Source organism: Acidimicrobiales bacterium, from assembly GCA_040219515.1.
Lineage (GTDB): Bacteria > Actinomycetota > Acidimicrobiia > Acidimicrobiales > Aldehydirespiratoraceae > JAJRXC01.
In genome coordinates this window covers 56,972-114,642 of record JAVJSI010000016.1, presented here as the reverse complement: position 1 = coordinate 114,642, position 57,671 = coordinate 56,972, and the positions used below count along the sequence as shown (strand labels likewise).

Here is a 57,671-nt window from a genome sequence, read left to right as displayed (position 1 = left end):
GAACTGGATCACGACGCTGTTGGGGTCGTTGCGTTCGAGGCGCAGCGCCACGGCACCGGCGATGGCGGGCCGCCGGGTGGTGAAGCGGGTGACCGGCAGGGGGACGACCTCGAGGTCCTGCACGGAGATCCCCGTGGCGTTGAGGCCGGCGTGGACGGCCCGCTTCAGCATGCGGGCCGACCGGGACGAGTCGCGAGCCGTGATGACCACGTCGCCCTGCTGGAGGGTGGAGCCGTAGGCCATCGCCAGACGCGTGGCGAGTTCGGGGGTGATGTCGACATTGGCGAGCCCCGACACACCGTCGCGGCCGAAAAGGCTGCGGGCGCCCTTGCTCTCCCAGACGATCGAGGTGTTGACCGCGGCGCCCGCCTCGATGGTCTTGAACGGATAGATCTTGACGTCGGAGCCGATCACCGCACCCTCGCCGACGAAGCATTCGTCGCCGATCACGGCACCCTCGTCGACCTTCACACCGGCCCGCAGATCACAGGCCCGTCCGATGACGGCGCCGCCCACGTTCACCCGTTCGGCGATGTAGGCGTTGTCGGCGATGACCGCTCTCTCGATGTCGGCGTCGGCCCGCACGCGTACGTTGGCCCCCAGGACGGTGTAGGGGCCGAGCCGCACCCCGGCCTCGATACGGCAGTTGTCACCGATCACGCCGGGCCCGGTGACGGTGGCCGTCGGATCGATCTTCACGTTGGTGCCGACGAAGAGACCCTCGGTCTGCTCGAAGCCGTCGATCGCCACCTTCACCCGACCGTCGAGGATGTCGCCATGGGCGCTGACGTAGCTCTCGAGATTGCCCACGTCCTCCCAGTAGCCCTCGGCCACGGCGCCGAAGAGCGGCTTCTCGTCGGCCAGGAGGGCTGGGAACACCTCGCTCGAGAAGTCGACGGGTCGGTCGGCCTCGATGTAGTCGAAGATCTCCGGTTCGAGAACGAAGATGCCCGAGTTGATGGTGTCGCTGAAGACCTGGCCCCAGCCCGGCTTCTCGAGGAACCGTTCGATCGAGCCGTCGTCGCGGGTGATCACGATGCCGAACTCGAGCGGATTGTCGACCCGGATCAGTCCGATCGTGGCGAGCGCGCCCTTGGCCTTGTGCGCCTCGACGATCTTCGTGAGGTCCACATCGGTGAGGACGTCACCGGAGATCACCAGGAACGGTTCGGTCAACTCGTCCATCGCGTTGCGCACCGACCCGGCGGTCCCGAGCGGCGTCTCCTCGACGGCGTAGGTCATCTTGACCCCGAACTCCGAGCCGTCGCCGAACCAGTTCCGGATGTGGTTCGCCATGAACGACACGGTGACGACGACCTCGTCGAACCCGTGTTGTTTCAGCAGATCGAGGATGTGCTCCATCATCGGCCGGTTGGCCAGGGGCATCATCGGTTTCGGAACGTTGGAGGTCAGCGGGCGAAGTCGAGTGCCCTCGCCGCCCGCCATGATCACGGCCTTCATACCGCCGAACCTAGTACGCGGAATTCCCCGTCAAGAGTCGTGCTCGGCGTTCGGCCGGCCGTAGGTCGATCGGCCCTATCTTCTGGCGCAGCTGAATTGGTGCACAGGCCCCGCCGACGGGAAAGGGTATGTCCGAGTCAGCTCCCGGATCGACGGGATGGACCCAGCGACCTCTCGTCGCAGCCGTACTCCGGTTGGTCATCTTCCTGCTGCCGTTGATCACCGCGATCGCGTTCATCTCCGTCGCGGACCGGGTCATCGAGCGGCCCGGAGGCCTGTTTCCCACGATCGCGTGGTTCGCCCTCCTGACCGCAGCGGTGATGGCGATCGTCTACATCGGCGACCGGATCCTGCGCCATCTTCTGCCGATCGTCGCCCTCTTCCGGTTGTCGCTCGTCTTTCCCGATCATGCTCCGTCGCGCTTCAAGCTCGCGATCCGCCACAACACCGTGCGACAGCTCCAGCGCAGCGTTGCCGAAGGCACACTCGACGAGCAGACGCCGCAGGAGGCGGCCGAGCATCTCCTCATGCTCGCCGCCGAACTCAATCGACACGATCGCTTGACCCGGGGCCACACCGAGCGGGTCCGGGCGTACTCCCTGATGATCGGCGAGGAGATGGGTCTCCCGGAGCACGAACTCGCGAAGCTCCATTGGGCCGGCCTGATCCACGATGTCGGCAAGCTGTCGGTGCCGCCAGAGATCCTTTGCAAGAACGGCCGCCCCGACGACGAGGAGTGGGCGATCCTGCGGAGCCATCCGGCGATGGGCGCGCACCTGGTCGAGCCCCTCCGGGGATGGCTCGGTTCCTGGGCTGATGCCGCCTCCCAACATCACGAACGCTGGGACGGGGGCGGCTATCCCAACGGGCTGGCCGCCGAGGAGATCTCGCTGTCGGGCCGCATCGTCGCAGTGGCCGATGCCTACGACGTGATCACCTCGGCTCGGTCCTACAAACCGCCCCACTCGGCCGAGTTCGGCCGCAAGGAGCTCGCGGCCAATGCCGGCACGCAGTTCGACCCGCAGGTCGTCCGGGCCTTCCTGAGCATCGGACTCGGCCGCCTGCGCCTCGTCATGGGCCCCATGTCGTGGCTCACCCAACTCCCGGTCATCGGTCAGACGCCGGTCGCCCCGGTCGCCACGACAGCCATCACCTCGGCCATGGCCGTGGTCGGCGCCGCCCTCAGCGGACTCATGCCCACCGTGGTCGACGAGCAGCCCGAACCCGCCGCGATCGGAGTCGAGTTCATCGCCGACGACGACATCGCCTACGTGGCCCCCGACCTCGCGCTGGCCACCTCGGAGGACGCGGAGATGACGGCCGACCTCGGCGATCTCCTCGGGTCGCCCGACAGTATCCGCCTGCTCTCGACGCCGAACGAAGGAACACTGCATCTCGGCGCCGACCAGATCCTCCGCTACACACCGGGTCCCGACGCCACCGGCACCGTGGTCGCCACCGTGGAGTCCTGCAAGAACGACCGGTGCACCACGTCGACCGTCACCATCGCCGTCACGAGCGTGAACGACGACCCCGTCGCCACTCCCGACACCGCAACGACGAATGAGGACTCCCCTGTCGTCATCGACGTGCTGGCCAACGACACCGATGCCGACGGCGACACGCTCGCGTTGCTCTCTGTCGCCCGGGTGGGCGGGTACATCGGCGATTCGGCGGCGATCGTCTCCAACGGTGTGCGCTACACACCGCCACCCGACGCCAACGGTCGAACGGTGCTCGAATACCAGATCGGCGATGGCAACGGCGGCAGCGCCACGGGACGGGTCACGGTCGACATCGTCCCGGTCAACGACGCGCCGAAGGCATCGGCCGATGGCGTCTCGACCCCCTACCGGACGGAGGTCCTCGTTCCGGTGCTCGCCAACGACACCGACGTCGACGGCGACCCGCTCACGATCGTCGCGATGAGCGACATCGTCGGCGGGACGGCGACCCACGACGGCGCGAACGTGACGTTCAAGCCCGCCGTCGGCTTCCAGGGAACGGGCTCGCTCCGCTACACCGTGCAGGATCCGGCCGGCGCCCGGGCGAGCGCCACTGCGACGATCATCGTCGGGGCCGCACCGGTGCGCATGGCCGCCTTCGCCGACACGGCTGCCGTTCTCGAGGACGGCAGCGCGCTCATCCACGTCCTCGCCAACGATCTCGCCGGGTCGGGAGGCGCCGACCTGTCCACGCTCGCGATCACCTCGGATCCGACCAGCGGCAGTGCCGTGGTCGAGAGCGGCAAGATCCGCTTCACCCCCGCGGCCGATCGCAACGGCGTCTCGACCTTCGAATACGAGATCTGCGATCTTGTCGGTTCGTGCAGCCGGGCGTGGGTGTCCGTCAGCGTCACGGCGGTCAACGACGCACCGTCCTTCACCGCGGGGTCACCGGTGACCGTCTCCGAGGACGCAGGCCTGGTCAGCCGGAGCGGGTGGGCCAGGACGATCTCCCCGGGACCCGCCGACGAGACCGGCCAATCCGTCGTGTTCTCCGTGAAGACCACCAACCCCTCGCTGTTCGTCACCGCACCCGCCGTCAGCCCGTCGGGCACCCTCACATTCCGGCCGAGGGCCGATGCGCACGGCACCGCGACGATCACCGTCACAGCGGCCGACAACGGCGGAACCTCGAACGGTGGGATCGACCGGTCGGACCCGGTGACCGCTCTCATCTCCGTGACCAGCGCCAACGACGCGCCGATCGCCAACGACGACTCGACGACGATCGCGGAGGACGCGCCGTTCGGGCTGTTGAATGTTCTGGCGAACGACACCGACAGCGACCTCGATTTCCTCTCGGTTTCGGGCTACGACGCGTCGGGCATCGAGTACGGCACACTCACGCTCCAGAGCGGTGGCGTGTTCCGTTTCGTACCCGGTGCCGACTGGAACGGCGTGATCACCTTCTCCTACACGGTGACCGATGGCGCCGGCGGCAGCGACAGCGCAGTCGGCCGGTTCACGGTCACTCCGGGGCCCGACGCACCGATCGCAGCCGACGACGGCTATGCCGGCGCCGAGGACACCGATCTCGTCGTCGTCGCTCCGGGCCTGCTCACGAACGACGGCGATCCCGACCGCGAACCGCTCACCGTCGAAACCACCCCGGTCGTCGTCCCCTCCGACGGCTCCGTCGTCCTCGCAGCCGACGGCTCGTTCACCTACACACCCGACCCCGGATTCGTCGGTACCGATACGTTCGTCTACCGCGTCCGCGATCCGGGGGGCTCCACCGACGTCGCCACCGTCCGGGTGCTCATCGACGACGGCATCTCCACTGTCAGCTGGTACCTCGACGACCGCGGCGGCTCGGCCGACGACTACGATCTCGTGGTTGCACCACCCGCCTCGAGCGATCCCGTCTTCGACGCCGACGGCGACGACGACCCCGGACTGACGATCGAGAAGAGCGGCAGCCTGCTCGGTCGCCTGTTCTCCCCGCCGGGTGACGAGTACCAGACCTGGACCCTTCCGGCGTCGGCCGGCACCGTCTCGCTCGACGGACCGGTCACCCTCCAGCTCTGGTCGAGCACCGCGGGTTTCCACGGGGATCACGACACCCATCCCTACATCTGGCTGTACGACTGCCTCGGCAGTAGCTGCACCTCCATCGCATCGACCGACTTCTTCGTCGAGGAATGGGGCGATGAGGACGACGAATGGTCGTACCGCGAGATCGATCTCGGCACCGTCACCCACGACGTGCTGCCCGGCCACGAACTCGTGCTCTGGGTCCAGTTCACCAAGCACGACATGTGGATCGCGATGACGGCCGACTACCCGAGCGCCCTGGTGCTCACCACCGCCAACGTGGCACCTGTGGCCGTCGATGATGCGGAAGCCGCGATCCTCGAGGACGCAGCCACCGTGAACATCGATGTGCTCGCCAACGACGTCGATCCCAACATCGATCCCACGAGCGTGACCATCACGTCGCCTGCGTCTCGCGGCACGGCGGTACCGCGCCCCGACGGCACCATCGACTACACCCCGACCGCCGACGCCAACGGCGCCGAGTCGTTCGACTACCAGGTGTGCGACAGCGTCGGGCTGTGCGCCACCGCGACGGTCTCCTTCACCATCACCGCGGTGAACGACGCCCCGAGCTTCACCGGCGGGCCCGACAGAACGGTTTTCCCGGGATCAGCAACGTTCGCCGGCTGGGCGTCGGCGATATCGGCCGGCGCAGCCAACGAATCGTCGCAGGTCCTCTCCTTCGTGGTCACCGGGAACACGAACCCTGGAATCTTCTCCGTCCCGCCGGCCGTCGACTCGTCGGGTGCCCTCACCTTCACCGGGTCCTCGTTCGGCACCTCGACCATCACGATCGAGCTCCGCGATGACGGCGGCGGGACCGACACGTCGACCCCGTTCGTCTTCACCGTCACTGTGGATGACCCCGACGACTAGGCCCGGTCGAGACGACCTTCGCGCAGCGCCGTGAGTCCGAGAGGGATGTACTGCGCGGCCGAGAGGTAGGAGTAGATCAGCGAGGGTATCGCACAGGCCCACCCGGCCCAGCGGAGGGCATCGGCGACACCCGCATCCGACGCGCCGCCGAGCAGCAGTGGGAAGGCGAAATACAGGCCGAAGGTCGCGCACTTGCCCCACCACGTGACGTCGATGCGGCGGGCACCGAGTGCCCCGAGCACGACGCCCGCGATGGCCACGAGCACTTCGCGGGCGAGCGTGAGGCCGACCAACCACCACGGCACCGACCCGTCGACCCCGACCGCGAACACACCCACGATCAACACCGCCCGGTCGGTCACCGGGTCGATCAGCTTCCCGAACTCGCTGACCACGTCGAACTTCCGGGCCCACCATCCGTCGACCCAGTCGGTGGCGCCGACGACGGCCCACAGGAGTGCCGCGCCCAGGCGGTCGTCTTCGCTGAACAGCAGCCAGAGAAACACGGGGATGCAGGCGAGGCGGGCCAGCGAGATGAGGTTGGGAACCGTGACGATCCGATCCTCGAAGATGCCGATCTGGCGGTCTCGCGGCGGCGGTTCGTCGGGGCTCACGGTGCGGAGCCTACGATCCAGGGGTGGCTTCCATCTATACCCGCATCATCGACGGCGAGATCCCCGGCCGTTTCATCTGGCAGGACGAAACCTGCGTGTCGTTTCTCGACATCCGGCCGTTGGCCCGGGGCCATGCCCTGGTGGTCCCGCGGACCGAAGTCGACCAGTGGACCGATCTCGACACCATCACTGTGCAGCACCTCACCGGCGTCGCCCATCGGATCGGCAACGCACAGAAGGCGCTCCTCTCCCCTGCCCGCATCGGCCTGATGATCGCCGGCTTCGAGGTGCCCCACGTGCACATCCATGTCGTCCCGATGGACTCCATGGCGGCGCTCGACTTCGCGCAGGCCGACACGTCGCCCGATCAGGACGACCTCGATCGTCTGCAACTCCAGCTGAGCGACGCGCTCACTGGCTGATCGGCTCAGTCGCTCACCGGCTCGGCCTCGTCGATCAGGTCCGGGCCGTTGTTGCGCACGTTGTTGACCGCCGTCGACACGGGATGCAGGCGGATCAGCTGCGCCGGCGCGGGCACGAGGAACTGCTGAAGGCTCTCGATGTCGCGATTGTCGCGATCGAGCCAGGCATCCCACCGTTCGGGCGGCAGCATGACCGGCATTCGGTCGTGGACTGCGGCCACTTTCTCGTTGGGCTCACCGGTGATGATGGTGCAGCTGTGGAGCTCGAGAGGGTCGTCGTCGCCGTCGGTGTGGTTCTCGTCCTTCCACACCTCCCACAGCCCGGCGAAGGCGAACGGCTCACCGTCGACCCGGCTCATGTACATCGGCTGCTTCTTCTTCTGACCCTCGACCTTCTTCCACTCGTAGAAGCCGTCGGCCGGGATGATGCAGCGCCGTTTGGCGAACGGCCGCTTGTAGGAGTTCTTCTCGGCCAGGGTCTCGGCCCGGGCGTTGATCATGCGGCTCCCGATCTTGGGATCCTTCGCCCAGAACGGCACCAGGCCCCAGTGGAACGCGTCGAGTCGACGCACATCCCCGTCCTCGTAGACCGTGTAGACGCCCTGGGTCGGCGCAACGTTGAAGTTCGCCGCGTCCGCGTCGCTCGACCCGGGGAGCAACTCCTCGGCCAGCTCCGCGCCGAAGTACTTCGCCAGCTGGTCGGGCGGGGTGGTGGAGGCGAACCGCCCGCACATCAGGAGCGTCCCGGGAGGTCACCCGTGATGGTGCACGTGCCGACCACGTCGGCGCCGAGGTCGAAGCCGAGCTCGTCGCCGACCTCTCCACCGAATCGGGGAACGTCGATGGGCTCGTCGAGGCCGACCTCGATGGTGCCCCGCAGGGTGAGCACCTCGTAGGCGGGGTCGTCGCCGATCATCTGCACCCGGACGGCGTCGGCGAAGCCGGTGCCACCCTCGGGCAACGTCACCTCACCGGCGGGAACCTCGAGGTCGAGCAGCACCGCACTGGTGCCGAGACACCCGACCGACGCAGCCCGGCCGACGGGCTGCGAGCAGGGCCCGTGGGTGACCGTGTCCAACGGTCGCAGATCGGCGGTGACGACGCTGGCTCGCAGGCAGGCCGTTTCGACGAACCCCTCGGGGCCGACGAACACGACGTGCCCGGCTCCCGCGTACTGGAACAACGACGCCCGGATCTCGCCCGGCATGAACGGGAAGTCGGCGAACGGCGCGGCGACGATCCGCTCGACCTCGGCCCCGCTTCCCGCCGCCACCGACACCGGCTGGGACAGGCCGACGGTGAGGGTCTCGCTCGCCACCGGCGGACCACCGGTGCGAGCCGCGACCTCGGGCGGGTCGTCCTCACCGTCGAAACGGAAGGCACCCTCGGTTCGGCCCTCGTCGGCGATGAACTGCGTGTAGGTGACGACCACGGCCACGATGGCAACCAACGAGACGAGTGCACCGACTGCGAGATTGACGGTCCGCTGTTTGCGGCCCTTCTGAAGTGCCTCGCTGACCTGCTCCTCGTCGAGCTTCTCCTGCAGGGTCAGCGGACCGAACGCCTCGGAGCTGGCCCCACCGGCGATCAGATCGCGCCAGGCCTCGACCCGCGGTTCGGGCATCCGGGCCAGGTAGGTCTCGAACGACGCCTGCACTTCGTCACTGAACAACAGCAGAATTCCGTTGGCCCGGGCGTGCTCGACCGGGTCGTCGATGAACTCGGGCATCGTCCGCTCGCCGGCCACCTCGACGAGGAAGCCGTGGGCGGCCTCGTCGGCCTCGTCGTAGGTCCACTCGGGACCCTCGGGGGCCGGCGATGGAACGTTCGGCTGATTCCCGGCGCGCAGAAACCCCGAGGTGACCATGAACGAGTCGGGCCGGATCTCGAGGTTGGTGTCCTCCGACGGGAGGGCAACAGGTTCGTCGGGTTCGCGCTCGGCGGACCAGGTTTCTTCGTCGATGGGGAGAGGGTACGCCGCACGCGGGCGGGGTGGGTGGCGCCTCGCATGAAGCTGACAAACTGGCCGCGTGACCCTCCGCCGCCTCGTCCTCGCCTCCTCGTCGCCCCGGCGCCGCGACATCCTGAGCCGCCTCACCGACGCCTTCGACGTCGTCGCCGCCGACATCGACGAAACCCCGCTCCCCGGCGAGGATCCGCGTCTCTATGTCGTTCGCCTGGCCGAGGAGAAGGCACTCGCCGTCGCCGTCCCGGACTGTGCGGTGATCGGCGCCGACACGTCGGTCGTGCTCGACGGCGAGATCCTCGGCAAGCCGCTGGATCGAGCGGATGCGGCGGCCACGCTGCGCCGGCTCGCCGGCCGCCGCCACGACGTCGTCACCGGCGTGGCGATCGTGGTGGTGGAGGCCGACGGAACGACCACGACCACCAGCGGTCACGAGCGCTCGGAGGTCGCCGTCGATGCGCTGAGCGACGCGATCGTCGACTGGTACGTCGCGACGGGAGACGCCGACGACAAGGCCGGGAGCTATGGGCTCCAGGGCGCCGGTGGGCTCTTCGCCGACACCGTCACCGGCAGCGTCTCCAACGTCATCGGGCTGCCCATGGGACTCCTGCACCGACTCTGCCTCCGAGCCGGGGTCGATCTCCTCGCCTACGGCCACCGTCGATGACCGATCGCGGTCCCGCACACCGGCGCAGTACGCGTCGCAGGAATGGACTTCGTAGCCTGTTGTCGTGACCTCCACCGCCCCTTCCGACCTCGCGCAACCTCCCGCGCGGGCCGGCGAGTTCGAACCGGTGGCGATCGGCGATCTTCCGGTCTGGCCGCCGGTCGTGCTGGCACCCATGGCCGGGGTCACCAACGCGCCGTTCCGGACACTGTGCCGACGCTACGGCGCCGGCCTCTACGTCAACCAGATGATCACCGCCCGCGCCATCGTCGAGGGTCACCGCAAGAGTCTCGAGCTGTCGGCGTTCGCCCCGGACGAGGCTCCCCGGAGCATCCAGCTCTACGGCACCGAGCCCTACTCGATCGGCGAGGCCACCCGCATGCTCGTGAGCGGCGACACCCACGACGGCCGCCCCGTCGATCACATCGACATGAACTTCGGTTGCCCGATGAAGAAGGTCACCCGTCACGGGGGCGGGGCCGCGTTGCCGTGGAAGCGCGAGCTCTACCGCTCCATCGTGCGGGCCGCCGTTGCGGCCGCGGGCGACGTGCCCGTGACGGTGAAGTTCCGGGTGGGGATCGACGACGATGCGATCACGTTCCTCGACGCCGGCCGCATCGCCGAAGACGAGGGCTGCCGTTCGGTGGCGCTGCACGCGCGCACTGCCAACCAGCTCTACAGCGGCAACGCCGATTGGCGGCGGATCGCCCAGCTCAAGGAGGCCGTCACCTCCATTCCGGTGTTCGGCAACGGCGACATCTGGGAGGCCGACGACGCCCTCCGCATGATGCGGGAGAGCGGTGCCGACGGCGTGGTCGTCGGTCGGGGTTGCCTCGGACGGCCCTGGATCTTCCGGGACCTCGCCGAGGTGTTCGAAGGGCGGGAAGTGCCGCCGCGCCCCGAGCTCGGCGAGGTGCTCGACGGCATGGTCGAACATGCCGAACTCCTGTGCGACTGGATGGGCGAGCCCCACGGCATCCGCGACTTCCGCAAGCACACCGGCTGGTACCTCAAGGGCTTTCCCACCGGCAACGCGATCCGCCGGCGGCTCAACAAGGTCGCCTCGCTCGACGAGATGCGGACGCTGATCGGCGAACTCGATCGCACCATCCCGTTCCCCGACGGCGGAATGCGCATGGTGCGCGGCCATCACGGCTCGCCCAAGGACGTGCACCTGCCCGAGGGCTGGCTCGACGATCGCGACGGAGCGGTGGCGCTCCCGAAGGGCGCCGAGGACCTCGTCAGCGGGGGCTGATCTCCACGTCGACCCACTCCCCCGGACCGACATGGCGGTCCACACCCGCCCGGCGAAGCAGGTGCTGGATCACCCCGCCGTGGGTGACGAGCAGGTGTCGGCCATCGTCCAGTCCTTCGACGAACGTGTCGATCCGGGCGCCGAACCCCTCGACCGACTCGCCGTCGGGGGCCACGAACGAGTCGTGATCGAGCAGTGCCGTCCTGACATCGTCGTCGAGTTCCTCCCAGGTCGCACCTTCGATCGCCCCGAAGTCGAACTCGCGCAGGGCCGCTGTGAGCGTCGGCGCGAGGCCCAGCGCCGCCGCGGTCTCACGACAGCGTCGGAGGTCGGAGCACACCACGGATCGGTAGACCGACTCCGGCAGCCAGACCGAACGCAGGGCAAGCCGCCCCGTCTCGTTCAAACCGGGGTCGGCATGGCCGCAGTATCGGCCGGCCTCGGTCCACTCCGTCGTGCCGTGGCGCAGCAGCCGCAGCGTCAGCCCCACAGCCAGCCCAGTTCGCCCACCAGCTCCGCGCACACGAGTAGCACGACGATCTCGCTCACCTGCTCGACCGCCCCCAGGACATCGCCGGTCGTCCCGCCGAATCGACGCCGCGCGACCCGCACGGCACCGACGGCGACGCCGAGCAGGGCGGCGACCGCAATTGCGGTCACCGGTCCGAGGCCGACCCCGGCCAGCGCCGTGACGGCCACCACGCCGGCCACCGCCGTGCGAGGAAGGTCGGTGGCGCTGGCTGCGAGTCCTTCGGTCCGCGCGTCCGGACCGGCCCGCATCACGAGCAACGCCGTGGCGCGCGCCGCGCTGTGGGCGACGACCAGTGCGACAAGTCCGTCGGCGCCGTCGAGGCTCGCGAGTCCGGCGACCTTCAGCCCGGTCGCCACCACGAGCGCCAGCGTGCCGAAGGTGCCGATCCTCGAGTCGCGCATGATCTCGAGACGCTGCTCGGGCTCGTAGCCGCCGAACGCGTCGAACGTGTCGGCCAGCCCGTCCTCGTGAAACGCGCCGGTTGCGAGCGCGCCGAGACCGATGGTGGCCAGCGCGGCGACCGTCGGCGAGGTGATCTCGAAGAGGCCGAGGTAGACGGCGCCCAGACCGGCGCCGAGGACCAGTCCGACGACCGGGAACCACGGGACCGCCGACGCCATGGAGTCGCTCGGGCCCGGATGGGCGCCACCCGGCAGGCGGGTCAGGAACGACCACGCGATGCGAGCCGACGTCACGTCACGCCCCACTCCTCGAAGGTCGCCACATCGACCACTGCGGCGGCCGCCATGCGCACCAACGGCACGGCCGCCAGCGCGCCACTCCCCTCGCCCAGTCGAAGGCCGAGGTCCAGCAGTGGCGACATCCCCAGGTACTCGAGCAGACGGCGGTGACCCGGCTCGGATGAACGGTGCGCGGCGATGCAGTGCCGCAGCGCACCCGGCTCGGCCGCCGCGAGTGGCGCGACCGCCGCGGCGACGATGAAACCGTCGAGCAGGATCGGAAGACGGCGGTGACGCGCCGCCATCGTGGCGCCTGCGATCGCCGCCAGCTCCGCGCCGCCGAGCTCGCGCAGTGCCTCGATCGGTCCGACCGGACCGACCCGGTCCAGGGCATCGGCCACCACCCGGACCTTGCCGGCCAGCACCTCGTCGGCCACGCCGGTACCCGGTCCGACCCAGTCGGCGGCATCACCGCCGACCACTGCGGCCGCCACGGCTGCGGCGGCCGTGGTGTTGGCGATGCCCATCTCGCCGAGCACGAGCAGGTCGGCGTCACAGCGTTCGACGGCCGCGACACCGGCCGTGATGGCTGCGTCGAACCGCGCCGGGGTCATGGCCGACTCGGTCCGGAGGTTGCCGGTCGGCTCCCCGACACCGACATCGACCACCTCGAGCGTCGCCCCTGCCTCGCGGGCCAGCACCGACGCCGTCGCGGCACCCTCCGCCAGGGCATCGACCATGACCGCGGTCACCGATGCCGGGTAGGCACTCACCCCCTCGCTCGCGACACCGTGATCGGCGGCGAAGACGATCGCGTGCGGCCGTGCGACACGGGGCGCGTCCGTGCCCTGCCAGCCGGCCAACCAGGCCGCGACCCGGTCCAGTTCCATGAACACGCCGGTTGGCCGCAGCACGTGCGACGCACGGATTCCGACCGCCATTGCCGACGCAGCGTCGGGCCCCGGCAGATCCGTCAGCAACGCCTCCAGCTCAGACACGGCCCGCCTCGGGTCCGGTGAGATCGGTGATCGGGATCACGCCGCCGGCCACACAGAGGTAGGCCTGATCGCTGACCGACCGGACCTGCTGGTTGACGGTGCCCAGCACGTCGCGAAACCGCCGGGCCACGGCGTTGTCGGGCACGATGCCGTCACCGACCTCGTTGGTCACCACGATCGTGTCGGCCTGTCGCTCGCGTAGCGCACCCGCCAGGGCCGCCGCCCGCTCGTGGATCTCCTCGTCGGCCAGATCCAGCAGGTTCGTGACCCACAGGGCCAGGCAGTCCACGATGACGGCGGCTTGGGTGTCGACGGTCCGTACGGCCTCCGCCAGCGCTCGCGGCGCATCGATCGTGGTCCACTCGGACGGTCGATCGGCCTGGTGGCGGGAGATGCGATCGGCCATCTCGTCGTCGCCCGCCTCGGCGGTGGCGACGTAGACGACCGCGCGACCCGACACCGTGGCCAGGCGGACTGCGGCCGACGACTTGCCGCTTCGCGCTCCTCCGGTGAGGAGGGTCAGCATCAGAAGTCGATGCCCTTCTTGGCGGCGATACCCGAGTCGTAGGCGTGCTTGGTCTTCACCATCTCGGTGACGGTGTCGGCCAGCTCGATCATCCACTCGGGGGCGTCGCGACCGGTCAGCACGAGCGACACGTTGGCCGGACGGGCACGGAAGGTCGCCTCCACCTCCTCGGCGTCGATCCATCCCCAGTTCACGGGATAGGTAATCTCGTCGAACACCACCAGGCGATGCTCACCCGCCTCGACGATCGCCTTGCCCTGACGCCAGGCCTCGCGGGCCTCGGCCTCGTCCTTGGCGAGGTCGTCGCTGTCCCATGTGAAGCCGTCGCCGAGCGACCAGAAGTCCATGCCGAGCTCATCGGCCATCATCTGTTCGCCGGTGACCCAGTCCTCGGACTTCAGGAACTGCACGACGGCCACCGGCCAGCCCCGCGCCCGTGCCCGAAGGGCGACACCGAACGCGGCGGAGGACTTTCCCTTGCCGTCGCCGGTGTTGACCAGCACGAGACTCTTCGCCACGGTCAGGCCGTCGGGCCGAGGATCCTCAGTGAGCGGTTCGTCGGGGGTGGTGGACATGCATGCTCCTCAGGTGGGTCGACCGGCGACCGGAACGATGACCGGCCCGTCGACATCATCGATGATTCGGACGTTGGCGTGGAAGTGGGCGGCGATCAGCGCCTGCGTGAGGACGGTGGCCGGAGGGCCGCTCTGCACCACGCGGCCCTCGGCCAGCACGGCGAGCTCGTCGCCGTAGCGCGCGGCCAGGGTGAGGTCGTGCAGTGTGGCGAGAACCGTCAGTCCCTGCTCTCGCCGCAACTCCTCGACCAGGTCGAGCACGTCCTGCTGGTGGCCGAGATCGAGCGCGGTGGTCGGTTCGTCGAGCAGCAGGAGCGCCGCTTCCTGGGCGAGCGCCCGGGCCAGCACCACTCGCTGGCGCTCACCGCCCGACAGACTGCTCACCTCGCGTTCGGCGAAGCCACCGAGGTCCAGTCGCTCGATCACCGCTCCGGCGACCTCTCTGTCACGCAGTGAGTCGGCGGCGAAAACGCCGCGGTGCGGCGTGCGGCCGAGCATCACGTAGTCGATGACCATCACGCCCGGCGGAATCACCGGTGTCTGGGGGACGTAGGCCACTGCCCGAGCTCTGGCCATCGCGTCGCGAGCCGGTACGTCGCCGACCGCGATCTCGCCACTGAAGGACACGGCCCCCAGGATGGCGCGCAACAGGGTCGTCTTCCCGGCGCCGTTGGGACCGATCACGTTGACCCAGCACCCCTCGGAGAGCGCGAGGTCCACGCCGGACAGCACGGGCGTGCCGCCGAGTTCCACCGACAGGTCGCGGATGGTCAGGGTGCCGTTCACCAGACCTCCCGCCGACTCGCGCGCAGCACCAGAGCGAAGAACGGCGCGCCGATGAAGGCGGTGACCACCCCGATCGGCAACTCGGCCGGTTCGAGCACGATCCGGGCCAGCAGATCGGCGGCCACCATGAAGGCGGCGCCGAACAGCACCGAGAGCGGCAGAACCACGCGGTTGCTGGCACCGAAGAGCAGCCGCACCGTGTGGGGTACGATGATGCCGACGAACCCGATGAGCCCCGACACCGCCACGGCCGCGGCGGCGCCCAACGACGCCGCGAGCACCACGATCAGCCGTACACGTCGCGGGTTGACCCCCAACGATGCGGCTTCCTCGTCGCCCACGGCCAGCACGTCGAGGGCGCGCCGGTAGCGGAGAACGACCACCGTCGTGAGGACGAAGTAGGGCGCGAGCAGGGCCGGTTCGTTCCATCCCGACGTGGCGATCCGTCCGAGAATCCACGTGTAGACCTCGCGGATCACGTCGCTGTTGGCCTGCAGCACGTAGGTCTGACAGGCGGTCAGGAAGCTGGCGACGGCAACGCCGGCCAGGATCAGCGTCACCGTCGAACGTCCGCCGATGTGGCCCGCCACATACGAGATCCACACCGCCGCGAGACCCCCGACGAAGGCCGCGAGCGGGACGGCGTCCAGGACCCCCGAACCATCGCCGAGGCCCTCGGTGATCGCGATCGTCGCGCCGAGGCCGGCCCCGGCCGCGATGCCGAGCAGATAGGGATCGGCCAGCGGGTTGCGGAACGCTCCCTGATAGGCGGCCCCGCTCAGCGACAGCGTCGCGCCGACCATGAGACCCAGGACGACGCGGGGAAACCGGATCTGCGTGACGATCGCCTGATGGGTGCTCGACAGCCCGGAGTCGAGATCGACACCCGGAAGGCCGTCGGCCAGTTCGCGAAAAACCTCGCTGATCGAGAGGTCGACCGGGCCCATCGTGAGGCCGGCGAAACTCGCCACGAGGATCGCCAGGACGCCCGCGGAGACCGCGCCGAAGCCGAGCCGGGCGCCCTGTGGCGCCGCGGCGCGGACCTCGGCGGGTCGCGGCGAACCCATACTCAGGCTGGTGCCGCCACTGCGGCCAGCACGCCGGCGATGGCCTCGGCGAACTCGACGACCCGCGGTCCCCAACGTGATGCGATGTCGTCATCGAGTTCGACGACGGCGTTCTGCTGGACCGCCGTGAGATCGGCCCAGCCCGGTCGCGCGGCAACCGTCTCGGCGGTCTGGCCGGCGTAGATCGTGTCGGCGAGGAAGATCATGTCCGGATCAGCGCCCAGAATGAATTCCTCGGAGAGCGGCAGGTAGCCGTTGAACGCCTCGCCGTCGGCTTCGTCGCCGATGCTCTGCAGTCCGAAGAGGGCATAGACCTCGGCCACGAACGAATCGCGGTTCACGCTGTAGTAGTCGGTGCCGAGCTCGTGGTAGTAGGTCAAGCCCTCTGCGTCGGGTGCAGTCGCCACGAGTGCATCGATGTCGGTCTGGATCTGCAGGACGAGCTCGGCTGCCTCGGCCATGTGGCCGGTGGCGGCGCCGAGTTCCTCGATCTGGCTGTAGATGCCGTCGAAGTCGGTCGGTGCATCCCGGGCGATCACGGTGATGCCGAGGGCCTCGAGCTCGGCGGTGGCCGCGCTCGCCTGCATGGTGACGATCTGCGGATCGTATTCGGCGACCGCTTCGACGTTCACCGAGAAGCCGTCGAGATCGGTCATCGGGGCATCGGCGGGATGGTTGGAGAACTGATCGACCGCCACGACCTGGTCACCCGCGCCGATGGCGAACAGGATCTCCGTCGCGGTCGGTGACAGCGACACGATGCGCTCGACGTTTCCGGCACCGTCCTCCGCGCCGGCACCGTCCTCGGCGTCGTCGGCGACCTCGTCGTCGGCGACGCTGGTGTCGTCGTCATCACCGCACGCGGCGGCGAGCATCGCCAGCACGGCGAGCAGGGCGAGCAGGATCGTGAGTGGACTGCGTTTCATGGGTTCCTCCTTGTGGCTCGAGGTCAATTGCACGAGCGACAAGGAGCGAGTCCGCATCGCACGAGCGTCCCTTCCTCGAGGGTCGTTTCGTGTGGCTCGTCGGAGGCGACCGGGCTCATCCCCTCCGCCGAAGCGGACAGGCATCACCGTTGCGGGACAGCGCCGGAATCACACCGGACTTCGCTCCTCGGAACGGAGGAATACTAGGGGCAAACGGTGTCGAAACGGGCGATTGCCTCGGCGGCGATGCGCTCGATCAGCTCGGCACAGGTGGGGAGGTCGTCGACCACGCCCACACACTGGCCGGTGGGCAGGATTCCCACCTCGAGCTTCCCTTCGACCAGCGTCGCCCGCGTGAGCATGGCGGCGTTGGCGGCCATGGCGACCTGGGCCCAGGTGAGATCCTGATTCCGCTTCATGCTGATGCCCTCCTTCAGCAGGTCGCCGATCGACGTGTCGGTGAGCTTTCGGAACTTGAGGGCGTTCACACCGGCCCGGGGCAGGTTGAGCAGGCCGGTGCGCTCGAGGTTCTCGATCACCTCGGTCCGGATGACCCGCTGTGGCGCGCCGTCGATCGCGGTCGACACCACCGTGCCGGTCACCGGTGTGTCGAGGTAGACGGCCTTGACCTCGTCGGGCACCTTGCTGTCGGCGGTGAGCAGGAAGCGCGTGCCCATCGCGATGCCGTCGGCACCCCATGCGAGCGCGGCGGCAAGACCGCGACCGTCGTGGAAACCACCGGCCGCGATGACCGGGATGTCGACCGCGTCGAGCACTTCGGGCAGCAGCAGTGAGGTCGGCACGGTGCCGGTGTGGCCACCGCCCTCGGCACCCTGGCAGAGGACGGCGTCGACGCCCCACTCGGCCACCTTCTCGGCGTGGCGGCGAGCACCCACGGTCGGCACCACGACCACACCGTTGTCCTTCAGCTTCTTCACCATGTCGGGTCGCGGGGCCTGGGCGAACGAGGCGACCTTCACCTTCTGGGCGATGAGGTGATCGACCCGCTGCTCGACGTCGGCCGCGTCGGTGCGCATGTTGACGCCGAACGGCTTGTCGGTGCGCGACTTCACCGCGGCGATCGCCGCCACCATCTCCTCGTAGGTCATCGTGGCCGCGGCCAGGATTCCGAGCCCTCCGGCATCGGCAGTGCCGGTGACCAACGACGCTCCGGCCACCCAGCCCATGCCGGTCTGCACTATCGGATAGTCGACGCCGAAGAGTTCGGTCACTCGGGTCTGGAGACGGGAATCGACGGTGGCTGGCGCGCTCATCCGGTCACCCTACGACGTAGGGTGCGAGGGTCGGACACCGAGCGGGAGAGGGGGTTCCTCACGATGACTCGTCGACTCACCGAGTTCAGTCACGGCGCTGGTTGAGGCTGCAAGCTCGCCCCTGGCGAACTGGCGCAGGTCGTGCGCCGCCTCTCCCCGACCGACAGCCCCGATCTTCTCGTGGGCGCCCTCACCGGCGACGACGCCGCCGTGTGGCGCCTCGCCGACGATCGCGCCCTCGTGGTCACCGCCGACTTCATCACACCGGTGGTCGACGACGCGCGGGACTGGGGCCGCGTCGCGGCCGCCAACGCGGTCAGCGACGTCTACGCGATGGGAGGGCGACCGCTCCTCGCGCTGAACCTGGTGTGCTGGAACACCGAGGAGCTCTCGACCGAACTGCTCGGCGACGTTCTCCAGGGCGGGCACGACATCGCGGCCGAGAGCGGCTTCGTCGTCGCCGGCGGCCACACCGTCGACGACCCCGAACCCAAGTACGGCATGGCGGTCATCGGCGAGGTCCACCCCGACCGGATGCTGACCAACGCAGGCCTACGGCCCCACCAGACACTGATCCTCACGAAGCCACTCGGCATCGGCATCATCACCACCGGGCTCAAGCGCGGTGCGGCCGCCCCCGACATCGTCGCCACGGCCGTGGCCAGCATGATCCGCACCAATGCTGCCGCCGCGGCAATCGCGGTCGAGGCAGGGGCCACCGGCGCCACCGATGTCACCGGATTCGGCCTGCTCGGGCACGGCGGACGCATGGCCGAGGAGTCGGGAGTCGACCTCCGGGTCGACGTCGACGCCGTGCCCGTCATCGACGGCTCGGCAGAGCTCGCCGCCGCCGGCGTGGTGCCTGGCGGCACCGGCCGAAACCTCGCCTGGATCGAGGATCGGCTGCAGATCGGCGACGGGGTCACCGACCTCGATGTCACCGTGCTCGCCGATGCACAGACCTCCGGGGGGCTGCTGTTCGGCGTCGATCCGGCGGTGGCCGCTGACGTGCTGCTCGCGCTCGAGTCGTCGGGTCACCGCGCCGCCGCCATCGGGTCGACGAGCGCCGGCGCCGGCACCATCGAGATCCGTCGCCGCTGACGTCAAGAAGCACCGAAATCAGCCGATATGGGAGCATGGCTTCCCACACGCTCTCGCCTGCCGCGCCCGCCGCGACAGACGGCCCCACCGACACCCACGGCGGGATCACCCGTCCCACCCTGTCGGTGATCATGCCGGTGTTCAACGAGGAGTCGACTCTGGCCGACGTCATCCACCGGGTCCTCGACCTCGAGTTGGGTGTCGACATCGACCTGATCGCAGTGGACGACGGGTCGAGCGACGCATCGCTCGACATCCTCGATTCCATCCCGGATCCCCGGCTGCGCGTGGCCAAGCACCCGCAGAATCGCGGAAAGGGCGCCGCCATTCGCACCGGTCTCAACGCTGCGGTCGGTGACGTCGTCGTCATCCAGGACGCCGACCTCGAGTACGACCCGACGCAGTGGGAGCAGCTGCTCCGCCCGATCATCGACGGCACCGCCGATGTCGTCTACGGCAGCCGTTTCCTCGGCGAGACCACCGGCATGCGCCGTCGCAATCGCTGGGCCAACAAGGGCCTCACGGCGATGACCCGCGTGCTGTTCGGGGCCGGCATCACGGACATGGAGACCTGCTACAAGATGATCCGGCTGGATCTCCTCGACGACATGCGGCTCGAAGCCGACCGTTTCGACATCGAGCCCGAGATCACCGCCCGGCTGCTGCGCCGCCGTGTGACCATTCACGAGGTGCCGATCGACTACGAGGCTCGCACCCACGACGACGGCAAGAAGATCGGCTGGCGCGACGGCCTCCAGGCCGTGGGCACGCTCGTCAAGTGGCGGCTGCGCCTTCGCGCCTGATTCAGAACTTCGCTTCCGCCGTCAGCCGGCGGATGAGCGGCTCGAAGTGCTCGAGCGGCAGCGTGTCGTAGTCGGGATCGAACGCCTGCTGGTCCCAGTCGTCGGTGAACTGCTCGCACAATGCGAACCATGACTCGTCCGCAAAGCGATCCCGCAGGTTCGTGGGCACGCCGAAGTGCTGGTAGTAGTGGCGGCCCTGGAAGTCCTGGTGGTTCTTGATCGCCTCGTAGACGTCGTTGCGCACGTAGGGCTTGATCATCTCGGCGGAGATGGCGCCGTGGTTCGGCACCGAGATCGCCTTGCCGATGTCGTGGCACAACGCTCCGAAGATCATCTCGTCGTCGGCGCCGGCCCGTTCGGCCATCGTCGCCGTCTGGAGACAATGCGTGAGCTGATCGGTGATGAAGCCGTCACTGATGTGGGCCAACGACTCGAGCAGGATCATCATGCGGTCGGCCACCCGACCCTGGTTGGCCGAGGTCCGCTCACCGATGACGGCCCACTGCTCGGCGGTGGACTCGTCCATGCGCCGGAACGAGTCCGGGTTGGCGTCGACTTCGATGGGATCGGTGACGGTCATGGGTTTCCTCTCGTCCGGTGACACCACCGTAGCGATCTTCCACCGTCCGGGTCACGTAGCCTCCTGCGAATGAGCACCGCCGACTGTGTCGTCATCGGCGCCGGGCTCGCCGGCGTGTCGGTCGCTGCGGAGCTGGCGAACCGGGGGTTGCGGGTCACCGTCGTCGAGATGGAGCCCACCATGGCGTTCCACACGACGGGTCGATCGGCGGCCCAGTACCTCGCGAACTACGGCAACGAGGTCGTCCGTCGGCTCACGGCCGCCTCGGCGACCTATTTCGCCAGTCACCCGCAGGTGCCGTTGTGGGCCCCACGGGCGTGTCTTCGCGTCGGCAGCGAGGCGCACGAGGCCCAACTCTCGGCCGACGCCGCGGTTGCGCTCACCGTGGCGTCCGACACTCGCTTCGTCGACGGCGCCGAGGCCCGACGCCTCGTCCCTGCGCTGGCCGAACATGTCACGTGTGGCGTGCTGGAGCCGGGCGCGATGGAGCTCGATGTCGCCGCGATCCATCAGTCGTACGTCGCGACGCTGCGGTCACGGGCCGGGATCGTCCGCACCTCGAGTCCGGCAGTGTCGCTCTCGCGCCACCAGGCCTGGTCGGTCGAGTTGGCCGACGGCGAGGTCATCGACACCCCGACCGTGGTCAACGCCGCCGGAGCCTGGGGCGACGAGGTTGCCCGCCGCGCCGGTGTGTCGCCGGTCGGGCTGCACCCGCTGCGTCGCTCGGTGGGCATCGTCGGCCTGCCGGCCGAGGTCGATACGGCCGGCTGGCCACTCGTCGCCTTCGAGAACGACGACGGTGTCATGGCGGGGTATTGCAAACCGGAGCCCGGCGGCCTCCTGGTCTCCCCCGCCGACGAGACGCCGTCGGCACCCTGCGACGCCCGTCCCGACGAGATCGACATCGCGCTCGGCCTCGACGCACTGAACCACTGGCTCACGCTCGATGTCCACCACGTGACGTCGACCTGGGCCGGGCTCCGGACCTTCGCGGCGGATCGGTCGCCCGTCGTGGGCGAGGCGCCCGACGCAGCGGGATTCCACTGGTGCGTCGGCCAGGGCGGCTACGGGATCCAGATGGCGCCCGCCCTGGCCCGGGCCGCGGCTGCCCTCGTCGTCGACGGCGAGCTCCCCACCGACCTCAGCGCCGCGGGGCTTACGCCCGCTGACCTCGCCCCCGACCGGCCGACCCTCGCGGGGCCACTCATCGCCGAACACTGAGCCGATCGGCAACGACGCCAAAACGACGAACGCCGCCGACCCGAAGGCCGGCGGCGCTGGTCGGTATTCGTACTGGATCAGACGACCCGGACGTTCTGGGCTTCTTCGCCCTTGCGTCCCGGAGCGACGTCGAATTCGACGGTCTGGCCTTCGTCGAGGGACTTGTAGCCGTCACCGACGATGTTGGAGAAGTGGACGAACACGTCGGAGGCGCCTTCGCGCTCGATGAATCCGAATCCCTTTTCAGCGTTGAAGAACTTCACTTTGCCTTGCACTGGAATCACATACTTTCTTGAAAAACGAGGCGCAATTCGCCTCGTTCACCGATGACGGTTCATCCAGTCTGCCACGTTTCGGCGCGTCCCCCACGTTTCCTCATGTCCCCGCCATTTCGGCGTCAGCCGAGCGCTCGGGTCATCGCATCGAAATCGAGGTCGAGCGTTGCATCACCGGCCGCCAACCGGTGCCGAGTCTCGAGTCGCTCGACGATTCCCCAGGGCGAGTCGTGCCGTGGAAAGTCGGCGATCGGCGTGTCGATGCCGGCCACCACGAACGGCGCAGACCAGCCGAAGCTCATCTCCCCCGCGCTCGGCGACACCCACCTGACGTCCACCTCGCCCGTCCCGGTCACCACCGGCTCGTCGGCCGTGACGCCGGTGACGAATTCGTCGAACGTCCCGTCGTCTTCCGTACCGACCTCCACGATCCAGACGTTGTCCGGTCCGCCCTCGGCCACGAGGTCGAAGGGTTTGCTCATGCCGTTCGTCGCGTGCACCGCCGGGTCGTAGGTTCGCCACGTCGCCGGGCGCTGCGACCAGAGCGCCACGTAGCCCCCGTTCCTCGCCCCCAGCGTCCAGTTGCCGACCTGACGTACCTCGTCGAAGTGGTCCTGGGGAAAGTAGGCGTGGGTGTAGTCGCGGTAGCGAAAGACGAGATCGAGGATCTCGTCGGTCGTCTCGTCCCAGAGCGGTGAGTAGATGTGGATGGCGGTCCGCTCGAACTGGGCGGTACGGGGCATCGAGGCCTCGCCGGTCCAGTAGCCCGGGTCGCCGCCGTCGTCGCTCCAGTCGGTCGACTCGGGCAGGCCGGTCATCGGATGGTTGGTGAAGACCCGGGCGTCGGGATCGATGGTCGCCTGCCAGATCTGCACCTGATCGCGCATCTGGCCCTTCCGGTGATCGAGTACCGACGCGAGGCTGACCTGGGGGCTGCGCCACGCATAGGTGTTCGCCTCGTCGAGCCCGCCGAGGTTGAGGATCATGTAGTTGTCGAGCAGCCACTGTTCGATCTTCTCGACGTCGCCGCCCTGCACGTCGCTGAGCTGCTTGATCTGGGTGAAGACATCACCCTCCCACAGACGGTGTTCATTGGCTTCGGCAGTGCTCACCTCGGCCATCTGCCAGACCCCGATCAGCCCGGCCGACCACCAGAACGCCATGTTTGCCGGGTCCTTGAAGTCGTAGCCGAACGGCGCCTCGGGCGAATCGCTGATCGGCTCCCGACTGTTGACATGGATGCCGTGGCGCTCGCGGGTGATCGACACTTCGTCGGACTGGGCGATCGCGATCACCGCGGCCGGTGGCCGGTACTTCTCGGCGAGACAGAAGAACGTCGCCGTCGTGCTGTCGACGGAGCTGTGGTCGCCCGGCGTGCGGTCGAAGAGGAGTTTCGCCAGGTCGAAGGTGTCCTCGTCGCGGGCGGTCATCTTGTCCTTCTTGTAGGTACGCCCGTGCGGCGCCACGTAGGCGCCCCGGTGATAGTGCGCCGCCATGTCGACGAGGCAGAGGTCGAGTCCCATCGCGGCGGCGTTCACGATCTCGTCGTCGTCGCTGAGTTCGCACAACGAGAGGAGCGGCGTGACGTTCTTGGCCATGTACACGTTGGAGTGCCATTCGAAGAAGCCGAATTCGGCTCGTTCGTGGATCCAGTCGAGGATCTCGGGGCGGGCCCGGGCCCAGTGCTCGCCGCCTGTCATCCCGGTGACCTCGAACACCTCGTCGGGGAAGAACTGGCCGGCCAACAGCTCGTTGGACAGCGTGATGATGCGATGGTTCTCCGACCAGTACCACAGATGGTCGACGCGGTCGGCGGGTAGCGGATCGTCGTAGCGGTAGCGGTTGGCCAGCACCCGCTGGGTGATCGCCTCGATGACCGCCGGGTCGATGCGGGTCATCTCGGTAGTTCCCTGGCCGTGCGCGAGCAGCCAGTTGAAATACATGAACTGGAAGTCGCGAGTGTCACGCCACTCGTCGAGTTGGGTCCAGCGATCGGCGAAGCCCTCGACGCTGACCGCGCCGATGTCCCACGTGAATGAGGGGTCCCGGCGGGCGGCCGCCAGCTGAACCGCCACGCCCGACGCGGAAGCAGGCCGAGGCGACGCCGTCGCGTAGGTGAGATAGCTGTCGATCTGCGTCTGGAAGTAGCTCTCGTCGACGAGTCCGGCGCTGCCGGGCGCGGCCAGGCCGCCGGCGGCCGGTGCGGCTCCGGTCGTCGTCGGGGCGACCGTCGACGTCGTGCTCGTCCCAGTGGTGGTCGTCGACGGCGCGCCATCGCCCGAACCACCTCCGCCACTGCACGCCGTCAATGCGGCGAGCGACGATGCTCCGACCAGAAACCCTCGACGATCGATCACAGTCTCTCCTCCTGCATCGTTCTCTCGGCGACCGGCGCCGAGCGGTGCCGCCACAAGGACAGCCCCAGGAACACGATCATTGCCATCGACGCCGAGGTGAACAGCAACTTCGGGCCCTCGGCCTCGTAGAGCGCACCGGCACCATAGGCGACCACGCCCGACACGAGCACGCCGATCGCGCTGAAGAGCCCCTGTCCTGCCGCGAGCTGTTCGCGCGGTGTCGCCGTCGCGATCGCCACCTGGTTGGCCGGCATCGTGAATGCATCCGCGATGGCGTGCACCACCGACACGAGCAGCAGGATCCAGAGGCCGTCGACCCAGCCGTAGAGAAGTGTGCAGACCGCCGCGACGGAGATCGACCAGCCGACCACCGCCGCGTGGCCGCGCGCCTGCGCCATGCGGCCGCCGGTCGGCGCGATGAGGATCATCGGGATCGTGAACAGGCTCAACGACAGCCCGATGAACCACGTCTCGGCCCCATTGTCGTCGAGGAGGAGCGCCCAGGTCGCCTCGAAGTAGGCGATGGTCAGATAGAACGCGACGCCGGCGAACAGCGCCGACTGGATCCGGGGGATTCGCAGCAGCGGCAGAGTCGGGCGCCGGACACCGTCACCGGGCGGCGTGCGCAGGTCGAGGCGGCCGACCCATCCGAACAGGAGCAGGTTCGCAGCCATGAGAACGATGAACGGGAGTCTGATGCCGCCCAGCTCCACCATCACCGCGGCCAGGACGGGGCCGAGGACGAACCCGCTGATGTCAAACGCAGTGAGCCGGCCCAGCGTCGTGCCCACAGCGTCCGGGTCGCGGGTGATGAGGAGCCGGCGCATGGCCGGAGCGACGGCACCGGTGCTGAGCCCGAACACCACTCGTGACCCGACGAACATCCACAGCTGATCGGCGACGACCATACCGAGCATCCCCACGGCGGCGAGCAGGACCCCACCGCGGATCATCTGCGCCGTGCGACCCCGGTCGGCAAGCGGGGCGAGGCCCACCTGGGCGACGAAGCCGGCGAAGAAGCCGGCCGATGCGATGAGCCCCAGCTGACTCTCACTGAACCCGAACTCGTTGCGGAACTCGGCCAGCAGGGTGAACACCGATCCGTAGCCCATCGTGAGCACCGCGGTGACGACGTAGTACGGAATGTTGGGGTCGCGCCGGAGCGGGATCGCCCCGCTCGAGGTGGAGTCGGACACGGGCGGACGGTAGCGGAGTGACGCGACGCAGCCCGATTCCTCCACCGGGCCGATGCCGGCGACGCTACGACTTCACGAAGCGGTAGTCGTAGTCGAAGCGCTCGTTGCCGCTGAACACGTCGGGCACACTCGCCACGACGAGCCACAGCTCGTCACCGGCGACAACCGCGACCGAGGCCTTGTCGTCACTGCCCAACGGGACGTAGGTGCGGGTGTTTCCCCGCTGGCGAACCGCCACTCCCCGGAGATCGGACCGGCTCCCCTTGGATCCGGTGGCCGCAGGGTCGATCTCGACCGAGAAGGTGCCGGCCGACGTGGCCGCGAGCGAGATGGCGTTGTAGGCCCACGCACCCGGAATCAAGGAGCTGGGGGCACCGGTCCAGCCGATGCCGGCATTGCCCACGGTCGCCGTCCGGAAGTGGACGTCGCCCGCGTTCGCCGCGGACGACGCAGCCTCGTCGCGATGGTTCCGGATCGCCGCAGCATTGCGGGAGAAGTCGACCGTCGCCGCGTGAGCGGCGAAGTCGACGAACGAGGCAGCCATGTCCTCGCCGTCGCGAGCCAGTTCGTCGAAGAGCCACTCCTGGGGAAGGGTGCCGGACGGCACGTCGTCCCAGGAGTCGACGATCGCGCTGGTCGCACCGTTGCCCTCGCTCAGCCAGGTGAGGAAGGCGCCGGCCCCGTAGTCGTGGAAGCGTCGGCTCACGCTGAGCTCTCCGGCCGGCGACCCCTGGTTGTTCCTGGAGGCCCAGAGCGGCAGCTGCGGGTTCAGCAGATACTGACCGATCGAGTCCTTGCCGACGGTGTCGGTGGGGTGCACCCGGTCGACGAACCACTCGGCCACTGCTTCCCAGTACCAGGCCGCGTCGCCGCTGTTCGGGAACGGCGCACCGACCTGGAAGACGTGCATCATCTCGTGGGTCGTGTACTGACTCTGGGAGTTCGGCCCGGGCGGCGTCGTGAGGAACTGCGAGGCGATGCCGACGGGGAGGTTCACATACGGGACGCCGTTGACGTCCTCGCCGAAGCCCGCGGTCAGGCTGTCGGTGACGCCACCGGTGTCGATCAGGTAGATGTTGGTGCAGTACTCGGGGAAACCCTGCGGCGGATCGAACCCCAGTGTGTCGGTGGCAACGTCCCACGCCCACGCCATGTCGTCGAGCACGAGGTCGGCGATGTCGGTGAGATCGCCGCCGGTCGGGCCCCACCACACGGCGAGACGGCCGGTCGTCACGACCTCGTTCACATCGACGTACTCGGTTCGCAACGCGCAGCTCACGTTGCGCGGATCCAGCGGGTCTCGGGGATCAACAGGGTTGCGGGGGTCGACCGGGTTGCGAGGGACCACGGGGTCTCCTGGACGCGGCGGCCGTGGAGTGAAGCTCGCGTCGCGCCGTCCCGTCCGGTAGAAGCGGGCGAGGAACGACGCCATCTGTTCCCGCGTGACGAAATCGTTCGGCGAGTACGTCGTGGGCGTGGTGCCGGTCGTGATCTTCAGGCCGTAGAGGCACGCGACATCGAGCTTCGCGAACGAGGTGTCCGCCACATCGGTGAACGGGCTCTCCGGTGAGGCGCAATAGCCCTCGAGCACCCGACGCAGCCGGGCGAGGAACGACGCCATCTGCTCACGGGTCACGAAGTCCTCCGGCGCATACGTCGTGCCCGTCGTGCCCGTGGTGATGCCGAGCCCGTAGATCCGGGCGATGTCGCGCGTGGCAAAGGAGTCGGCGGCGACATCGGTGAACGGTGTGGCAGCCACCGGCGCGGCCTCGCCGTTGATGACCCGGTAGAGCCGGGAGAGGAACGACGCCATCTGCTCACGGGTCACGAAATCGCTCGGTGAGTAGGTCGTCGGGCTCGTGCCGGTGGTGATGTCCAGTCGCTCGATGCACACGATGTCGTCGTACGCGAACGACGAGGCGGGAACGTCGTCGAACGCCATGGTGCCGGCCGGACAGGCGACTGGTGCGCCACTCACCGGCACGACGCTCACCAGCGTCGCGAAGAGCGCGAGGACGACCGTGACGGTGGCGGAGCGATGGCCGCTTGGACGAGCGGCCGGGCGAGGTCGGGAGGGCATGCGCGGGAAAGGTACAGCAGGGCGTGACCGAAACCGCGTCATCCTGGCGCAAGAGTTTCGGTGCTACGTTCGGCGGCCGTGATGGCCACCTCGGGTGATCGGCATCGATGCGGACGAGTCCATCGTCGACTTGCCATCACGGTGGTGTTCGCGGCGCTGACGATGGTCGTGCAACCGGCCGGTGCGATCGCCGGATTCGGCGACGTTGCACCCGACCGGTACTACACGGATGCGGTCCAGTGGATGGTCGACAACGACATCACGACGGGGACGAGTCCATCGTGCTTCAGCCCCGACGGGCTCGTCACACGAGGGCAGCTGGCAGCGTTCCTGTGGCGGGTGGAGGGCGAGCCCGCTGCGCCGGCACCGCACCCGTTCGACGACGTGATCGCCGATTGGCAGCACGACGCCGTCTCGTGGCTCGCCGCCGAGGGCATCACCGTGGGCACCTCCCCCACCACCTATGCGCCGAATGCGCTGGTCACCAGGGGCGAAGTCGCCGCGATGCTCCACCGAATGGGGGGAGAGCCCGACGCACCTCTGCATCCCTTCGTCGACGTCACCCGGACGTGGCAGGACGCACCCGTCTCGTGGATGCACTCACAGGGCATCACCACCGGCACCTCGGCGACCACGTTCTCTCCCGATCTCCGCGTCACGCGCGGCCAACTGGCGACCTTCCTCCATCGCCATGAGGGCCGGCCGGGCGTCGTCGTCGATCCCACCTCGGCGACCTGCGATGGCGGTGACGCAGTGCGACAGGTGTCCGAGACCGCCTACGGCCCCTTCGCCACCGTCGGCCCACTCACGCTGAGTCTCCCGAGTGCACGAGTCGAGATGATCGGCTTCCACGAGAGCAATCACGACGGGGCGCAGCAGCTGGAGCTCCTGCCGACCGAGGTGGCCGTCACCACGATGGCATCGAGGGGTCGGGGAAACGGCAGCCACACTTCGGCCGACATCGTGATCGACCCGGCCGACGAGATCCGCTCGCCGGTCACGGGCACCGTCATCCGCGGTGGCGGATACACGCTCTATTGCGACCATCGTGACGAGTTCGTGGTGATCGAACCGACCGACCGGCCCGGCTGGGAGGTCAAGGTGCTGCATTTCGAGGGGCTTCGACCCGCCGTGGGTGACACGGTCGTCGCCGGCGAAACGGTGATCGGCGACCACGCGACGGTCCTTCCGTTCGTCTCGCAGGTCGATGACCTCACCGCATCGCCGTCGTGGCCGCACGTGCACATCGAGGTGGTCGACCCCTCGGTCCCGGACCGGCCCGGCTCGGGCTGCTGACCACCGGCGCGTCGCGCCGGTCAGGTGATGTTCTCGGCGATCTTGTCGCCGGTCTGCTTGTCGATGTTGCGCCAGTAGTCGAGCGAGCGCTCGAGCACCTCGTCCGACACGCCGTCGGAGAGGTGTCCCGCCGCATTCTCCACGAGTCGTTCCCTGGCCGCGTCGTCCATCACCTCGCGCACGAGGGTGCCGGGCTGCACGAAGTCCGTGTCGTCGGCATGCGGCACGTAGGGCGCGTGCTGGAACTCTCCCCCGCCCGACCAGACGGCGTCGTTCGGGTACTTCGCCGGGTCGGCCGCCGGCCCACCCTTGCTGTTCGGGGCGTAGACGGGGTCGCTCACCGTGTCCATGCGCATGGCGCCGCCCTTGCTGTAGCTGTGGAACGGGCACTGGGGCGCATTCACCGGGATCTGCTGATAGTTCACGCCGAGCCGGGCCCGGTGGGCATCGGCGTAGGCGATCAGCCGGGCCAGGAGCATGCGGTCGGGACTCGGCCCGATGCCGGGTACGAGATTGTTGGGCTGGAACGCCGCCTGCTCGATCTGACTGTGGAAGTCGGTCGGATTCCGGTCGAGCGTCATCCGACCCACTTCGTGGAGCGGGTAGTCGTCGTGGGGCCACACCTTCGTCAGGTCGAAGGGATGGAATCGGTAGTTCTCGGCGTCGTCGAACGGCATGATCTGCACCTTCAACGTCCAGGACGGGAAGTTGCCGTCGTCGATGTTCGTGAACAGATCGCGACGGTGGTAGTCGGCGTCGTCACCGGCCACCCTGTCGGCCTCCTCCTGGGTGAAGAACTCGATGCCCTGGTCGGTCTTGAAGTGGTACTTGACCCAGACGCGCTGGCCCTCGGCGTTGACCCACATGTAGGTGTGGCTCGAGTAGCCGTTCATGTTGCGCCACGTCTTCGGGATCCCTCGATCACCCATCAACCAGGCGACCTGGTGTGCCGTCTCGGGCGAGAGCGACCAGAAGTCCCACTGCATGTCGTGATCACGCAGTCCGTTGTCGGCGCGTCGCTTCTGGGAGTGGATGAAGTGCTGGAACTTCATCGGGTCACGGACGAAGAAGACCGGGGTGTTGTTGCCCACCATGTCGTAGTTGCCCTCGTCGGTGTAGAACTTCAGCGCGAAACCACGGGGATCGCGCCACGTGTCGGGCGAACCGCTCTCGCCGGCAACCGTGGAGAAGCGCGCGACCATGTCGGTCTTCGCTCCCGGTTGGAACAGCGACGCCTTCGTCCACTGAGTGACATCCTGGGTCACCTCGAACGAGCCGAACGCGCCACTGCCCTTGGCGTGCGGCTGGCGGTCGGGAATCATCTCCCGGTTGAAGGCCGCCATCTGCTCCATCAGGTAGTGATCGTGGAACACGATCGGTCCGTCGGCGCCGGCGGTGAGCGAGTGCTCGTCGCTGGCAACGGGAATACCAGCATCGGTCGTGGTGGGCTCGGTCGACATGGGCGGTCCTCCTGGAACCTGGCGGGGTGGTCACGCGTACAGCGCGCAACGACCTCCTACCCGGCTGCCGGGCGCGCCAAACAAGCGATCCCCGCCGGACCCGGGGTCAGGGAACGACGGTGCCGGTCAGGACCGGGTCGAGCTGCACGCGGAGTTCGAGCTGGTTCTCGGCGATCGGGATCGGGAACCCGAACAGCGTGTTCAGCACACCGGTGAACAGACCACACCCGGTGATGGCGAGCTCCTCGGTGAAGCCGCCGTGCAGGACCGCCGTGCCGTCGGCCTGGTCGTAGGCGACACCGAGCGGATCGCCGCCGGGACCAGCCGACAGCGATGCCTGCACCGGCCCGATCGCGCACGACGACGGCAAGAGCGCGCTCTCGAGACCGATGGCGAAGCCGAACCCGAGGTCGATGGCGCCGTTGGCCGGAACCACCGTGCCGTTCGGGGCCACGAACTTGGGCACCAGACCGACGGTGACCTCGAGACCCTGGATGAGTTCCACCGGAATCTCGATCGGGTCGAGCTCGATCGAGTCGAGACCGAACTCGAGGTCACCGTCGACCGAGACCTCTCCGGAGATCGCCGGGCACGCCCCGAGCGGGCAGCTGGGCGTGGCGAACTCGAATCCGCCGATCTCGATCGCGATCTCGGTGATCTCGATGTCGACGTCGCCGGGTTGCTCGACCACCGCAGCGATCTCGATGCAGTCCTCGCACGTGGCCAGATCGAGGCCGTCGGGTCCGCCGGCGCGGCCGGCCGTCAGGATGTAGAGCGATTGAAAGTCCTCCGTCGCGGCATCGACCGTTGCCGTCACGTTCACCACGAGTTCGTCGGCCGACACGAAGGTGGTGGAGTTGACGAGCAATCCGCCGAGCGAGATCGCCGAGCTTCCCGGATCGAAGTTCGCACCGCTGACGGTGAGGTCACGCGTTTCCAGCAAGCCGAGGCGGTCCGGGGTCACTGCCTCGACGCTGGTCTTGGTCGCTCGACCGATCCGTATGTCGCCGGCCGTCGCGACGGCGGTCCCGCCGGCGAGATTTCCGGCGGTCGACTCGAACGCGACGAAACGCCCGTCGCCCGACACCGCCGGCGATCCGCTCGCGCCGTTGGCCGGGCCACCGTCGTTGTCGACGCTCACGGTTCTGCGCTGCACACCGGCGAGGTCGACCGGCGAGAGACGCTCGACCGACACCACATCGTCGCCCACGACGAATGACACCACGAACCTGGGGCCACCGTCGATCAGGGCCAGGGACGGTGCCGAGGCGATCTCGGCGCTGTTGCTCAGGCGCAGGGTGCGATCGATCGCGCCGAAGACCCGACTCGTGACGAATACGTCGCGGCCCGAGTTGCCGTCGGTGCCCTCGAGGTTGGTCGCTTCGGATGAGAACGCGATCACCGGGGCCGGTGCACCCAGGTAGCCGGTGGCTTCGTCGCTCACCACCGGTTCTGAACTGGCACCGTTCGATTGCTGGAACGGGCGGGTGACAGTATCGGGCACGCTGGCCCGCGTGGTGTCGCCTCCCGCACGGGCCGACAGGAACACGTCGGCGACGCCGTTGCTGTCGCCACTGACGAGGTTCGTCGCCAGCGACGTGTAGGCGACCCATTCTCCCGAAGGGCTGATCGAAGGCTCGCTGCTCGCACCGTTGGCTTGGTTGCCGCTGCTCCGCACGCTGACCCGTTCGGTCGTGCTTGCGACCCGGTCACGAACGAACACGTCGCTACTGCCGTTGGTGTCGCCCGCCACCAGGTCCGCACCGGTCGACACGAACGCCACGTACCGACCATCGGCGGAAACCGACGGCTGCGACGCAGTCCCGGCCGACTGGCCGCCGCCATTCGTCACGCTCACGCGCTCGGTCGTACCGGCCACACGGTCGCGGACGAAGACGTCCTCGGTGCCGTTGGTGTCGCCCGCCACCAGGTCCGCACCGGTCGACACGAACGCCACGTACCGACCATCGGCGGAAACCGACGGCTGCGACGCAGTCCCGGCCGACTCGCCGCCGCCATTCGTCAGGCTGGCCCGGGACGTGACCAGGCCATCGCGGACATACACATCGCTCGTGCCGTTGGTGTCACCGGCAACGAGGTCATCAGACGCCGAGACGAACGCCACGACCTCGCCGGTCGCCGAGATCGCCGGATCGGTGCTGGCTGCCGTGCTCGGTGGTGCCGCCGTGCTGTAGCCGTCGGGGACGTTGACCCGACCGAGAAAGGTGCACCCACTCAGTGTGAACATCGCAGCTGCGACCACCACACCCAACGCACGTCGTCCGCGATTCGCCCGTCCCTGCTTCATGAAAGTGCCTCCAACGCCCCCCGGTGCACGTCCCCCGCACATCCGCCGGGCGAAGGTAGCGCACGTCCCGCGTCCCCCACAAGGAACGCCGACCACAAGGAGTGGTCGCCGGCCGCGCCAGACGCGGACTTTCTCCTCAGTGTCTTCAGCGACGAGCGCGACCGACCAGGCGACGCGTGAGCTTTCTGACCACTGTCCGCGCCGCAACCCGACCACTGTCGAGGTCCTTTGTCAGCCGTGCGAGCTCGGAGGCGTGCCGGCGCTCGAGTCGGTCCAACTCCTGCTGGTTCTCTCGCGCCGCGTCGTCTCGTTCATCGGCCAGCTGCCACGTGCGTTCCTCGAACATGGAGGCTTGCCGTTGCACCCAGTCGAAGAGCTTCGAGTCGACCGCGTCCCAACGCCAGCTCGGATCGCCCATCGCCGTTGCGTAGGACTCGAGCTCGGCTTCGCGCTCGGCGAGCGGCATCCGCCGTCGGGGAGCGGTACCGAGATGCAGGACGGTCGGCACCAATCCGCTCGTCGCCGTTGCGCCCGCCGCGATGAACTGCTGATACATGAACGTGTCGGTGTTGATGTCGGGTGGGGCCGGCCGCCAGCCCTCGGGCAATGACCGATAGGCATCCATCCGATGACCGAACGAACTCAACGAGCTGCGATTGTCGTTCTCGAGCAGTCGCGCCCTGTAGGCCGGCCGGTCGAGATCGTGGATACGCCCCTTCATGCTCCCGTCGGGCTGGACCCGCGTGTCGAGTCCGAAGACACAATCGTGATCGGCGAGCCGGGGCACGAGGCGAGCGAGATGGTCCGGAAACCAGACGTCGTCATCCCCGAGATAGAAGACCGCGTCGACATCGGTGTGCTTCGTCAAGACGTCGTGGCGACTGCGTTCACCGTGCCGCTCACCCTTGGGATACGGAAGCCAGCGAACTCTGGCGTCGGCGGCGCCCAGCGCCAGCACCGTCGCTGCGGTCGCATCAGGTGCGCCGTCGCCGACGACGAGCACCTCCGCCGGCGCCAGGTCCTGATCGAGTACCGAGCGGATGGCGAAGCGCACCATCGGACCGTGGTCGAATGTCGGGATCATCACGCCGATCCGAGTCGGCTGGCCGTGTGTCATTCCCCTAGGATGCCCTCGTGTTGATCGGGTGGAGCGGCGATGGCATCGCCGCGGTGCAACAGCGAAGAACCACCGCGCACCGCGATGCGCGCGGTCAATTCACCGAGATATGGCGTGACGAGTGGCACGACCACGACGATCGACCTCGCCAGTGGACGCTCTGCACGAGTCGTTCGCGAACGCTGCGCGGAATGCATGTCCACCGCCGGCGCGTCGATCAACTCGTGGTCGTGAGCGGCACCCTTCACCTCGCGCTCCATGACATCCGCCCCGACAGCCCCACCGCGGGGTCGTCGGACTTCCGGCCGCTCGGCCCCGAGGACGGCTCCATCCGAATCCCTCCTGGTGTCGTCCACGGCTTCTGGTTCGACGACGCCGCGTCCTACCTGCTCGGCTTCTCCCGAGAATGGGACGGCTCCGACGAGTGGCGCTGCCGCTTCGATGACCCCGGTCTCGGGATCGACTGGCCCGACGAACGTCCGCTGCTGAGCGACGAGGACGCGGCGGCCGGGTCGCTCGAGCAACTGATGCACGACTTCGCCACAGACCGGTTCCTGGCGTGACGAGAGCAACGGTCGACGGTATCGAGGGCGTCACCCTGCAACCGTTCACGCCCCATCGCGACGAACGCGGCTCACTCACCGAGATCTGGCGTGCGAACACACAGGAAGGGTCCGCACCTCGCCAGTGGAACGTCGTGCGCAGCGAACAGGGCGTGCTCAGAGGTGTGCACGTGCATCAGCGACATCACGACCTCCTCCTGCTCGCCGAGGGCGCCGCTGTGATCGGTCTCCACGATCTTCGCGCCGCTTCGCCGAGCTTTCGGCGAGCTGCGACGGTCGAGCTGCGCGCCGGCTCCGGGGCGATCGCGATTCCGCCTGGCGTCGCCCACGGCTTCTGTTTCACCGAGCCGTCGATCCACGTCTACGCGGTGTCGCACTACTTCGATCCCGCCGACGAGCACGGATGCCGCTTCGACGATCCGGAGCTTCGGCTCGACTGGCCCGTCACCGAACCGCTCATCAGCGAGCGCGATGCCGCCCTCCCGTCGCTTGCTGAGCTCATGTCGACGCTCCCGCCGCAAGTGCCCGCAGCTGAGCCACTCGTCTGACTCCCAAGGCCCCGTCCGCGGCCGACGCCAGCGGGGCCGGGCCCGTCCCCGCGACGAACCCGACGAACGCCGCCAGTTCCGCCAGGAGCGGCATGGTGTCGGCCACCCGTTCCACCCGCACCTCGTCGTCGCCGGTCGCTCGGATCTCCACCACCCCGTAGTCGTCATCGGACAGCCGAGCGGTGGCGGTGCTGCCGAACAGCAGGACTTCTCGACGGACGCGGGGCGCCCGGGCGGACACATCGACGTGCAGCCATGGCGCCCCCTCGTCGCCCAGCGCGCCGATCAGGCCGGCGAATGAGCATTCGAACGGCTCGCTGCGGCCAGACGTGTCGTCCACGAGGCCGCTGACGCGCTGCGCCGAGATCGCCGACGGGATCCCACCGAGCACGTGATTCGCGATCGAGAGATCGTGGGGCAGCAATGTCCAGACCGGATCGGTGTCGGGATGGCTGTCACCCCACTGGTGGCGGACTGTCGACATACCGGCGATCTGCCCGAGGGTGCCCTCCGCCGCCAGTTCGGCGAGTCGGATGACTGCCGGGTGATACCGCCACTTCTCCATGACGAAGACGCGATCAGCCGCGCGCTCAACGATCTCGTCCGCGGCCCCGACGTCGTCGGTCATGGCCTTCTCGGTGAAGACCGGAACGCCGAGGTCGAGCCCCTGGTGGATGAAGGTCGCGTGGGTGGCGACCGGCGTTGCGATCACGACGCCGTCGACGTCGTCGAGCTGGTCCACCGTCGAGGCGACGCGGTGGGCGCCCAGGCCCCGCGCCCTCTCGCGTCCCGCACGCGACCGCTCGACGACCGTCACCGTGCACTCCAGCGCCAGGAGATCCCGCAGGATGTGTCGTCCCCATCGCCCGCACCCGACCAGCCCGATTCCTGTCACGGAGGAAGCGTAGGCGGCCAGGTCGTCGAGTGACCGGGTCTCGGATGGGACGGCGGATGGACGCGGCCCCCGGAAACGGGAGGATCCCCGCCGAAGCGGGGATCCTCGAGGTTCTTCGGTGGTCGGGCTGAGAGGATTTGAACCTCCGACCTTCGGTCCCCCAGAACGATTTCGGAAACGGGAGCCGATTCTCAGAACTCAAGGGCTCCGAAACCTGAGGAACCGCTAGGAGTCCACGCCTCCCGACCTCGTCCGTTCACGGTTGGTCCCGGACCTTCCCCGAGGGCCTGTGTCCACCAGGTGTCCAATCACGCGGCCTCAATGCCTTCGAGGGCCGCCCGAATCGTGGTGTCCAGCGCCGCCGTCAGCGACTCATCGATACTCGGGAAGAGATGGCCGTACGTGTCCAGCGTGACGCTGATGGAAGAGTGTCCAAGTCTCTCCATGATGGCCCTCGGGTGAGCTCCTTCTGCGATTAACAGCGCGGCGCACGAGTGCCGGAGGTCATGAAAACGGAAGTCCTTCGGCAAGTCCGAGGCCGTCGAGCATCGCACGACCGCTGGTCGGTAATGCCGACGGTAGAAGTTGCTGTGGCGAATCTGCCCACCGGAGTCTGTCGTGAAGACGAGGTCCCGGGACGAGCGCTCGAGCAGTCGCGGACTCAGCGCGGCCAGCACTTCCGGTGGAACCCCGACGGTTCTCTCCCGGCCGTTCTTGGGCGTGCCCTCGACGAGTCGACCACGCACCTCCTCGACCGACCTCCTAATCGTCACCCTCCCTCTAGAGCTGTCGACGTCCCCTACGCGCAACGCATGTAGCTCGCCTGCCCGAAGACCAACGAACGCAGCGAACAGCACCAGCGGCGAGTAGGTCCTACCGAGTTCGGTGGCGAGGCGAATGAGTTCCTCGGCAGGCGCGAACACCATCCGCTCCGAGGCCGTCGTTCGCGGCGGTGGCAGGCGAACACCATCCGCCGGGTTCTTGTCCACCAGACCCTCACTCACTGCCAGCTCGAGGACGGGTCGGAGAACATTCACGACGTTGCGCACCGTCCTTGGCTGGCGGCCACCGGACGTGAGCCCAGCCACGAACTGCTGAACATCTCGAGCGTCCAACTGCGAAACCGGGGTGGTTCCAAAGGCAGCCTCGATGTGACCCTCAATAATCGACTCGTAGGCCACGACCGTCGTCGGCTTCAGTCGGACGCTCTCAAGTTCAAGCCACCGGCGAGCAACGGCACGGACCGTTGCCTCCCGCTGGCGCTTCGCATGAAGCTCGAACTCCGTCCGCGTCTGATACGAGCCGACGTCCAGTTCTCTACGTACTCTCGTCGCGAAGCTCGACGCGTCCCGCTTCAAGTCGAAGCGCTTGGCGCGTTCCTTCCCATCGGGCTCTCGCCATCGGACCTTCCAGCGGTCAGCAGCACGGTGAACGCTCACGGAAGCCACGGCGTTGCCCCCAAGTTGACGGTTGATGCTGTCATGCGGTCACCGAGCCTTGACGCGTCGCCGGCAAGAAGCCCCGCTTTCGGCACTCGCGCACCCATCTGTCGACTGTCGTCTTGGGCACACCATTTGCCTCGGCAATCAGCTTGTTCACCGCCCGACTCCGAGGTGCAAGGAATCGGTACACGTCGGCGACTTGGCGATAGAAGTTGTCTCCTCGCTTCCGGCCGGGCGGGATGTCGAGACGAGCCTTCTCCAAGGCCAACTCCTTCGGCTTCCCGCTCCTGCGCTCTAGACGCGGCTCATTGGGCCGGTGACCCGTGAAGTCTTCCATCTGGCTGTCGAACATCTCAGTGACCCACGTGCTCTCGGCCTCCGAGCCGAAACTCGTCGCGTAGTGCCGGGCTGCGGTAGCCAGTTGCGGGGCTGGGAGCTGCATCCGCGATTCGAGGTCCACGCGGTTGACGTTCACCACTGTCTCGATTCGTGCCAGAGGAATCGCACGAAGAACGTCGGCGTCGACAGGTGCTCCGCCGCGACCCAAGACGAAGACCTCGACCGACCGATAGCCATGACCGGCGTCCGCCAGCCGGACCCACGCCACATGGTCTGGGAGGGATGACGTCACAGCACAAATCCACCCGCCATTCCCGAATGACACCTCGATGGCTGGATTCACCATGACTCACCTCCTAAGGTATAGGTCCGCATACTATTGCATAGTCGACCCAATTCCGCCAGAGTGCGTCCGGATGAGCACCTGACCGCACGGAACTGAGGCAGATATGACCGACGAGAACCTGACGAAGTGGCTGGACGACCTGGAGGCGGATGGCCGAACCATGGCCGACGTGACAACCGTGGAGTCGGCGATGGGCATCCCGCGAGCCCGGCTCTACGAGTGGCGAGCACTCGACCGAGGCCCGCTCTCTATCCGCCTCGGCGGGAAGGTCCAGTACCCCATTGCCGCTCTCCGCAAATGGCTCCTGGAGTCCGCTGAGCGGAGTTCGCGGGGCGGTGTGACATGACCAGGCCGAACGTAAATCGACCGTCGGACATAGGCGACCGTGGATGAACGCGACCGACGCCTCAACCTTCGCGAGATTGGCGTCACGGCCCTCGGGTGGGCCAGGTATGGCAACAGCCTGGTCCTCAAGGGCGTCGTCACCACGAGAGCCGGAATAGTCATGCGTGTCTTGGCCATCGACGCAGACCGAGACGGTGCGAGCGTCTTCACCTCCCGGCGCCGGCTTCAACAGCTGCTCGGCTTTCGGTCCGCAGCGATCGCTCCGCTTCTGCAGGAGCTTGTAGAGGTCGGCCTGCTCGAACTCATCGCTATGGGCCGCGGTCGACGCGGCAGTGAGTACTCACTGACCGTAACTACCTCCATCCTCGACCAACTAGCGGTTCCCCATCCGGAACCGCTGCGCGTCGAGGGGACGCACCCCTCAGCGGTTCCATCGGTGACGGCAGCGGTTCCGCCGAAGACCGCAGCGGCTCCCCTGCGGTACCAAACCAGTAGAACCTCGGGTAACCAGGGCGTCCAACGGGCGACATCGCTCGAACCACCTCCGCCGCCTCCGGTATTCGTCGCGGGATGCGATCGCCGCGCAGACCGCGAAGTCAACGCACTCGGCCTGCTCGCGGCACGAGGGCGCTTAAACGGAGTCGATAACCAAACAACTGGCAACCGGCCGGCAACCGAGGTGTCCCGGCCATCCCACGAGCAAGGCGGCCGCTGATGCCTAGCGTCAGTTCGTACGACCCCGACGAGGACGAACTCGAGCAGGGCGACCAGCCGGATGACGAGCTGGACCTTGTCGAGGAGGCGCTACGAGCAGCTCTGAACGCCCTCGGCCGCATACGGAACCACCCGGCCGAGTCGGTACGCACCTGAGCACTAGGCGCTCGGAGAACTGCGGAAGCAAGGCTCTGGGCCCCGGGGGGGGTGTCGAAAGTTCAGCCGACGCACCGGGCTCCGAGACCCCTGGCCCTCTCGATTTACATATTGGGCGAGAATCTTCCTCGAGGCGGTACTCATCGATAGCCGGTTCGGCGAGAAAGTTCGGCGCGAGTTGATGCCGGCACTCACGTCTGTCACCCGCCCCACGAATCGCGGTGCCCAGTTCGAGCTCGCATTCGACATCTGGGAGAACGAGCTCCGCGGCGACCACAGGAGCTCTAACGATGGACGTCGGACCTCGAGCACGCGGGAGAATAGTCGGGAGAGCTCCATCGTCGGCTTGTTGAGCTGTTCGACATTCCGCGATGCCGAGAAGCCCTCGCCACCGCTTGAAACAGCTCAACCGACGAACCGGGCACCCTTGCGGCGGTTGCATCCCCGGCACAGAGTCTGGAGGTTCTCGAACATGTCTGAGCCTCCGAGCGCAATCGGGACGATGTGGTCAACCTCGAGAGAGAGCCACGAACCAACTCCGCGACAATGCTGACAGACGTACTCGTCGGACCTCCACACGGCGAGTCGAAGGTGGAGTGAAAGTGGCCTCCGCGTCGGGCTCAAGTCGAGAACTCCTCCAGCGACGGCGGCCGCCTGCGAAGCATCGGCGAGTCGAGCAAGAGCCCTTCGCTCATGCTCTCTCCCAAGAGGGCTAGCGGCCTAGTCAACGCCCAGACCAGTGCCGGTACTGCGCGGTCCGCGGAGGGGAAGACGGCGCAGAGCTGTGCCCGTCTGGAGCCGTCATCTCGAAGCAGCGACTCTCGGGTTCCTGTCACCGCCCCGAACTCGACATCGAGGGCCTTCTCGACATCGAATCCCACGAGGGCAGACAGCCGGTCGTTCGTCGTCTTCCTGATGCTGATGCCTTGGTCCCGGCCCACGACAGCAGCCCGAAGCTCCATGGCAGCCATGTCGCGGAATCGCTTCGCGGGGAACACCTGCACGCGATGCCTCCGGATGAGGCCCTCGGTGCTCCCGCTACCGCCCGACCACCCGACGACTTCCCGCTGGCCGTCCTCCCACTCGATGTCGGCGAGCGTGAGGGCAGTGTCGGGCCCCTCGAGGAGGCTGAGGTAGGCACGTCCATCGAGCACACGACCGGAAGGGGCTTTGCCTCTGCAGTCCTCGACCCCCACGCCGATTCGAAGGTGATACGCGCCGAGTTCGACACGACCGGCCGCTACTTGCGCACTGGCCAGCGATAACTGGACTGGACGGCTCGACAGCTGCGGCGTGAGCCGCAGTTCAGTCCGGTCCCAGAAGCGGAATGCGGGCTTGCGTTCCGCTCGCCCCACCGCCCAGCGCTCGCGGTAGTACTCAGCGAGTTGTGCGGTAGGTAGGTCGAACTCGTCGAGTTCATCTTCATCACCGCGGAGATAGGAATCCCAGTTGTGGGCCACCGGCGCCAAGAAGACTTCGCGTCGAACGTTGTGCTGCAGCAGCTGCTCGTCGACCTCAAGTAGCTCAAGTGCATTCCGAATGACCCTGAACCGCCAGTTGGGCCCCTTGCCGAAGCGATTCGACTGATGGCGCCCCGCTTGGTTGACATCTCCCTCAGCCACGCGGCGGGCGTACGATCGAAGCTCCTCGAAGAGGTCACCCGAGAACTGAAAGTGGCCGTAGCCCTCGGTGAACCCGACCGAATGGAGCATCTTCGTCCCTCGGTATGTGACGCGGTTGTAGACCGAGGAGCGGCCGAGCGCCGACGACGTCGTTATGAGGGCGGGAGTCGGGTCCTTCACAAGGCCAGCAATCTCGGTTGTGTTCCCGCGGTACTTGTTCGCGAGGAAGGTGCGCGTCTCGTTTGAGAGCATCAGCAGGGCAACGAGCTTTCCGCCGAGCAGCTGCCGGTAGGGCTCGACGGCGCCGAGGACGAACGCGTCGTAGACGTTGTAGAGCCTTAGGTTGCGCTGCTCAGTAGTCCAACCAATCGCCTTCTCGCGGGAGCGTTGAGCGATGACCGGGTCGCCCAATGCGAAGATTGCCAGCAGCTTGTCGTTCTGCCGGTCGCGGACGAGGAACCGGCTCCGTCGCCCGTACCCCTGAGACACCGGGACGGACCACTGAAGAGCTGCAAATCGAAAGGTATCGGCGTCCCCCTGGGTCCGAACGGGGACCACGACCGGGTCAATCGCCGCGGGGTCGACATCCGAACCGTTCGCGAACTGCTCGAGCATCCGGTCCTCGTTGGCGACCAGCCACTCAGTCGACGAGTCGAGGAGCTCCTGTCGCTGTGTCCCATGAGCCATGCGCAGATGGTCCTTCGCGTCTGTCCCCTCGGAGTCGAGTGCCAGGGCCGTGTGGCCGCGCACGTTCGCGAGTTCATCGAGCACCCTCTGGCGGAGGGCCTTCTTCTCCTTCTTGGTCGGCATGCTCATCGCGTTCACCTCGGACGCTCTCGGCCGGGGCCCTTATGGCCCCGGCCGCCCTCGTGCTTCCTATCCCGCTCCCGTATCGGCGCCCTTCTCGGCGGGTTGCTCATCGTCTTCCTCATCTTCCACCCACGGGCCCTCGTCGAACTCACGGGCGTCCTCCAGTGAGTCCGCTTCATTGAAGACAAGCGGGTGCAGGTCGAACGCGTCCGCGAGCTTCCTAGACCACTCGAGGCGCTCGGACCGATAGAAGATGCGCATCTCCCCCGTGGAATCAATCTCGCTCATCCCCAACACGAACAGCGTTAGTTCGAGCCCGGAGCGAATCTCCGCCTGGCCGGCATCGAGTCGGCTATAGACCTCGCGATACCACGGATGCGCTGTGTTGACCCGCACTACGAGCTGGCTGCCGTCCATGTAAGGGGTGTAGAAGGCCTCGTCCGCGGTCTGGTTGATGAACTCGACGCGGTACGGGCGCTTCTGTTGCCGGGCGACGATGGCCTCCTCGATGTCCTCCTCCGGAAGCCCGGTTTCGGCGGCCGCCTCCTTGACCCGGCGTCGAAGATTCCGCGCCGCCTCGGCCCTCGCCTCATCGCTCTCCTTTCGGGCGCTCCGGAAGTCGCGCTCGACCACCTTGGCAATGACCTTCTCCGAGGGTCGCTGAGTGTTCTCGTCGGCCTCATCGGGAATCGCATCGTCCGAGATGTCGTCGAGCTTTCTCTCTGCGCCAACCTGGTCGCGGAGGGAGTTCATCGCCCGGACGACCCCGTGCGTCCTCAAGAGGTCCTCTACGCGCTCGTTGAAGACGATGGTCTGCTTGTCCGGTGTCACCCCGAACACCTCGTCGAGGGCAGGCGGGAAGTCAAGGGCAACGCCGACCTGGCGCATGTAGTTGTTCCAGGAGATGACGTCCGTCTTCACGAGTTCGATGAAGCGGCCATTCCTGGTGACGAAGACCCCGTTGTTGTTCTTCCGGACGTTCGCGCGCACCTTGGATGGCCGGCCGCGCCCCGACGGCAACGCAAGCGCGTTGTAGGCGGGGACGCTCAGGTACGAGAACCGCACCTTGACCGGATGCTTCTGCCCGTTCGCGTCGGGGACATCGAACTCAATCGAAGTCTGCGGGTCGGCTCCGGGGTAGTCATCAATCTCAAACCATCGATGACCAGGCGTCGTGAACAGCACATCGACGGGTTCGACTCGCGCTCCCTCGACCACGAGGCGAATAACTCCGAGCCAGCTCGCGTAGGTAATCCCAAGGTGCTCGCGGTACTTCGCCGAGGCCTGGGGTCGCTTGTGCCAGTTCAGCCGGTCCAGCTTCCGCCAGATGACAACGGTGCGAACGGCGTCGACGCCGCCCTCAAAGGCCTCGTGCTCATCGCTAGCGCCGCGTTCGATGTAGTCGACCACCCAATCCGGGAGGTCTCCGTCGTTGACCTCAGGGAGTTCGACGAGCCCGCCCACCTGCGACAGATTGTCAAGGTCGACGGTCACCTTCTTGAAGCCGCCAGGGTTCGTCCGGGAGATGACGTCGTAGGCGCGCCCGCGGTTCACGGAGGCGCTGGAAAGCCCAAACCCGAACCGACCAAAGGTGTTGCGTTGCCCCTCGTTCGACGAGCCGCCCCACTTGGTGGCGTGCGGCAGGAACGTAGCGTCGATGCCGGAGCCGTCGTCGATGAAGGCGACCTCCTCGATGACGTTGCCGTTGGTCTTGAACGCCAGGTGAACCTGTGTGGCCCCGGACTCGATCGCGTTGTCGATGAGGTCGCCGGCTGCGTGCGCTTCGTCCCGGTAGCGAACGGACCGCATGGTCTCCGCCAACATCTTCTCGTCGACGAGCCCGGCGGAGCCGCTGTTGGCAGCCGCCTTCTTCTGATTCTCGAGCTGACGCTTCTTGACGTAGTCGCGCTGCTTCTCGAGATGCTCCTGAGCTGTGTTCTTCCTAGTCATTTCAGTACCCTCCTCGGGTTTGCTGTTGCACAGCGACTGTTGCGCTGTGTGGTGCCCCGGGGGGCTGTCCCCCGGGGCGACTTCTAGATGTCGGGGTCAGGCCGACCCGGTGTGGCGACACTGTCGCCGAATCGAGGCTCTTGCGGCCGTGCGCCGGCGACTAACGGTGGAGACGGACCGGTCGAGGACCTGGCCAATCTCGTCATCGGTAAGGCCTGCCAGGTCGAGTTCTACGACGTGGCGCTGGTGCTCGGGCAAGTCCTGGAGCATGGCGTTCAGACCCAGCAGGTCCTCGAACGAGGCCCGATGGTCGGTCCAGGCCGTGTCATCGACCAGTTCGTCTTCGGGGTCATCGGGGTCGTCACCGGCGACAAGCAGGTCGAGTTCGCCGAGTTCTCGGACCTTGCGGGTCTTGGCCCGGCTGTAGTACCTCGGGCGATTCTTCGACATGGCGAACGCCAACCGCATCGGGTCGTACCCCAGCCGCTTAGCTGCTGCGTACGCATCGACAAGGATGTCGGACGCAAGGTCCTCGACGTCCTGTTCGTTCAGAAGGCTCGAACTCCGGCGCTTCACACCAGCGTGGAACTGGCGAAGCTGAGCCTCGGTAACGGGCGAATTGTCGGGCAAAAATGAATGAACCATGGGTTCCTCCGTAATCAGAGAGAGCCCATGGCAAGCCATGACGAGTATCGCCTCGGGGTGTATTCGAGCCGGAACAGTTGTCCAACCCGGGCCCTAGCTCTCGGGGATAAGTTGTGAAACGAGAGTGTACCACGGTTTCCCGCCCCGTACCGGAGTAACCGGGACGGCTCAGAAATGTGCCTCTCATGGAGTAAAGGCCACCCACACCCCAGTTTTTTGCACGCGGACCCAGAACTTTCTTGGGAGCCGAACTCCGAGACCGGACCGGCGTGTCCATGCGGTGTCCGAACCCAACATCGAGCCCGCTACACCCGGTACGGACCTTGGGCCAATCCCCAAGGTCCGCTGCGGGAGTTTCGTTGTCGGGCTGAGAGGATTTGAACCTCCGACCTTCGGTCCCCCAGACCGACGCGCTAACCAAGCTGCGCCACAGCCCGTGACGGCAGTGACGATACCCGCGTTGGGGGGCCGGACCTACCGCATTGGAGTACGTTCTCCCGGTGCCTGGTTCTCCCCCACCAGAACGGACGCGCCTCGTCACGCGGGCGGCGCTCCTGGCGACTCGACGACCGCGTGCGACGCTCGTCGTCTGGGCCGGCCTGCTGCTTCTCGGCAGCTACGCCTACGCCGACGGACTCGACCGCGAGGGCTTCCCCCCGGTCAACATCCCCGTCGTCGTCGCGGAAGCCACGTACTTCGTGGACGATCCCGCTCGGGTCGACGCCGAGATCGCGATCCCGTTCGAGGCCGCCTACGCCGACGTGGAGGGGGTCGACCAGATTCGCACGTTCGCTCGCGACAACGGGTTCGTCGGCGTCGTGGAGTTCGACTCGTCATTCTCGTCGCGCGACGGGGTGGCCGCGCTCACCGCGGTGGCCGAGCCGGTCCTCCCGGACGTGGTCGATCTCACCATCGAGCCGGTCGACGCCACGAAGTTCAACGACACCTACGACATCATCGTCACGATCATCGGCCCCGACAGCGCCTCGGCGGACACGCTCCAGTCACAGGCCAGTCGGGCCGCCGACATGCTCGACGGTCTCGACGAGGTCTCGCTGGCCGAACCCCTGGACCTGCTGACCGCATCCGTCAACCCCACGACGGCCGAGGAGGAGATCCGGCGGACGTCGTTCACGCGCTACGCGGAACAGGGCGACACGTCGAGCACGGAATCGATCGGCGTCGGCCTGATCCGCAACGACGACGCCGACGTCGACACCCTCGAGTTCAGCGACGCCGTGCAGCAGCGACTCGACGACGGTGTGGGCCTCGACGAGGGCTTCAGAGCAGTGATCGGCGCGGAGTTCGCCGACGACATCCGGGCCCAACTCGGCTCACTCACGTCCAACCTCCTCGTCGGCCTCGTCGCAGTGGCCCTCATCAGCCTCCTGCTCATCGGCTGGCGTGCGGCCGTGCTGACGGCGGCGTTCATGGCCACCGTCATGCTCACGTCGCTCATCGGCCTCCTGCTCATCGGCTACTCGCTCAACACCATCACGCTGTTCGGGCTCATCCTGACGCTCGGGCTCCTCGTGGACGACGCCATCGTCGTCAGCGAATCCGTCGATGCCAATCGGGACATCGCGACCAACGAAGACCCCCGTGAGGTCGGGGTCATCCGCGCCGCGGTCGATCGCGTCGGGGCAGCCTCGTTCGCGGGCACGCTCAGCACCCTCACCGTCTTCGCACCGATGGTGTTCATCAGCGGCATCCTCGGCGAGTTCATCCGTCCGATCCCGGTCACCGTCATGCTCACCCTGGCGCTGTCGTTCCTGCTGTCGGTCACCGTCATCCCGACACTCGGTCGTGTCTTCATCCTGCGGGGCTCCAGGGCCACCGGGCCCGTCGTCCGCCTCCAGAAACGCGTGGCCCGCGATCTCGGTCGTCTCGCCGCCTATCCGGCCGGTCACGGCTGGCGGGGGCGCGTGGTGTGGGTGGGGCTCGTCGCCCTCGCCGTCGCCATGATCGCCAACTCCTTCGGTGCGGCCGGACGAATCGGATTCAACATCTTCCCTCCGACCAAGGACTCGAATGCGCTCCAGATCAGCGTCGACTTCGACCCCGGCACCACGATCGACGTCGCGCGAGCGATCCAGGCCGACATCGACACCATCGTGCTCGACGTACTCGGGGACGATGCCGAGCGCTACCAGGTCGTGAGCGGCAATGCTCGGGGCTCGTTCGCCTTCGTGGATCTCGTGCCGATGAGCGACCGCGGTGAGACCTCGCCCGGCTACGTCGACCGTATCGAGCAGGCCACCGCCGAGGTCGAGGGCGTTCGGGTCGTCGCGAATCCGGTCGACGTCGGACCGCCGGTCGACGAGTTCCCCTTCCAGGTCCAGATCGTCTTCGACGAAGGCCAGCTCGCGGCGGCCGAGGCCCTCGCCATGGAAGTGGCCGAGGCGTTGCCCGGGAGCATGATCGACAAGACCACGGGTGACCCGACCCGGTTCACCACCGCCTTCGTCGCCTCCGCCGACCAGGTGTGGCGGACCGACGGGGTTCCCAAGCTCGAGGTGCGGGCGGCATTCGACACCGACGACACCACCAGCAACCTCACCGCCGCCGAGGACTTCGTCGCCGATCGCTGGCCGGCGGCCGATCTCGAGGCCCGCGGCCTCGATGCCGATGCCCTGAACTTCGACTTCGGGCTGGAGTCCGACAACCAGGACGACTTCGCATCGCTGGGGATCGCCCTGATCTTCGCCATCGTTCTGACGCTGCTGTTCCTCGTGCTGCAGTTCCGTTCGCTGGTCCAGCCGCTGCTCGTGTTCCTCGCCGTGCCGTTCTCGTTCTTCGGCGTCTTCAACCTGCTCGAGCGCACCGACAACTCCATCAGCTTCTTCGTCGGGGTCGGGTTCATCGCCCTCATCGGCGTGGCGGTCAACAACACCATCCTGCTCGTCGACGCCGCGAATCAGGCCCGCGGGCGCGGCGGGACTCCGGCCGAAGCGATCCGTGAGGCCGTCGAACGGCGTTTCCGTCCACTCGTGGTCACGACTGCGACCACCGTGGCCGGGCTTCTTCCACTGGCCCTCAGCGACCCGTTCTGGGAAGCGCTCTGTTTCGTGTTGATCGGTGGCCTCGTGAGCTCGACGTTCCTCGTGCTCACGGCCTTCCCGGCGCTCTATCTGGCCGTCGAGACGGTCAGAGCCCGGGTCAACCCGCGAGTGCGGCGCCGCTTCCGACGGGCGTGATCAGGTGGCCGACGCGGCGGCGATGCTGCCGACCGCGCCGTCGAGCAGCGAGTTGAACTCGTCGTCGCTCTGCTGGGCCGAGAGGCCCTCGGTGAGGGCACGCGAGAAGCTGGCGATCATGCCCTGCTGGCGACCGAGTCGGGCGCAGGACTCGTCGCGTGAGTAGCCGCCGGACAGCGCCACGACCTTGAGCACCTTGGGGTGCGCGATCAGGTCGGCGTAGAAGCCGTCGGCCTCGGGAAGCGTGAGCTTCAGCATCACCTGCTGGTCGTCGGCCAGACCGTCGAGATTGCGGAGAATGGCGGCCTTGAGCAACGCCTCGGCCTCAGCCTTCGTCGAGGAATTGATGTTGACCTCGGGCTCGATGATGGGCATCAGCCCGTGACCGAGGATCTGCTTGCCGACCTCGAACTGCTGGTCGACCACCGCATCGACGCCTGCGGCGTCGGCCTCGTTGATGACCGAACGCATCTTCGTGCCGAACACGCCCTTGCCCACGGCCCGCTCGCACAGCGCGTCGAGATCGGGCATCGGCTTCATGACCTGCACGCCGTCGACCTCGTCGGCGAGGCCCTTGTCGACCTTCAGGAACGGCACGACGTTCTTGGTGTTCCACAGGTACTCGGCGGTGCCGACACCGTCGATGTCACGGTCCATGGTCATCTCGAAAAGGATCGCGCCGAGCACCCGGTCGCCGTTGAAGCTGGGGCTGGTGACGATGCGGCTCCGCATCGCGTGGATGAGATCGAACATCTCCTCCTCGCCGTCGTAGGCGTCCTCCTCGATGCCGTAGAGCTTCAGCGCCTTGGGAGTGCTGCCACCACTCTGGTCGAGGGCGGCGATGAAGCCGCTCTCGTTCTTGATCTTCTGGAGCATGTCCGCGTTCATGACGCCTGAGGATAGGCGCGTCCGGCGCCGATCGCCTGGGTCGGAAGACCCGGCTCAGAAGAGCAGCAACAGTCCCTCGACGGCGCGCCACAGAAGGTAGGCGGCGGCGAAGGCCACACCGACCCAGAAATGCCAGGGCGTCGTGTGGGGAGCGTGGTCGACACCCGGCGTGCCCTCCACTGGTCGACCGCAGTCGGGACAGTTGCCGTCGGCCGAGAGCGACGACGGTGTCCAGTTCTTCTCACACGGTTCGCACCACGGCATCGGTCGAGGCTAGGCGGACCGGAGGGGATTCTGCGGCTCAGTCGCGACGGATCGCCATGATGGCGGTGTCGTCGTCGATCACGCCTCCGGCGTGGTCCTTCGCCGCATCCAGCAGTGCCTTGCACAGCACGTCGGCCGGCGCGTTGAGCTCACGTTCGGCGGTCTTGATGATGCGCTCCTCACCGAAGAGCGGGCCACCGGCCCGGGCTTCGGCCAGGCCATCGGTGTACATGACCACCAGGTCGCCGCTCTCCATGGAGATCTCGCGCGAGAAGTAGCCGGCCTTGGGGTCGAGCATCAGCAGCGGGCCGGTGGAGCGCAGTGGCAGGGTGCCGTCCTCCTGGAACAGGAACACCGCCGGGTGACCCGCCGAGGCGTACCGCAGGGTGCCCGCTTCGGTGTCGAAGACGATGACCACGGCCGAGATGAACTCCTCGTGGCGGTCGCCGGCCGCGAGCTGGGCGTTGAGCTCTTCGAACGCCTGGGCGGGATCACGGAACTGCCGCAGGAACACCCTGAGCAGGTATTTCGCCTGAAAAGCGGTGATCGAGGACTCGATGCCGTGACCCGCGACGTCGCCGATGACCGCCGCGACGCGGGTGGGGCTCAGGCGATGGACATCGAAGAAGTCACCCGCCATCAGACCCGAGCCGGCCTGGTAGACGCGACCGATCTCGAAGCCGCTGAAGTCGGGCACCTCTTCGGGCGCCAGACGAGCGGCCCACGCCTTGGGGGCCAGCTGTTCCTGTTCGAGCGCCTCGCCGGCTCGGCGTTCGAGGTCGAACCGGTTGCGGGCCATGCGCGCCTCGCGGCTCGAACTGCGAGACCACCAGAGCCCGGCCACGGCCGGCACGATCATCAGACCGAACGGGCGGGCGCCGGTGCCACCGCCACCCACCACCGCAGCCGTCGCCGCCGCGAGCGCGAGCAGGCCGTAGAACAGCGAGGTGTGCGCCTCCTTGCGGTACGAGGCGAACGCCAGCGAGTGGGCCTCGATGTCCATCGCCGGATCGGAGTTCACGAGCGAGACGAGCCGCACTCTCAATCGGGCCGAATGGGCGTAGACCGCGGCGGTCGCCGAAGCGACCAGGGCGAGAATGCCGAGAATGATGGTGGTCATCGGGCCTCCTCCGGCGACACGGGCGAACTCGGTCTGTGAATGGTAGCGCTCAGTCGCTGCGCTTTCGGACCCGCACCTTTATCGGTGTCGATCCGAGCGAGAACGCCTCGCGCAGCGAACGCTCGAGATAGCGCAGGTAGGTGGAGGGGACTTCCCGATTGGCGAACAGCGTGAACGTCGGCGGATCGGTGGCGCCCTGCGTGGCGTAGAGAACCCGCGCCCCGTGGGGCGCCGGCTGGGCGGCCTGGGCGGCACGGATCACCTTGTTCACCTCGCGGGTCGGAATGCGGGTGCGGTACTCCCCCACAGCCGTCTGCAGTGCCGGCCAGAGCCGATTCACTCCCTTGCCGGTCAGCGCGCTGATGCGCAGGACCGGCGGATCGGCCAGGAACGACAGCTTGCGTTCGAGATCGTCGGCGATCTTCTCGCGGGCCTCGGTGCCGAGGAGTTCCCACTTGTTGAGCAGGATGACGATCGGACAGCCCGCACCGTCGACCCGCTCGGCGAGACGTTGGTCCTGGTGGGTGATACCGATCGTCGCATCGATCACCAGCAGCGCCACGTCGGAGAGGTCGACGGCCTTCAGGGCGCGCACGGTGGAGTAGTACTCGGTGTCCTCGTCGATGCGGGACTTGCGGCGCATGCCGGCGGTGTCGACGAACTTGATCGGTCCGTGTTCGGTCTCGACGATCGTGTCGATCGCATCGCGGGTGGTGCCGGGCCGGTCGTGGACGACCGAGCGCTCCTCACCGATGAGCCGGTTGAACAGTGTCGACTTCCCGACGTTGGGGCGACCGACCAGGCTGACCGAGAACATCTTCTCGTCGTCGGCGTCGAGCGTGTCGTCCTCGTCGGACTCGTCGGTGCGTTCGGGCAGCAGGGCGATGAGCGCGTCGAGCAGGTCGCCGGTGCCCTTCCCGTGCAACGCGCTGACCGGGAACGGGTCGCCCATTCCCAGCCCCAGCAGCTCCCAGATCGCCGCCTCGTGACTGACGTCGTCGACCTTGTTGCCCACCACGAGAACGGGAATCGGCGAGCGGCGCAGGAGATTGGCCACCTGCACGTCGTCGGGAGTGACCCCAACCGTCGAGTCGAGCACGAACATCACCACGTCGGCCTCGGCCATCGCCCGCTCGCTCTGCGCCGTCACCTTGTCGTCGAGTTCATCGCCGTCGGTCATCCATCCGCCCGTGTCGAGCAGACGGAACTCGTGACCGAGCCATTCGCACTCCACTTCCTTGCGATCGCGGGTGACGCCCGGTCGCTCCTCGACGATCGCCTCGCGGCGCCCGAGGATGCGGTTGACCAGGGTGGACTTGCCGACATTGGGCCGTCCGACGATCGCAACCAACGGCTTCTTCATCGGACGCCCTCCAGGGCTCGGCGCAGGGCAGCGCCATCGGTCGCAATGACCTCGACGGGTCGCGGCAGGTCCTCCGGGCGGGTGCCGTCGAGGAAGACACCTCGACTCAGACAGACGTCGGGCAAGACGTAGCGGTGGCCTTCGGGCTCGGCGGCGAGGACGCGGGCGATGTCTTCGCCGACCATCAGGCCGCTCACCCCGATGTTGCCGCCGAAGTAGTCGTTGGGGACGGGGATCACCCGCACGTCGTCGCGCCCGATCTCGGCCACGAGCGGCGCCAGAATCGGCGCCCCCAGGGTGCCGGTGAGAATCCCGACCGGCGCGTTGGGTCGAGGCGTCAACGAGACCGGGACCAACGCGACCGGACCGCTCCCGGCTGCGGCGACCGCCGTGGCGGGCGAATCGGTGCGAGGCGCTCGATAGCCGTCGGCGGGAGCACCGTCGACCCAGGCGAAGAATCCGGCCTGCGTGCCGGTCGGCTCGGCGGTGGGGTCGTGGAACTCGGCTTCGAGAGTGCGGGCCATGCCGATGCCGTCCTCGTGCATCGGGAAGTCGCCGTAGATCTCGGCGGCCGGAAACGGCCGCTCGGCGAGCAGGTAGTACTCGTCGGCCGCGAACACCACGCGGCGGCCGAGGGCAGCGAGAAAGGTCTCCTGCCAGCCGTCGACCACATCGACGACGCGCTGGGCCTCGGCCAGCGTGTGGGGCCGCATGCGCTCCTGGGTGTTGAACTGGGAGACGCCGAGCGGCACCACGCACACGGTGGCGAGTTCGGGGAAGCGTTCGAGGACGCCGGCCAGGGTGTCGTCGAGCACGTCGCCGTCGTTGAGGCCCGGGCAGACCACGACCTGGCCGTGGACCTCGATCCCGGCGTCGAGCAGGGCCCGAAGCCACCGCAACGAGACGGCGCCGCGGCGGTTGCGCAGGATGTCGGCGCGGATCTCGGGGTCGGTGGCATGAATCGACACGTGCAGCGGCGACAGCCGCTCGGTGATGACCCGCTCGAGATCGAGCTCCGTGAACCGCGTGAGCGTGGTGAAGTTCCCGTAGAGGAAGGACAGGCGATAGTCGTCGTCCTTCAGGTAGAGCGACCGTCGCATGCCCTTGGGGAGCTGATGGATGAAGCAGAACTCACAATGGTTGTCGCAGGTCTGCACCTTGTCGAAGACCGCGGCGTGCACCTCGATTCCCAACGGTTCGCCGTCGGCCTTGTGCACCACCGTCTCCACCCGGGCATCGTCGCGCTCGATGGAGAGATGCACCTCGGGTTCGTCGGTGAGGATCTGCCAACGGATGACGTCGCGCGGCACTTCGCCGTCGATCGCCCGGATCTCGTCGCCCGCGCGGATACCCGCGAGGGCAGCCGGCGAACCCGGCTCGACCGCAACGACTCGGGGCGACGACATCCCACAAGGCTAGCGCTCGCACCCGACAGCCCATGATGGCGAACGACACACCAGGAGATTGCATCTACGCACTTTTCGTGTTATTTCATGCTGTATGACCATCACCGTCACTCGCATCGACGATCGTTTGATCGCGGTCAAGCGCGCCGAGGCCTCCGACCCCGGCCGCCGCCGTCGCGAAGCGGAGTTGCTCGCCCGCCTCGATCATCCGGGTCTGGTCCCCTACGTCGACTTCGTCGACGGCGACCCGCCCGAACTGCACACGGCCTACGTGGGCACCGACACCTGGGCCCGCACCCCCCCGGCCACCGACCGCGAGATCGTCGAAGGCCTGGCGACGTTGGCATCGACCGTCGCCGACCTCCACGACCTCGGCCTGGCCCACCGGTCCCTCGTCGCCGACCACGTCGTCGTGAGCGGCAGCCGCCGGCCGGTGATCTGCGGACTGGCCGACGCAACCCCGTTCGACCCGGTCGGTGAAGCCGACGACCTCGCGGCGCTCGGTGACCTCATCCGCCATCTCGCCCCGGGGGCCACAACCGAGTTGCGGGACGCGCTCCTCGGCCTCGCCGACGAGGCCTCGACCGGCAGCCTCACGGCCCGGACGCTCACCGACCGCCTCGACGACATGCCGACCGCCTCGGGCTCCCTCGGCCGCCGGCGGGTGCGCCTCCCCCGCCACCCTGTCGCCGCGGCATTCACGGTCGCCGTCGCCGTTGGAGGAATCTCGTTGATCTCGGCGATCGGCGCCAACGACCCCACGACCGCCGACCCGGCGTCCGCTCCTCTCGTCGCCTCCGCCTCCTCGACCACACTGTCGTCGACGTCGACGTCGACGTCGACGTCGACCTCGAGCACCGCCCCCGCCACCACCACTGCCGAGGCCACCCCCGTCCCCGGCCCCACCCAGCCTCCGGAGGCCGCCATCGAGTTCGTGCACGAGGGACGGCGCTACGGTCTCGGCGACCCGACCGACATCGCGGTGCTGGGCGACTGGAACTGTGACGGCACCAAGACCCCGGCGCTCCTCCAATCGGCCACTGGGCTCGTCGCCGTCTTCGCCACCTGGCCGGCGGCCGACGAAGCGGCGACAGCCACCGCCACCAGCCTCGCGCCCGAGGCCGTCGGCCTCGAAGCGGTCGAGGATCTCGACTGTCACGAGCTCCGCATCCTCGAGCCCGGCGGCTCCCGACTGTTCACCACGGAGACACCATGACCACGGACCCATCGGCCTCGGTACCTGCGCTGCGTCAGAGCGCGACGATGGCCGCGATCGCCACTGCGAGCGCACTCCTGCTCGTCCGGCTTCCCGTGTCCGGGCCACCCGGCTCGACCACCGAACTCGAGACGTGGTGGGCCGAACTCGGCACGGCCGGCGCCACGATTGCGCTGCTTCGCCACGTGGGCATCGCCGTGGCTGGATGGCTCGCTGTCGTCGCCGTCCTCGGTCTCGCGGCTGCCCTCACCCGGTCAGCGTTCGCCGCCGCCCTCTGGAGGTTCACGGCGCCGCGTTCGCTGCGTCGTGCACTCCTGGCCTCGGTCGCAACGATCACCGTCTCGGTCCCCGGCGTCGCGCACGCCGCCGACCCCGCCGAGCCCCCGCTGCTCCACGACCTCGGTCCGGTGAACCAGCCGGTCGACGAGACGGGCCCGGTACTACGCGACCTCGGTCCCGCACCCGACCCGGTCCCCTCGGGCACCGCGACCGCCACCACGACCGAGACCTCACCCTCGACCGCGGCGACCTGGACGGTCGCGCCCGGCGACCACCTCTGGCGGATCGCCGAGGAAACCATGGCCGAGCGCGGCGCAACCCCCACCACCGCGTCCGTGACGGCCTACTGGCAACGGCTGATCGACGAGAACCGGACTGCGATCGGCGACGACGTCGACCTCATCCATCCCGGATTGGTTCTTTCACTCCCCGACTGACCCGAGACCGACGATCAACCGACCGACGGGATCTCAGGGCTGGTAGCTCAGGCCCAGATCGTGCAGGCGGGGGCCGGCGCCGTCGACGCCGGTGCCGAGGATCGCAGCAAGGGCCTGGAGGTCGTTGGCCCGGATCGTCAGCACCCGACCGTTGAAGTCCTGGCGCTGCACCTGGATCATGGTGAGGTAGCGGTTGAGCATCTCGGCCTCGGGGCCGGACAGCTTCTCGAGGCGCGTCAGGTCGATGGTGATCGATTCCCCCTCGCGTCGCCCGGGTCGATCGGTGAGATCGATCACCGTCTCCGGCGCCGGGGCGAGCCCGAAGCTCGGACCGATGTCGGCCGGCAGCAGCTGGTCGACCGGAACGTTGTAAAAGCGGGCCAGGCGCTGGAGGCGGGGTACCGAGATCGCCCGCTCACCCCGTTCGTAGGCCCCGAGCACCGATGCCTTGAACTCCTGCGTCGACGCTGCCTCAACCTCTTGGAGTGACAAGCGCTTCTGTCGACGAATCGCCCGTAGGCGATCACCCACCCGTTTGCTGTATTCCTGAGAAATGTTGGTTTCTGACATTCGCCCTTCACCCTCCCGCGCAACGATGGTCCCCACGACCAGGGGCCGGGTGGTGACGCACCGTGAACAGCTGACGTTAGGCCAAACGACCCATGGTGGCAACGACAGCGGATGCGAAGGTTCGGGATCTCGGCCGGGATCGCGCCTCTCAGGCGGCCCCGGACCGGGCCGACGCCAGGAGCACACCCGCCGCGATCGCTGCGGTCTCGGCCCGCAGGACCGGTTCGGCGAGACCCACACGGGGCAGCTCCGACGCCGACTCGTGCGGGTCCCATCCACCTTCGGGACCGATCATCACGAGCGGGGTGGCGAGGTCCACGGGCCCGCCGAGACGGTCCGCCATGCTCGTGCCGGGTCGTGCGGCGACGGCATCGAAGGTCGTCACCGGTTCGATGGTCGGCAACCACGCCCGCCGGCACTGCATGACGGCCTCGCGTGCCACTCGCTGCAACCGGTCGTGGTTCTTGACGGCCTTCGTGTCGTCCCAGCGCACGACCGAGCGGCCCGCGGTGAACGGCACGATGACGTCGACGCCGAGCTCGGTGAGCTTCTGCACCACCAATTCGGGCCGACCACCCTTGATGAGCGCGAACGCCACACCGATCGCCGGTCGCGGCCCGGGCACCACATGGACGCGGTCGGTGGGCTCCGGCTCCGCGCCGAGGCGGCACGGGCGCCAACGGCCCGCACCGTCGCCGACAGTGAGTGCGTCGCCGTCGCGCACCCGCAACACCCGCGTGAGGTGATGGCGATCGTCGTCGGACAACTGTGGGTCCTCGACCGAGTCGACCAGCACATGGGGACCGTGGGATCCGTCGGGCGACGGATCGCCGGCGGTCACGTGAACGCGGACTTGATCCGCGAGAAGATGCTCTGGTCGGGTTCGGCGATCTCCTCGCCACGAAGCTCGGCCAGCTGACGCAGGAGCGCCTCCTGCTCGTCGTCGAGATCGTCGGGCACGTCGACCACGACGTTCACGCGCAGGTCACCGCGCCCCCGGCCCCGCACATGGGGCACGCCTCGCCCCCGCAGCCGGAAGGTGGTGCCCGACTCGGTGCCGCGCGGCACCATGAGGTCTTCGGGCCCGTCGAGCGTTTCGTATTCGATGTGGGCCCCGAGCGTCGCCTGGGTGAACGGCACGTAGAGCTCGTGGACGAGGTCGTCGCCCTCCCGTCGGAACGTGGGATGGGGCCGCACCCGGACGTGGACATAGAGGTCGCCGTTGCTGCCGCCACGGGGCCCGGCCGCACCGCGGCCCGTGAGCCGCAGGGTGGATCCATCGTCGACACCCGCCGGCACCTCGACGCTGTAGGTGCGCTTCTCGATCGTGCGGCCCTGGCCTTCGCACATGCCACACGGCGTCGCAATGGTCTTGCCCAGACCGCCGCAGGTCGGGCAAGCCGTGGCCGTGACCATCTGACCGAGCACCGACTGACGAACGCGACGGACCTGGCCCGCGCCGCCGCACTCGCCGCAGGTGTCGGGGCTGGTGCCGACCGCCGCACCCGACCCATCGCAGGGTTCGCAGCGCACCGCGGTACGGATGGTGACCTCCCGCTCGCCGCCGAAGACCACGTCCTCGAGGTCGAGGTCGACGTGGGCCTCGAGATCCTCGCCGCGCGGTGGGCCGCTGCGACCGCCGCCCCCGAAGCCGCCGTTGCCGCCGAAGAACGCCTCGAAGATGTCGCCGAACCCACCGGCGAAGTCGGCACCCTGGGGCTGGTCAGTGCCGAAGCGATCGAAGCGACTGCGACGCTCCCGGTCGGACAGCACCTCGTAGGCGGCACCGACTTCCTTGAATCTCGCCTCGGCCTCGATGTCGCCCGGGTTCAGGTCGGGGTGGTACGTGCGCGCCAGCTTCTTGTAGGCGCGCTTGATCTCTTCCTCGGTCGCGTTCGATGCAACGCCGAGCGTTTCGTAGTAGTCAGCCATCAGCCCTCTGTGAGCACGTTACCGAGACGACGGCTGACCACCGCGACCGCGGCCAGCGCTTGTGTGTAGTTCATCCGGGTCGGGCCGAGCACGCCGATCGTGCCGGCCACCTGCCCCTCGACCTCGTAGGGAGCGACCACCAGGGAGCACTCGGCGAGCGGCTCGACACCGGTTTCCTCACCGATCGCCACCCGCATGCCACGCCCCAGCACGTCGCTGATCAGCGTGACGACGACGATCTGCTGTTCGAGGATGGTGAGGATGTCGCGGACCTGCTCGACGGCCTCGAAGGCCGAGGCCACACGAGAGGCACCACCGACGTAGACCTCGGCCTCCCGACCGGCCGCGCTGAGCGCAGCGAGGGCCGCAGACAACAACGGGTCGTCGGCGCCCAAGGCCTCGCCCTCGAGTTCGCCGAGTGTCTTGCCGTCGACCGCAGCGGCCAGCCGCCGGCTCGCGTCGGCCACGATGTCGGCGGTGAGCTCGGTGGCGACCTCGACAGTGCGCTTCTCGATCACGCCGTTGGACATCACGGCGACGACCATCGCGATGTGGGTGGACAGATCGACGAGCTGGGTCGAGCGGATGGTGGCGGCGGTGGCGCTCGGCCCGACCACGACGGCGGTGCAGTCGGTGAGCGAGGTGAGCAGATCAGAGGTGCGG

General features: G+C 67.8%; 51 protein-coding genes and 1 tRNA gene (2 of these 52 running past the window's edge). 15 read left to right on the top strand and 37 right to left on the bottom strand.

Features of this window, described 5'->3' with window-relative positions; genetic code table 11:
- On the bottom strand, positions 1 to 1,461 hold the 5' portion of the coding sequence (locus RIB98_16505; protein MEQ8842585.1) for a sugar phosphate nucleotidyltransferase. The gene continues 1,029 nt to the left of window position 1, outside the view; only the first 1,461 of its 2,490 coding nucleotides appear in the window; it begins with the start codon at positions 1,459 to 1,461; its stop codon lies off the left edge, out of view.
- Between the two features lie 128 nt (positions 1,462 to 1,589).
- On the opposite strand from RIB98_16505, the gene RIB98_16500 reads away from it, so the two are divergent.
- Positions 1,590 to 5,879: an Ig-like domain-containing protein gene (locus tag RIB98_16500; protein ID MEQ8842584.1), complete on the top strand. Its 4,290-nt coding sequence runs from the start codon at positions 1,590 to 1,592 to the stop codon at positions 5,877 to 5,879.
- On the opposite strand, the gene RIB98_16495 is transcribed toward RIB98_16500, so the two are convergent.
- A complete protein-coding gene (locus RIB98_16495; protein ID MEQ8842583.1) occupies positions 5,876 to 6,493 on the bottom strand; it encodes a CDP-alcohol phosphatidyltransferase family protein in 618 nt (205 codons plus the stop codon). The two genes, RIB98_16500 and RIB98_16495, sit on opposite strands and share 4 nt — an antisense overlap.
- A 23-nt stretch (positions 6,494 to 6,516) precedes the next feature.
- On the opposite strand from RIB98_16495, the gene RIB98_16490 reads away from it, so the two are divergent.
- The gene (locus tag RIB98_16490) at positions 6,517 to 6,915 is read left to right on the top strand and encodes an HIT family protein (GenBank protein ID MEQ8842582.1); all 399 of its coding nucleotides are present in this window, start codon (positions 6,517 to 6,519) and stop codon (positions 6,913 to 6,915) included.
- Positions 6,916 to 6,920: 5 nt separating this feature from the next.
- On the opposite strand, the gene RIB98_16485 is transcribed toward RIB98_16490, so the two are convergent.
- Both RIB98_16485 and RIB98_16480 read right to left on the bottom strand, forming a co-directional pair.
- Positions 6,921 to 7,649, bottom strand: coding sequence for an SOS response-associated peptidase (locus tag RIB98_16485; protein MEQ8842581.1), 729 nt, complete (start codon positions 7,647 to 7,649; stop codon positions 6,921 to 6,923).
- Positions 7,649 to 8,782 (bottom strand): hypothetical protein, encoded by a 1,134-nt coding sequence (locus RIB98_16480; protein ID MEQ8842580.1) that lies wholly within the window; start codon positions 8,780 to 8,782, stop codon positions 7,649 to 7,651. The genes RIB98_16485 and RIB98_16480 overlap by 1 nt, the downstream gene beginning before the upstream one ends.
- A gap of 163 nt (positions 8,783 to 8,945) precedes the next feature.
- Here RIB98_16480 and RIB98_16475 point away from each other — a divergent pair, with 163 nt between their 5' ends.
- Positions 8,946 to 9,548: a nucleoside triphosphate pyrophosphatase gene (locus tag RIB98_16475; GenBank protein ID MEQ8842579.1), complete on the top strand. Its 603-nt coding sequence runs from the start codon at positions 8,946 to 8,948 to the stop codon at positions 9,546 to 9,548.
- A 64-nt stretch (positions 9,549 to 9,612) separates the two neighbouring features.
- The gene (gene dusB / locus RIB98_16470; GenBank protein ID MEQ8842578.1) at positions 9,613 to 10,803 is read left to right on the top strand and encodes a tRNA dihydrouridine synthase DusB; all 1,191 of its coding nucleotides are present in this window, start codon (positions 9,613 to 9,615) and stop codon (positions 10,801 to 10,803) included.
- Here the strand turns inward: dusB and RIB98_16465 are convergent.
- From RIB98_16465 to RIB98_16425, 9 genes are all read right to left on the bottom strand, one after another.
- Positions 10,790 to 11,293, bottom strand: a complete 504-nt coding sequence (locus RIB98_16465; protein ID MEQ8842577.1) for a histidine phosphatase family protein — start codon at positions 11,291 to 11,293, stop codon at positions 10,790 to 10,792. The genes dusB and RIB98_16465 overlap by 14 nt on opposite strands.
- Positions 11,284 to 12,042 (bottom strand): adenosylcobinamide-GDP ribazoletransferase, encoded by a 759-nt coding sequence (cobS, locus tag RIB98_16460; GenBank protein ID MEQ8842576.1) that lies wholly within the window; start codon positions 12,040 to 12,042, stop codon positions 11,284 to 11,286. The genes RIB98_16465 and cobS overlap by 10 nt, the downstream gene beginning before the upstream one ends.
- The gene (gene cobT / locus RIB98_16455) at positions 12,027 to 13,013 is read right to left on the bottom strand and encodes a nicotinate-nucleotide--dimethylbenzimidazole phosphoribosyltransferase (protein ID MEQ8842575.1); all 987 of its coding nucleotides are present in this window, start codon (positions 13,011 to 13,013) and stop codon (positions 12,027 to 12,029) included. Before cobT ends, cobS begins: the two co-directional genes overlap by 16 nt.
- Positions 13,006 to 13,539, bottom strand: coding sequence for a bifunctional adenosylcobinamide kinase/adenosylcobinamide-phosphate guanylyltransferase (cobU, locus tag RIB98_16450; protein ID MEQ8842574.1), 534 nt, complete (start codon positions 13,537 to 13,539; stop codon positions 13,006 to 13,008). Before cobU ends, cobT begins: the two co-directional genes overlap by 8 nt.
- A complete protein-coding gene (gene cobO / locus RIB98_16445; GenBank protein MEQ8842573.1) occupies positions 13,539 to 14,114 on the bottom strand; it encodes a cob(I)yrinic acid a,c-diamide adenosyltransferase in 576 nt (191 codons plus the stop codon). Before cobO ends, cobU begins: the two co-directional genes overlap by 1 nt.
- 9 nt (positions 14,115 to 14,123) lie before the next feature.
- Entirely contained in the window at positions 14,124 to 14,900 is a 777-nt protein-coding gene (locus RIB98_16440) for an ABC transporter ATP-binding protein (GenBank protein ID MEQ8842572.1), read from the bottom strand.
- Positions 14,897 to 15,967, bottom strand: coding sequence for an iron ABC transporter permease (locus RIB98_16435; protein ID MEQ8842571.1), 1,071 nt, complete (start codon positions 15,965 to 15,967; stop codon positions 14,897 to 14,899). Before RIB98_16435 ends, RIB98_16440 begins: the two co-directional genes overlap by 4 nt.
- A gap of 2 nt (positions 15,968 to 15,969) precedes the next feature.
- Positions 15,970 to 16,893, bottom strand: a complete 924-nt coding sequence (locus RIB98_16430) for an ABC transporter substrate-binding protein (protein MEQ8842570.1) — start codon at positions 16,891 to 16,893, stop codon at positions 15,970 to 15,972.
- 203 nt (positions 16,894 to 17,096) lie between these two features.
- Entirely contained in the window at positions 17,097 to 18,167 is a 1,071-nt protein-coding gene (locus tag RIB98_16425; GenBank protein MEQ8842569.1) for a nitronate monooxygenase, read from the bottom strand.
- 63 nt (positions 18,168 to 18,230) lie between these two features.
- Between RIB98_16425 and selD the strand changes: the two genes are divergently transcribed.
- Together selD and RIB98_16415 are read left to right on the top strand one after the other, a co-directional pair.
- Positions 18,231 to 19,268 (top strand): selenide, water dikinase SelD, encoded by a 1,038-nt coding sequence (gene selD, locus RIB98_16420; GenBank protein ID MEQ8842568.1) that lies wholly within the window; start codon positions 18,231 to 18,233, stop codon positions 19,266 to 19,268.
- Positions 19,269 to 19,303: 35 nt separating this feature from the next.
- Entirely contained in the window at positions 19,304 to 20,071 is a 768-nt protein-coding gene (locus RIB98_16415) for a glycosyltransferase family 2 protein (protein MEQ8842567.1), read from the top strand.
- Position 20,072: 1 nt separating this feature from the next.
- On the opposite strand, the gene RIB98_16410 is transcribed toward RIB98_16415, so the two are convergent.
- The gene (locus tag RIB98_16410; GenBank protein ID MEQ8842566.1) at positions 20,073 to 20,651 is read right to left on the bottom strand and encodes an HD domain-containing protein; all 579 of its coding nucleotides are present in this window, start codon (positions 20,649 to 20,651) and stop codon (positions 20,073 to 20,075) included.
- 69 nt (positions 20,652 to 20,720) lie between these two features.
- On the opposite strand from RIB98_16410, the gene RIB98_16405 reads away from it, so the two are divergent.
- A complete protein-coding gene (locus tag RIB98_16405; protein MEQ8842565.1) occupies positions 20,721 to 21,872 on the top strand; it encodes an FAD-dependent oxidoreductase in 1,152 nt (383 codons plus the stop codon).
- Positions 21,873 to 21,949: 77 nt separating this feature from the next.
- Here the strand turns inward: RIB98_16405 and RIB98_16400 are convergent, their stop codons facing one another.
- The 4 genes from RIB98_16400 to RIB98_16385 all read right to left on the bottom strand — a co-directional run bounded on the left by RIB98_16400 (position 21,950) and on the right by RIB98_16385 (position 27,780).
- Positions 21,950 to 22,153, bottom strand: a complete 204-nt coding sequence (locus tag RIB98_16400) for a cold-shock protein (GenBank protein MEQ8842564.1) — start codon at positions 22,151 to 22,153, stop codon at positions 21,950 to 21,952.
- A 116-nt stretch (positions 22,154 to 22,269) separates the two neighbouring features.
- The gene (locus RIB98_16395; GenBank protein MEQ8842563.1) at positions 22,270 to 24,504 is read right to left on the bottom strand and encodes a hypothetical protein; all 2,235 of its coding nucleotides are present in this window, start codon (positions 24,502 to 24,504) and stop codon (positions 22,270 to 22,272) included.
- Positions 24,501 to 25,700, bottom strand: a complete 1,200-nt coding sequence (locus RIB98_16390; GenBank protein ID MEQ8842562.1) for an MFS transporter — start codon at positions 25,698 to 25,700, stop codon at positions 24,501 to 24,503. Before RIB98_16390 ends, RIB98_16395 begins: the two co-directional genes overlap by 4 nt.
- A gap of 64 nt (positions 25,701 to 25,764) precedes the next feature.
- The gene (locus RIB98_16385; protein MEQ8842561.1) at positions 25,765 to 27,780 is read right to left on the bottom strand and encodes an S-layer homology domain-containing protein; all 2,016 of its coding nucleotides are present in this window, start codon (positions 27,778 to 27,780) and stop codon (positions 25,765 to 25,767) included.
- Between the two features lie 81 nt (positions 27,781 to 27,861).
- Between RIB98_16385 and RIB98_16380 the strand changes: the two genes are divergently transcribed.
- Positions 27,862 to 29,076, top strand: a complete 1,215-nt coding sequence (locus RIB98_16380; GenBank protein MEQ8842560.1) for an S-layer homology domain-containing protein — start codon at positions 27,862 to 27,864, stop codon at positions 29,074 to 29,076.
- A gap of 20 nt (positions 29,077 to 29,096) precedes the next feature.
- On the opposite strand, the gene RIB98_16375 is transcribed toward RIB98_16380, so the two are convergent.
- From RIB98_16375 to RIB98_16365, 3 genes are all read right to left on the bottom strand, one after another.
- Positions 29,097 to 30,536 (bottom strand): catalase, encoded by a 1,440-nt coding sequence (locus RIB98_16375; GenBank protein MEQ8842559.1) that lies wholly within the window; start codon positions 30,534 to 30,536, stop codon positions 29,097 to 29,099.
- Between the two features lie 106 nt (positions 30,537 to 30,642).
- Positions 30,643 to 32,844: a hypothetical protein gene (locus RIB98_16370; GenBank protein MEQ8842558.1), complete on the bottom strand. Its 2,202-nt coding sequence runs from the start codon at positions 32,842 to 32,844 to the stop codon at positions 30,643 to 30,645.
- A 145-nt stretch (positions 32,845 to 32,989) separates the two neighbouring features.
- Positions 32,990 to 33,961: a glycosyltransferase family A protein gene (locus RIB98_16365; protein MEQ8842557.1), complete on the bottom strand. Its 972-nt coding sequence runs from the start codon at positions 33,959 to 33,961 to the stop codon at positions 32,990 to 32,992.
- 17 nt (positions 33,962 to 33,978) lie between these two features.
- On the opposite strand from RIB98_16365, the gene RIB98_16360 reads away from it, so the two are divergent.
- Positions 33,979 to 34,524: a dTDP-4-dehydrorhamnose 3,5-epimerase family protein gene (locus tag RIB98_16360; protein ID MEQ8842556.1), complete on the top strand. Its 546-nt coding sequence runs from the start codon at positions 33,979 to 33,981 to the stop codon at positions 34,522 to 34,524.
- A complete protein-coding gene (gene rfbC / locus RIB98_16355; protein MEQ8842555.1) occupies positions 34,521 to 35,072 on the top strand; it encodes a dTDP-4-dehydrorhamnose 3,5-epimerase in 552 nt (183 codons plus the stop codon). The genes RIB98_16360 and rfbC overlap by 4 nt, the downstream gene beginning before the upstream one ends.
- On the opposite strand, the gene RIB98_16350 is transcribed toward rfbC, so the two are convergent.
- The 3 genes from RIB98_16350 to RIB98_16340 all read right to left on the bottom strand — a co-directional run bounded on the left by RIB98_16350 (position 35,023) and on the right by RIB98_16340 (position 38,094).
- The gene (locus RIB98_16350) at positions 35,023 to 35,967 is read right to left on the bottom strand and encodes a Gfo/Idh/MocA family oxidoreductase (GenBank protein MEQ8842554.1); all 945 of its coding nucleotides are present in this window, start codon (positions 35,965 to 35,967) and stop codon (positions 35,023 to 35,025) included. The genes rfbC and RIB98_16350 overlap by 50 nt on opposite strands.
- 308 nt (positions 35,968 to 36,275) lie before the next feature.
- Positions 36,276 to 37,406, bottom strand: coding sequence for a site-specific integrase (locus RIB98_16345; GenBank protein ID MEQ8842553.1), 1,131 nt, complete (start codon positions 37,404 to 37,406; stop codon positions 36,276 to 36,278).
- 40 nt (positions 37,407 to 37,446) lie between these two features.
- On the bottom strand, positions 37,447 to 38,094 hold the full coding sequence (locus RIB98_16340; GenBank protein MEQ8842552.1) for a hypothetical protein: 648 nt from the start codon (positions 38,092 to 38,094) through the stop codon (positions 37,447 to 37,449).
- 103 nt (positions 38,095 to 38,197) lie between these two features.
- Here RIB98_16340 and RIB98_16335 point away from each other — a divergent pair, with 103 nt between their 5' ends.
- Complete coding sequence (locus tag RIB98_16335) at positions 38,198 to 38,440, top strand: hypothetical protein (protein MEQ8842551.1); 243 nt, start codon at positions 38,198 to 38,200, stop codon at positions 38,438 to 38,440.
- 713 nt (positions 38,441 to 39,153) lie between these two features.
- Positions 39,154 to 39,309, top strand: a complete 156-nt coding sequence (locus tag RIB98_16330) for a hypothetical protein (protein MEQ8842550.1) — start codon at positions 39,154 to 39,156, stop codon at positions 39,307 to 39,309.
- A gap of 620 nt (positions 39,310 to 39,929) precedes the next feature.
- Here the strand turns inward: RIB98_16330 and RIB98_16325 are convergent.
- The 4 genes from RIB98_16325 to RIB98_16310 all read right to left on the bottom strand — a co-directional run bounded on the left by RIB98_16325 (position 39,930) and on the right by RIB98_16310 (position 44,773).
- The gene (locus RIB98_16325) at positions 39,930 to 41,747 is read right to left on the bottom strand and encodes a DUF4338 domain-containing protein (GenBank protein ID MEQ8842549.1); all 1,818 of its coding nucleotides are present in this window, start codon (positions 41,745 to 41,747) and stop codon (positions 39,930 to 39,932) included.
- Between the two features lie 60 nt (positions 41,748 to 41,807).
- The gene (locus RIB98_16320; protein MEQ8842548.1) at positions 41,808 to 43,691 is read right to left on the bottom strand and encodes an ATP-binding protein; all 1,884 of its coding nucleotides are present in this window, start codon (positions 43,689 to 43,691) and stop codon (positions 41,808 to 41,810) included.
- Between the two features lie 96 nt (positions 43,692 to 43,787).
- On the bottom strand, positions 43,788 to 44,375 hold the full coding sequence (locus RIB98_16315; protein ID MEQ8842547.1) for a sigma-70 family RNA polymerase sigma factor: 588 nt from the start codon (positions 44,373 to 44,375) through the stop codon (positions 43,788 to 43,790).
- Between the two features lie 323 nt (positions 44,376 to 44,698).
- Positions 44,699 to 44,773, bottom strand: a tRNA-Pro gene (locus tag RIB98_16310).
- A 63-nt stretch (positions 44,774 to 44,836) separates the two neighbouring features.
- Here RIB98_16310 and RIB98_16305 point away from each other — a divergent pair.
- Positions 44,837 to 47,533: an efflux RND transporter permease subunit gene (locus RIB98_16305; GenBank protein MEQ8842546.1), complete on the top strand. Its 2,697-nt coding sequence runs from the start codon at positions 44,837 to 44,839 to the stop codon at positions 47,531 to 47,533.
- Here RIB98_16305 and RIB98_16300 read toward each other — a convergent pair whose 3' ends face one another.
- Genes RIB98_16300 through RIB98_16280 form a run of 5 tightly spaced genes read right to left on the bottom strand, consistent with a single transcriptional unit; the run spans position 47,534 to position 52,574 of the window.
- Positions 47,534 to 48,421 carry a fructose bisphosphate aldolase gene (locus RIB98_16300; GenBank protein ID MEQ8842545.1) on the bottom strand — a complete coding sequence of 296 codons (888 nt, stop codon included), beginning with the start codon at positions 48,419 to 48,421 and terminating at the stop codon, positions 47,534 to 47,536.
- 54 nt (positions 48,422 to 48,475) lie between these two features.
- A complete protein-coding gene (locus RIB98_16295; protein ID MEQ8842544.1) occupies positions 48,476 to 48,685 on the bottom strand; it encodes a hypothetical protein in 210 nt (69 codons plus the stop codon).
- Between the two features lie 37 nt (positions 48,686 to 48,722).
- Positions 48,723 to 49,805, bottom strand: coding sequence for a PP2C family protein-serine/threonine phosphatase (locus RIB98_16290; GenBank protein ID MEQ8842543.1), 1,083 nt, complete (start codon positions 49,803 to 49,805; stop codon positions 48,723 to 48,725).
- Between the two features lie 49 nt (positions 49,806 to 49,854).
- Positions 49,855 to 51,168, bottom strand: a complete 1,314-nt coding sequence (gene der, locus RIB98_16285; protein ID MEQ8842542.1) for a ribosome biogenesis GTPase Der — start codon at positions 51,166 to 51,168, stop codon at positions 49,855 to 49,857.
- On the bottom strand, positions 51,165 to 52,574 hold the full coding sequence (locus RIB98_16280; GenBank protein ID MEQ8842541.1) for a DUF512 domain-containing protein: 1,410 nt from the start codon (positions 52,572 to 52,574) through the stop codon (positions 51,165 to 51,167). Before RIB98_16280 ends, der begins: the two co-directional genes overlap by 4 nt.
- Before the next feature lie 94 nt (positions 52,575 to 52,668).
- Between RIB98_16280 and RIB98_16275 the strand changes: the two genes are divergently transcribed.
- Entirely contained in the window at positions 52,669 to 53,790 is a 1,122-nt protein-coding gene (locus RIB98_16275; GenBank protein MEQ8842540.1) for a hypothetical protein, read from the top strand.
- Positions 53,787 to 54,506 carry a hypothetical protein gene (locus RIB98_16270; GenBank protein MEQ8842539.1) on the top strand — a complete coding sequence of 240 codons (720 nt, stop codon included), beginning with the start codon at positions 53,787 to 53,789 and terminating at the stop codon, positions 54,504 to 54,506. The genes RIB98_16275 and RIB98_16270 overlap by 4 nt, the downstream gene beginning before the upstream one ends.
- Positions 54,507 to 54,539: 33 nt before the next feature.
- Here RIB98_16270 and RIB98_16265 read toward each other — a convergent pair whose 3' ends face one another.
- The 4 genes from RIB98_16265 to hrcA form a co-directional block, all read right to left on the bottom strand.
- On the bottom strand, positions 54,540 to 55,037 hold the full coding sequence (locus tag RIB98_16265; protein MEQ8842538.1) for a transcriptional regulator: 498 nt from the start codon (positions 55,035 to 55,037) through the stop codon (positions 54,540 to 54,542).
- Between the two features lie 187 nt (positions 55,038 to 55,224).
- Positions 55,225 to 55,917 (bottom strand): RsmE family RNA methyltransferase, encoded by a 693-nt coding sequence (locus RIB98_16260; GenBank protein ID MEQ8842537.1) that lies wholly within the window; start codon positions 55,915 to 55,917, stop codon positions 55,225 to 55,227.
- The gene (dnaJ, locus tag RIB98_16255; GenBank protein ID MEQ8842536.1) at positions 55,914 to 57,008 is read right to left on the bottom strand and encodes a molecular chaperone DnaJ; all 1,095 of its coding nucleotides are present in this window, start codon (positions 57,006 to 57,008) and stop codon (positions 55,914 to 55,916) included. The genes RIB98_16260 and dnaJ overlap by 4 nt, the downstream gene beginning before the upstream one ends.
- Positions 57,008 to 57,671, bottom strand: partial view of a heat-inducible transcriptional repressor HrcA gene (gene hrcA, locus RIB98_16250; protein MEQ8842535.1) — the 3' portion only. 326 nt of this gene lie beyond the right edge of the window; 664 of the gene's 990 nt are visible here — the last part of the coding sequence; its start codon lies off the right edge, out of view — the gene reads right to left on this strand; its stop codon occupies positions 57,008 to 57,010. The genes dnaJ and hrcA overlap by 1 nt, the downstream gene beginning before the upstream one ends.

Coding starts and splice junctions, on each gene's coding strand:
- RIB98_16425 (MEQ8842569.1), bottom strand. CDS start 18,167: ATGAGCGCGCCAGCCACCGTCGATTCCCGTCTCCAGACCCGAGTGACC.
- RIB98_16430 (MEQ8842570.1), bottom strand. CDS start 16,893: ATGAAACGCAGTCCACTCACGATCCTGCTCGCCCTGCTCGCCGTGCTG.
- RIB98_16290 (MEQ8842543.1), bottom strand. CDS start 49,805: ATGACCACCATCATTCTCGGCATTCTCGCCCTGGTCGCTTCGGCGACC.
- RIB98_16330 (MEQ8842550.1), top strand. CDS start 39,154: ATGCCTAGCGTCAGTTCGTACGACCCCGACGAGGACGAACTCGAGCAG.
- cobU (MEQ8842574.1), bottom strand. CDS start 13,539: ATGCTGACCCTCCTCACCGGAGGAGCGCGAAGCGGCAAGTCGTCGGCC.
- dnaJ (MEQ8842536.1), bottom strand. CDS start 57,008: ATGGCTGACTACTACGAAACGCTCGGCGTTGCATCGAACGCGACCGAG.
- RIB98_16295 (MEQ8842544.1), bottom strand. CDS start 48,685: ATGCCGTGGTGCGAACCGTGTGAGAAGAACTGGACACCGTCGTCGCTC.
- RIB98_16320 (MEQ8842548.1), bottom strand. CDS start 43,691: ATGACTAGGAAGAACACAGCTCAGGAGCATCTCGAGAAGCAGCGCGAC.
- RIB98_16365 (MEQ8842557.1), bottom strand. CDS start 33,961: ATGACACACGGCCAGCCGACTCGGATCGGCGTGATGATCCCGACATTC.
- RIB98_16275 (MEQ8842540.1), top strand. CDS start 52,669: ATGACCATCACCGTCACTCGCATCGACGATCGTTTGATCGCGGTCAAG.
- RIB98_16270 (MEQ8842539.1), top strand. CDS start 53,787: ATGACCACGGACCCATCGGCCTCGGTACCTGCGCTGCGTCAGAGCGCG.
- RIB98_16300 (MEQ8842545.1), bottom strand. CDS start 48,421: ATGAACGCGGACATGCTCCAGAAGATCAAGAACGAGAGCGGCTTCATC.
- RIB98_16385 (MEQ8842561.1), bottom strand. CDS start 27,780: ATGCCCTCCCGACCTCGCCCGGCCGCTCGTCCAAGCGGCCATCGCTCC.
- RIB98_16435 (MEQ8842571.1), bottom strand. CDS start 15,967: ATGGGTTCGCCGCGACCCGCCGAGGTCCGCGCCGCGGCGCCACAGGGC.
- RIB98_16280 (MEQ8842541.1), bottom strand. CDS start 52,574: ATGTCGTCGCCCCGAGTCGTTGCGGTCGAGCCGGGTTCGCCGGCTGCC.
- RIB98_16415 (MEQ8842567.1), top strand. CDS start 19,304: ATGGCTTCCCACACGCTCTCGCCTGCCGCGCCCGCCGCGACAGACGGC.
- RIB98_16335 (MEQ8842551.1), top strand. CDS start 38,198: ATGACCGACGAGAACCTGACGAAGTGGCTGGACGACCTGGAGGCGGAT.
- der (MEQ8842542.1), bottom strand. CDS start 51,168: ATGAAGAAGCCGTTGGTTGCGATCGTCGGACGGCCCAATGTCGGCAAG.
- RIB98_16380 (MEQ8842560.1), top strand. CDS start 27,862: ATGGCCACCTCGGGTGATCGGCATCGATGCGGACGAGTCCATCGTCGA.
- RIB98_16485 (MEQ8842581.1), bottom strand. CDS start 7,649: ATGTGCGGGCGGTTCGCCTCCACCACCCCGCCCGACCAGCTGGCGAAG.
- RIB98_16375 (MEQ8842559.1), bottom strand. CDS start 30,536: ATGTCGACCGAGCCCACCACGACCGATGCTGGTATTCCCGTTGCCAGC.
- RIB98_16370 (MEQ8842558.1), bottom strand. CDS start 32,844: ATGAAGCAGGGACGGGCGAATCGCGGACGACGTGCGTTGGGTGTGGTG.
- RIB98_16480 (MEQ8842580.1), bottom strand. CDS start 8,782: ATGGTCACCTCGGGGTTTCTGCGCGCCGGGAATCAGCCGAACGTTCCA.
- RIB98_16325 (MEQ8842549.1), bottom strand. CDS start 41,747: ATGAGCATGCCGACCAAGAAGGAGAAGAAGGCCCTCCGCCAGAGGGTG.
- RIB98_16410 (MEQ8842566.1), bottom strand. CDS start 20,651: ATGACCGTCACCGATCCCATCGAAGTCGACGCCAACCCGGACTCGTTC.
- cobO (MEQ8842573.1), bottom strand. CDS start 14,114: ATGTCCACCACCCCCGACGAACCGCTCACTGAGGATCCTCGGCCCGAC.
- RIB98_16315 (MEQ8842547.1), bottom strand. CDS start 44,375: ATGGCTTGCCATGGGCTCTCTCTGATTACGGAGGAACCCATGGTTCAT.
- RIB98_16500 (MEQ8842584.1), top strand. CDS start 1,590: ATGTCCGAGTCAGCTCCCGGATCGACGGGATGGACCCAGCGACCTCTC.
- RIB98_16340 (MEQ8842552.1), bottom strand. CDS start 38,094: ATGGTGAATCCAGCCATCGAGGTGTCATTCGGGAATGGCGGGTGGATT.
- RIB98_16405 (MEQ8842565.1), top strand. CDS start 20,721: ATGAGCACCGCCGACTGTGTCGTCATCGGCGCCGGGCTCGCCGGCGTG.